The organism is Lentzea sp. NPDC036949 (genome assembly GCF_055608075.1).
The window spans coordinates 230,687-288,357 of sequence record NZ_JBVJRA010000009.1; the positions used below are offsets into that span (position 1 = coordinate 230,687).

The 57,671-nt window shown below is 71.5% G+C and carries 31 protein-coding genes (1 of these 31 cut by a window edge); 11 read left to right on the forward strand and 20 right to left on the reverse strand.

All coding sequences use genetic code 11. The features are described 5' to 3' along the window. A protein-coding gene (locus tag ACZ7CD_RS25660; RefSeq protein ID WP_458432792.1) for a polysaccharide deacetylase family protein crosses the window boundary here: on the reverse strand, positions 1 to 55 show its 5' portion. The gene continues 791 nt to the left of window position 1, outside the view; 55 of the gene's 846 nt are visible here — the first part of the coding sequence; its start codon is at positions 53 to 55; the stop codon falls past the left edge of the window. A 543-nt stretch (positions 56 to 598) separates the two neighbouring features. Here ACZ7CD_RS25660 and ACZ7CD_RS25665 point away from each other — a divergent pair. From ACZ7CD_RS25665 to ACZ7CD_RS25695, 7 genes are all read left to right on the forward strand, one after another. Further along, positions 599 to 2,233 carry an AMP-binding protein gene (locus tag ACZ7CD_RS25665; protein WP_470379826.1) on the forward strand — a complete coding sequence of 545 codons (1,635 nt, stop codon included), beginning with the start codon at positions 599 to 601 and terminating at the stop codon, positions 2,231 to 2,233. Next, positions 2,230 to 2,514, forward strand: a complete 285-nt coding sequence (locus tag ACZ7CD_RS25670) for an acyl carrier protein (protein ID WP_360384801.1) — start codon at positions 2,230 to 2,232, stop codon at positions 2,512 to 2,514. Before ACZ7CD_RS25665 ends, ACZ7CD_RS25670 begins: the two co-directional genes overlap by 4 nt. Next, positions 2,511 to 3,740, forward strand: coding sequence for a cytochrome P450 (locus ACZ7CD_RS25675; RefSeq protein WP_360384803.1), 1,230 nt, complete (start codon positions 2,511 to 2,513; stop codon positions 3,738 to 3,740). The genes ACZ7CD_RS25670 and ACZ7CD_RS25675 overlap by 4 nt, the downstream gene beginning before the upstream one ends. Then, the gene (locus tag ACZ7CD_RS25680) at positions 3,737 to 4,726 is read left to right on the forward strand and encodes a beta-ketoacyl-[acyl-carrier-protein] synthase family protein (RefSeq protein WP_470375282.1); all 990 of its coding nucleotides are present in this window, start codon (positions 3,737 to 3,739) and stop codon (positions 4,724 to 4,726) included. The genes ACZ7CD_RS25675 and ACZ7CD_RS25680 overlap by 4 nt, the downstream gene beginning before the upstream one ends. Positions 4,727 to 4,870: 144 nt before the next feature. Next, positions 4,871 to 5,335 (forward strand): nuclear transport factor 2 family protein, encoded by a 465-nt coding sequence (locus tag ACZ7CD_RS25685; RefSeq protein ID WP_470379827.1) that lies wholly within the window; start codon positions 4,871 to 4,873, stop codon positions 5,333 to 5,335. Between the two features lie 46 nt (positions 5,336 to 5,381). Then, positions 5,382 to 5,993, forward strand: coding sequence for a TetR/AcrR family transcriptional regulator (locus ACZ7CD_RS25690; RefSeq protein WP_470379828.1), 612 nt, complete (start codon positions 5,382 to 5,384; stop codon positions 5,991 to 5,993). 89 nt (positions 5,994 to 6,082) lie between these two features. Further along, a complete protein-coding gene (locus tag ACZ7CD_RS25695) occupies positions 6,083 to 7,102 on the forward strand; it encodes an NAD(P)-dependent alcohol dehydrogenase (RefSeq protein ID WP_470379829.1) in 1,020 nt (339 codons plus the stop codon). 26 nt (positions 7,103 to 7,128) lie between these two features. Here the strand turns inward: ACZ7CD_RS25695 and ACZ7CD_RS25700 are convergent, their stop codons facing one another. Next, entirely contained in the window at positions 7,129 to 7,272 is a 144-nt protein-coding gene (locus ACZ7CD_RS25700; protein ID WP_458432799.1) for a hypothetical protein, read from the reverse strand. Positions 7,273 to 7,372: 100 nt separating this feature from the next. Between ACZ7CD_RS25700 and ACZ7CD_RS25705 the strand changes: the two genes are divergently transcribed. After that, positions 7,373 to 8,713, forward strand: a complete 1,341-nt coding sequence (locus tag ACZ7CD_RS25705; RefSeq protein WP_458432800.1) for a glycosyltransferase — start codon at positions 7,373 to 7,375, stop codon at positions 8,711 to 8,713. A gap of 81 nt (positions 8,714 to 8,794) precedes the next feature. Next, positions 8,795 to 9,937 carry a hypothetical protein gene (locus tag ACZ7CD_RS25710; protein ID WP_470379830.1) on the forward strand — a complete coding sequence of 381 codons (1,143 nt, stop codon included), beginning with the start codon at positions 8,795 to 8,797 and terminating at the stop codon, positions 9,935 to 9,937. 65 nt (positions 9,938 to 10,002) lie between these two features. On the opposite strand, the gene ACZ7CD_RS25715 is transcribed toward ACZ7CD_RS25710, so the two are convergent. The 10 genes from ACZ7CD_RS25715 to ACZ7CD_RS25760 form a co-directional block, all read right to left on the reverse strand. After that, positions 10,003 to 11,484, reverse strand: coding sequence for a multicopper oxidase family protein (locus ACZ7CD_RS25715; RefSeq protein ID WP_360384817.1), 1,482 nt, complete (start codon positions 11,482 to 11,484; stop codon positions 10,003 to 10,005). After that, a complete protein-coding gene (locus ACZ7CD_RS25720; RefSeq protein ID WP_470379831.1) occupies positions 11,393 to 12,043 on the reverse strand; it encodes a hypothetical protein in 651 nt (216 codons plus the stop codon). The genes ACZ7CD_RS25715 and ACZ7CD_RS25720 overlap by 92 nt, the downstream gene beginning before the upstream one ends. A 31-nt stretch (positions 12,044 to 12,074) precedes the next feature. Continuing rightward, positions 12,075 to 12,980: a nuclear transport factor 2 family protein gene (locus ACZ7CD_RS25725; RefSeq protein WP_360384821.1), complete on the reverse strand. Its 906-nt coding sequence runs from the start codon at positions 12,978 to 12,980 to the stop codon at positions 12,075 to 12,077. A gap of 86 nt (positions 12,981 to 13,066) precedes the next feature. Further along, positions 13,067 to 14,101: a zinc-binding dehydrogenase gene (locus ACZ7CD_RS25730; RefSeq protein ID WP_458432803.1), complete on the reverse strand. Its 1,035-nt coding sequence runs from the start codon at positions 14,099 to 14,101 to the stop codon at positions 13,067 to 13,069. Next, positions 14,098 to 16,329 carry an SDR family NAD(P)-dependent oxidoreductase gene (locus ACZ7CD_RS25735; RefSeq protein ID WP_470379832.1) on the reverse strand — a complete coding sequence of 744 codons (2,232 nt, stop codon included), beginning with the start codon at positions 16,327 to 16,329 and terminating at the stop codon, positions 14,098 to 14,100. The genes ACZ7CD_RS25730 and ACZ7CD_RS25735 overlap by 4 nt, the downstream gene beginning before the upstream one ends. 37 nt (positions 16,330 to 16,366) lie before the next feature. Beyond that, entirely contained in the window at positions 16,367 to 17,053 is a 687-nt protein-coding gene (locus tag ACZ7CD_RS25740) for an O-methyltransferase (protein ID WP_360384827.1), read from the reverse strand. Beyond that, a complete protein-coding gene (locus ACZ7CD_RS25745; protein WP_470379833.1) occupies positions 17,050 to 17,817 on the reverse strand; it encodes an L-tyrosine 3-hydroxylase in 768 nt (255 codons plus the stop codon). The genes ACZ7CD_RS25740 and ACZ7CD_RS25745 overlap by 4 nt, the downstream gene beginning before the upstream one ends. Next, positions 17,814 to 19,325, reverse strand: a complete 1,512-nt coding sequence (locus ACZ7CD_RS25750) for an HAL/PAL/TAL family ammonia-lyase (RefSeq protein WP_470379834.1) — start codon at positions 19,323 to 19,325, stop codon at positions 17,814 to 17,816. Before ACZ7CD_RS25750 ends, ACZ7CD_RS25745 begins: the two co-directional genes overlap by 4 nt. Positions 19,326 to 19,804: 479 nt before the next feature. Beyond that, a complete protein-coding gene (locus ACZ7CD_RS25755; protein WP_360384833.1) occupies positions 19,805 to 20,731 on the reverse strand; it encodes a LysR substrate-binding domain-containing protein in 927 nt (308 codons plus the stop codon). 555 nt (positions 20,732 to 21,286) lie between these two features. Continuing rightward, a complete protein-coding gene (locus tag ACZ7CD_RS25760; RefSeq protein ID WP_360384835.1) occupies positions 21,287 to 22,180 on the reverse strand; it encodes a LysR family transcriptional regulator in 894 nt (297 codons plus the stop codon). Between the two features lie 431 nt (positions 22,181 to 22,611). On the opposite strand from ACZ7CD_RS25760, the gene ACZ7CD_RS25765 reads away from it, so the two are divergent. Continuing rightward, entirely contained in the window at positions 22,612 to 23,223 is a 612-nt protein-coding gene (locus ACZ7CD_RS25765; protein ID WP_360384837.1) for a TetR/AcrR family transcriptional regulator, read from the forward strand. Positions 23,224 to 23,231: 8 nt separating this feature from the next. Here the strand turns inward: ACZ7CD_RS25765 and ACZ7CD_RS25770 are convergent, their stop codons facing one another. The 4 genes from ACZ7CD_RS25770 to ACZ7CD_RS25785 all read right to left on the reverse strand — a co-directional run bounded on the left by ACZ7CD_RS25770 (position 23,232) and on the right by ACZ7CD_RS25785 (position 36,792). Beyond that, positions 23,232 to 23,960 (reverse strand): helix-turn-helix domain-containing protein, encoded by a 729-nt coding sequence (locus ACZ7CD_RS25770; protein ID WP_360384839.1) that lies wholly within the window; start codon positions 23,958 to 23,960, stop codon positions 23,232 to 23,234. Between the two features lie 201 nt (positions 23,961 to 24,161). Further along, positions 24,162 to 29,363 carry a type I polyketide synthase gene (locus ACZ7CD_RS25775; protein ID WP_470379835.1) on the reverse strand — a complete coding sequence of 1,734 codons (5,202 nt, stop codon included), beginning with the start codon at positions 29,361 to 29,363 and terminating at the stop codon, positions 24,162 to 24,164. A gap of 215 nt (positions 29,364 to 29,578) precedes the next feature. After that, a complete protein-coding gene (locus ACZ7CD_RS25780; RefSeq protein WP_470379836.1) occupies positions 29,579 to 35,278 on the reverse strand; it encodes an SDR family oxidoreductase in 5,700 nt (1,899 codons plus the stop codon). Continuing rightward, positions 35,275 to 36,792 (reverse strand): acyltransferase domain-containing protein, encoded by a 1,518-nt coding sequence (locus ACZ7CD_RS25785; RefSeq protein WP_470379837.1) that lies wholly within the window; start codon positions 36,790 to 36,792, stop codon positions 35,275 to 35,277. Before ACZ7CD_RS25785 ends, ACZ7CD_RS25780 begins: the two co-directional genes overlap by 4 nt. 1,207 nt (positions 36,793 to 37,999) lie before the next feature. Here ACZ7CD_RS25785 and ACZ7CD_RS25790 point away from each other — a divergent pair. Further along, a complete protein-coding gene (locus tag ACZ7CD_RS25790) occupies positions 38,000 to 40,891 on the forward strand; it encodes a helix-turn-helix transcriptional regulator (protein WP_470379838.1) in 2,892 nt (963 codons plus the stop codon). Positions 40,892 to 40,952: 61 nt separating this feature from the next. On the opposite strand, the gene ACZ7CD_RS25795 is transcribed toward ACZ7CD_RS25790, so the two are convergent. The 4 genes from ACZ7CD_RS25795 to ACZ7CD_RS25810 all read right to left on the reverse strand — a co-directional run bounded on the left by ACZ7CD_RS25795 (position 40,953) and on the right by ACZ7CD_RS25810 (position 57,522). Next, positions 40,953 to 41,738 (reverse strand): thioesterase II family protein, encoded by a 786-nt coding sequence (locus ACZ7CD_RS25795; protein WP_470379839.1) that lies wholly within the window; start codon positions 41,736 to 41,738, stop codon positions 40,953 to 40,955. A 55-nt stretch (positions 41,739 to 41,793) separates the two neighbouring features. Beyond that, a complete protein-coding gene (locus ACZ7CD_RS25800) occupies positions 41,794 to 55,557 on the reverse strand; it encodes an SDR family NAD(P)-dependent oxidoreductase (protein WP_470379840.1) in 13,764 nt (4,587 codons plus the stop codon). Between the two features lie 97 nt (positions 55,558 to 55,654). Continuing rightward, positions 55,655 to 56,299 carry a hypothetical protein gene (locus tag ACZ7CD_RS25805; RefSeq protein WP_470379841.1) on the reverse strand — a complete coding sequence of 215 codons (645 nt, stop codon included), beginning with the start codon at positions 56,297 to 56,299 and terminating at the stop codon, positions 55,655 to 55,657. Continuing rightward, complete coding sequence (locus ACZ7CD_RS25810; protein WP_470379842.1) at positions 56,296 to 57,522, reverse strand: 2-isopropylmalate synthase; 1,227 nt, start codon at positions 57,520 to 57,522, stop codon at positions 56,296 to 56,298. The genes ACZ7CD_RS25805 and ACZ7CD_RS25810 overlap by 4 nt, the downstream gene beginning before the upstream one ends. Positions 57,523 to 57,671 lie beyond the last annotated feature (149 nt).

The window sequence follows — 57,671 nt, forward strand, 5'->3', positions numbered from 1 at the left end:
CGTTCTGCGGCCAGTTCCCCGGGGCCAACCGGGCACCCGCGCCCACCTCGTCCACCGCGGATCGCCATTGCCATTCAGCCCACTCCCAAGGCGAGGAATCCACATCAGGCATTCTCAGAACCCTTCTTGCTCATGCCACAGGGGCGTCGAATCGCCACTCACCGGCAGGTGATCTCGGGAATCCCTGAATGATGATTTCGTGCTTTCAGGATTTCCACGCTAGTTTGAGCGGAAATCAGCGTCAATGAGACGTTCCGGTGTGCGGAACCTGTCCCGGATTCGCGCACCAGCTCTTCACGATGTGCGCCAAATGTGAACGCAGGCTCCCGCGCGAGCCGCGAATGCCGAGGTTCAGGTGACCGAACTGCGGCCTTCCGCAGCACCGGGGAACCGGTGACCTGCGGCGTGGCGGACCTGCGGACCGCAGCGGCGCTGTGGATGTCCACAGTCACACGACATTGCGCTGCCCCTACGCTCGCTCGAAGTTGAGCGACGGCTTCACCGCCGCACTGGAAGCTTTGTGAAAACAGATTCGCCTGTCACCGGTCAGCACCGGTTGCACGACTTTGACACCGCACCGCGACAACAGGGACAACGCATGGCGATCGACATTTCCGGCACGCTCGTGGACGCGATCAACTGCGCACCCGGTGACCGCGGTCGGATGTTCTTCCCGGAGTCCACGACCGTCCTGACCCGTGCCGAACTCGGCCCCAGGGCCAACGGCGTCGCCGCCGCACTGCTCGCCGCCGGTGCCGGACCCGGCGAGGTGGTCGGCGTGCTGCTGCCCGCTGTTCCGTCCTTCCCGCCGGCGCTGCTCGGCGTGCTCACCACCGGCGCCGCCGTCAGCGTGCTACCGCTGCCCGCCGTCGCCCACGACGTCGACAGCATGGCCGACGACCTCGCCGCGTTCATCCGCACCGTCGGCATCCGGCACCTCGTGACCGGTGACCTCTTCGCTGCCGCGCTCGAACCGCTGCAGCGCCGGTGCCCCGGACTGCGCGTCGTCAACGCCGACCGGTGCCCGCCGGCCACCCGCGTCCCGACCACGCACACCCCCGGACCGGATGACCGCGCCGTCGTGCAGTTCACCTCCGGCACCACCGCACGGCCACAGGGCGTCGTGCTGTCCCACCGCGCCGTCCTCAACGGCGTCCTCGCCCCGGTCGCACGCTGCGAGCTCACCCCGGCCGACGTCGGCTACCAGTGGCTGCCGCTGTTCCACGACTTCGGCATGATCGGTCTGCTGATCTCGCTGTGCGCCGGGTTCGACACCCACCTCGTCTCACCGGCGGCGTTCATCCGGCGCCCGGTGGACGCGTTGCGCTACCTCGGCGAGCACGGCGTCACGATCTGCACAGGACCGAACTTCGCCTACGACCGGCTGGCCGAAGCCGCCCGCACCGCGGAGCTCGACGGGCTCGACCTCGGACGCTGGCGCCTGGCGCTCAACGGCGGTGAACCGGTCTCCCCGGCCACGGTCCGCGCCGTCACCGAGGTGCTGGGCCGGCACGGCCTGCCGGCCGGCGCGATGACCCCGGCTTACGGCATGGCCGAGTACTGCGCCGGCATCACCATCGACCTGCCGGCGCTCGCACCTCGCACCGTCACGCTCGACCGGGCCGCGGCCACCGACGGCCGGGTCGTGCCCGTCACCGGGGACTCCGGCTGGACGATCGTGTCGCAGGGTCCCCCGTTGCCCGGCACCGAAGTGAGGGTCGTCGACGCCGGAGGCACCGTCCTGCCCGAGGCCGGCGTGGGCGAGCTCCAGGTGCGTGGCCCCAGCCTCATGGACGCCTACCTCACCGATGACCCTGCAGCCACCTCAGGGGTCCTGGACGACGGCTGGCTGCGCACCGGCGACCGGGGCTTCCTGCTGGGCGGGGAGGTGCACGTCGCGGGCAGGCACAAGAACATGATCATCGTGCGTGGCCGCAACGTCCACGCGGAGGAGGTCGAGCACGTCGCCCGGCACGTGCCGGGCGTCTACCAGCGCCACTGCGTCGCGGTGGCCGACCAGGAAAGAGAGCGGGTGGTCGTGGTCGTGGAAACCGTCGAAACCGACCGGGCGGCGGTGGCCGAGGGCGTGCGGCGAGCCGTCGGTGAACGCCTCGGCATCACCGACGCCGACGTGCGCACCGTCGACCGCCGCTGGCTGCCCCGCACCACCAGCGGCAAGTGGAAGCGCGACGAGCTCCGCCGCCGCCTGTTCGGAGAGGAGAACGCGGCATGACCGGACCGGTGCACGGCAACGAGTCCTCCGCGCTGGCCGTGGTGGTCCAGGAGCTCGCCAGGGTGCTGGAGATCCCCGCCGACCAGTTGTCGCCGGACGACCGGCTCGCCTACCTGCCCAACGTCGACTCGCTGCGGCTGCTGGACGCGATCACCGCCGTGGAGAACACGAGCCGCGTCAAGCTCAGCGAGGACGACCTGGTGACCGCGCGGACGGTGGCGCAGCTCGCGGCGCTGGTCGAGTCCGCCGAGGCCGCGGCTGTGGAGGGGGACCGGTCATGAGCTTGCCCACCCTGGTCTCGCTGCCTGACGACGACACCAACACCGCCTACTACGCGCGACTGCGTGAAGCCGCATCCGTGCAGCGGGTGCAGCTGCCCAACGGGTTCCCGATCTGGCTCGTGACCAGGTACGACGACGTGCGGGCCTGCCTGCGCGACGAGCGGCTCGCCGTCGACCCCCGGCTGCTGAGCTCGCCCGAGCACAAGTTCGGCGGACGGCGCGTTCCCGAGGACACCCTCAGCTCCACGGGACGGCACATGCTCAACACCGACGGGGCCGAGCACCGCAGGCTGCGGTCGCTGGTCAACGCCGAGCTCTCCAGCGGTGCCGTGGGTCGCTGGCGCGCGACCGTCGACCGCATCGTGCACGAGCAGCTCGACCACCTCGAGCACCAAGGCGCCGCCGCGGGTGGCGGGCCGGTCAACCTGATGACCGCCTTCGCCAACCAGGTCCCCGTCACGGTGATCAGCACCGTGCTCGGCCTGCGCCCCGCGGACACGCCGGTCGCCGCCGCGCTGCTGCGCGAGCTGCTGTCCAGCAAGCCCACCGACAGCCCCGAGATGATCGGCTATTACCACGAGCTCGTCGACCTCGTCCTCGCCACGGTCGAACACCGCAGGAACGACCCCGGCGACGACCTGATCTCCATGCTGCTCGCCCGGTCGGAGTCCGTCGGGGTGCGCGACCTGCTCAGCACGGTCATGGCGCTGTTCGTGGGAGGACCACCCACCACCGCCACCGCCATCGCCCACGGCGCCGCCACGCTCGGCGCCAGGCCGGACCTGCGTGCTGAGGCCCTGGGCAGCGAGGCGTCCACCGCGCGGATCGTGGAGGAGCTGCTGCGCCACCACCCGCCGTTCCAGTTCGCGATCTGGCGGTTCGCCACCGCCGACGTCCGCGTCGGCGACGTCGTCATCCCGAAGGACGCGACCGTGCTGCTGTCGCTTGCCGCTGCCAACCGCGATCCTCGTGTCTACGACGATCCCGACGTGGTCCGTTCCCACCGCGACGGTGAGCCCAGCCACTTGTCGTTCGGCAGCGGCGTGCACCGCTGCATCGGCGCGCCGCTGGCCCGCATGGAGATCACCGTCGCGGTCCGCTCGCTGTTCCTCCGCTTCCCGCGGCTGCGGCTCGCCGTCGACCCGCACGAGCTGTGCTGGAGCGACATGGTGTTCGACCGCAGGCTGGAGTCGATGCCCGTCGACCTCGGCGGTGTGCGCGCATGAGGGTGTCCGGACGGGTGCGCATCTCCGCCGCCACGACCTGGCTGCCCGCAGGACGGTCCCGCGCCGCTGATGCGGTCACGGCGGGCACGCTCAGCGACATCGACGCCCGGTCGGCCGTCTGCCACGAGGTCGCGGTCGCCGACGGGCAGCAGGCGTGGCAACTCGGCCTGACCGCCTGCCGAGACGTGCTCCCCACCGCCGGGATCACGCCGGAGGAGATCGGGTTCCTCGCCTACGCGGGCATGTCCGCGACCGACGAGGAACCCGCGTCCCCGGCACACCGGCTCGCCGCCGCGCTGGGGACCACCCACGCCGTCGCCGTCGGCCTGAGCCAGATGTCCAGCGGCGGCGACGCGGCGCTGCACGCCGCCATCACCACCCTGCTCACCGAACCCGACACCCACCACGCTCTCGCGTGCACCGGCACCGACACCCGCGAGCTGCCCTACGACCGCTGGCGCACCGCGCCGGAGGTGGTGCTGGGCGACGGGGGCACCGCCGCGCTCCTGCACCGCGACCGGGGCCCGCTGGCCGTGCTGGCCACCGGCCGGGCCGGCAACCCCCGGCTGGAAAGCGCCTTCCCCCGGTTCCACCCCTTCCGGCCGCTGCCACCCCCGCTCGACAACAGCGCCGCCCTGCTGGAGTTCCGCACGACCGCCCAGGAAATCCGCACCACCGTCGCCACAGCGGTGCAGCGGGCGCTGTCCGACGCCGACCTGCACGACGCCGATCGCATCCAGGCCGTCTGCACAGCGCGGTTGCGTCCGGACACCATCAGGTACACCGTGCTCCCGGTGCTGCCCGAAGCCTTGCGTGACCGTCTCGTGGTGTTCGGGGACACCACAGGTCACCTCGGTGCAGGCGACACGATCGCCAACCTGGACGACCTCCTCCGCCTCGACGGGTTGGCCATCGGCGACTGCGCCCTGCTCATCGGCCTCGGCGCCGGGTTCACCGCGACCGCGCTCGTCGTCGAGCGGTGCTGATCGTCCGTCCACAACAGACAAACGGGCGCACGCTCCGGTCGAACCACGCTCTCCCGTCCTCCCCAGGTTGCTGTTTACGACAGACTGTCGTAATGTTTGCGACAGATCGTCGTAAACATGCAGACCACGGGAACGGGGACACACATGACCACGCTGAACGATCGGGCCGAGCTCATCGAAGTGATGAGCCACTACGCCGACATCGCAGACCTGAAGGAGTTCGACGCGCTGCCCGGCCGGGTCTACACCGACGAGGTCTCGTTCGACTTCTCGTCCGTCACGGGCACTCCGCCGATGACGATCGCTCTGAGCCAGTACGTCGAGGTCCTCCGTGCGAGCTTCGCGGCGTTCAAGGCGACGCACCACGCCATCACCGGTCATGTCATCGAGATCGACGGCGACAAGGCCAGGATTCACGCCCACGTCCGCGCCGAGCACTGGGTGCCGGACGAGCTCACCGCCGATGGCGCCGGTCCGTGGCTGGTGGTCGGCTTCTACGACAACGAGGCGATCCGCACGCCGGAGGGCTGGCGGCTCACGCACGTCACGCTGACCGCGATCCACCAGGAGAACCAGCCCCGGCTGCCGGACGCCGTGCCGACGGCGTAGGACGAGGTCATCCGGCCGGAGCCGGCTTTCCGAGGAGAACGAGCAGATGCCGCGGATCAAAGCCGCCACCATCGAGGAACACCACGAGGTGGTGTGGGCCGACCTCACCGAGGCGGTGCGGCAGCTGCTGCTCGAACGCGACTACGACTCCATCACCATGGGCCACATCGCCGCGCAGGCAGGCCTCGCGCGCAACACCCTCTACAACTACGCCGGCGACAAGCGCGAGCTGGTCCTCGAACTGGCCCGGCGGGCCGGCCGTCCGTTGGCGCACCAGGTGTCCGCGATCGCCGCACGCTCCGCGGACCCGGCTGCCGGCAGGATGCGGACGATCATCGAAGCGATCTTGTCGGCCTCCACGAACCACGCCATGCGCCTGATGTTCCTCCCGAACTCCACACCGCTGGTCGCCGAGCTTCCGACAGGGCGGGAGAACCCGTTCACCGCACTTGTGACCGAGGTGGAGAACGTCGTCCGCGACGGCATCGGCACCGGCGAGTTCCGTGCGGTCGACGACGTCTCGCTCACCGTCGACCTCCTGACCGGCACCGTGCGCGCCGGCATCCACCGGATCAGCAGGGACCCCGGCGCACTTCCCACAACCGTCCGCGCGGTGCAGCACGTCGTCCTCGCTGCGATCACCCGCGAACAAGGCTGATCCCGGCTCCGCAGAGAGCACGTCCACCAGTTCCACCGATCACCGCACGGGTGATCGGTCGCCATCGGCTGTCCTGAGAGGAATTCACCATGAAGGTCATCGCCTACGCGGCCCGCACCGCCGGCGGCGCCTTGCAGCCCTACGAGTACGACTCGGGACCGCTGGGGCCCAACGAGGTCGACGTGCGCGTGACTCACGGCGGCATCTGCCACACCGATCTCGCCGCCATCGACGACGAGTGGGGCCTTGCGCGGTTCCCGGCCGTGGCCGGACATGAGGTCGTGGGCGAGGTGGTCGCCATCGGCTCCGCCGTCGACGAGGCGGCGTTGCCGATCGGGCAGCGCGTCGGCGTCGGCGCACTCGCCGGGTCGTGCTTCCGGTGCGAGTCGTGCCTCAGCGGGCGCACCAACCTGTGCCCACGTCGCGACGCCCTGGTGCTCCGCGGCGACCGCGGCGGCTTCGCCCACCACGTCAGGGCGAGCGATTGGCGCCACGTCCACCCGATCCCCGACTCGATGCCGTCCGAACACGCCGCACCGCTGATGTGCGCCGGCACCACGGTGTTCTCACCGCTGCTCGCCAACCGGGTACTCCCGACGCACCGCGTCGCCGTCGTGGGCATCGGCGGCCTCGGCCACCTCGCGCTCCAGTTCTTGACCAGGTGGGGTTGCGCGGTCACCGCCATCTCGACCACCAAGGACAAGCAGGCCGACGCCGAACGCTTCGGCGCCACGGACTTCATCGCCTCCCGGGAGCCAGGAGCCCTGCGGGCGGCAGCCGGCTCGTTCGACTTCGTGCTGTCCACCGTCTCCGGTGACCTGCCCTGGGACGACTACCTGGGAATCCTTGCTCCACAAGGCCGTCTCTGCATCGCGGGGGTGCCGGAGCGGCCCATCTCCGTGTCGGCCCTGGGATTGGTGTCCGAGGCGAAGGAGATCACCGGAGGCATCGTCGGGACGGTGACGGAGACCCGGCAGATGCTCGACTTCGCGGCCCGCCACGCCATCCGTCCCCAAGTGGAGACGTTCGCGCTGACCGACTTCGAACAGGCACTCGACCGGGTTCGCAAGGGCAACGTGCGCTATCGCGCCGTCGTCGACTTCACCTGAGAACAGCCCACGCCACTCGTATCACGTCAAAATTGACGGTCTTGTTGTTCCACAAGGCGGAATGACGCCTTGTTCACCACTGACGCGAGGGCAATATTCGGAGAGAGCACACCGATGAGGGAGTTTTGTGAACCAGCAAAGCGCCGACCCGGTTTCTCTTCGCCGGTCACGGCGGTCATCTCCCGGGCGCCCTGCACGAGTCGGCGACCGAGATTCCGGCACCGTCCGCCGACGGGCTTCTCCCCGAAACACACCTCCGGAGGTCAAGGTATGACGCGCGTGGTCATGGCAGCGATTCCCTTTCCCGGACACGTGAACCCGCTGCGCCCCATCGCCGCCCACCTCGTGGCCCGGGGGTACGACGTCACCTTCGTCACCGGCACCAACCTGCGCGACGCGGTTCTCAGCACGGGCGCCACCTTCCACCCGCTCAAGGGGCACGCCGACTACGACGGCCCGAACGTGTACCAGACCTTCCCGCAGCTCGTCGCCGCCGCGCCCGGTGTCGAGCAGATCTCCGTCTACCTCACCGAGGTGCTGGCCAAGCCCATGCGGGAGCAGCACGAGGCGATCCAGGAAGTTCTTGCCCAGCAACCGGACACGCCCACGGTCGTGCTGCACGAGATGTACTTCACCGGCCTGTGGCCGATCCAGCTGGGCGCGCCGGGCATCCGGCCCGCGCGGGTGCTCGGTCTCGGTGTCACGGTGCTTCCCCTGTACAGCGTGGACACGGCGCCTTTCGGGATGGGTCTGCCGCCCGACGCGTCGCCGAGCGGACGGGAGCGCAACGCCCGGCTCAACGCGGAGGTGCGCGCGGCGTTCTCCTCCGCGCAACGCCTCGCGGAGCAGCTGGTCCGCGACTGCGGCGGCACCGGCACGCTGCCGTCCTACTTCGACGCCCAGGTCGTGGTGCCCGACGAGTGCCTGCACCTGTCCATCCCCTCCCTGGAGTACCCGCGCAGCGACCTCCCCGGTTCGGTTCGCTTCGTGGGCGTGCCGTGGGAGGCCGACCACCAGGACGTGCCGCTGCCGCAGTGGTGGGACGACGTGCTCAACGCCGACAAGGTGGTGCTCGTTTCGCAGGGCACCGTCAGCAATGACGACTACTCCGAACTGATGCTGCCCACGATCGAGGCCCTGGCCGGCCAGGACTGCCTCGTGATCGCCACCACCGGCGGCCGTCCGGTGAGCGACCTCGGCGCCCTGCCGGACAACGTGCGTGCCGCGGAGTACATCCCGTACACGCAACTGCTCCCGCACGTCGACGTGTTCGTCAGCAACGGCGGGTTCGGCGGGATGCAAATGGCCCTCAGCCGCGGTGTGCCGCTCGTCCTGGCGGGCGAGACCGAGGAGAAGAAGGACGCCACCGCGCACGCCGCGTGGACCGGCGCGGCCATCAACCTCGCTACGGGCCGGCCGCGCGCCTCTGACATCGGCGCAGCGGTGAACGAGGTGCTGCGCGACAACAGCTACCGCGCCGCCGCGCAACGGCTGCAAGCCGAGTACGCGGAGTACGACGCGCTTCGCACCATCACCGAGATCGTCGACAGTGCGGGTAAATCCCCGATTTCTCAGGAAACCGGTCCGGTCGGCGATCTCCTCCACTCCTGACCTGCGGGACGCCGGGAACGTTCGCGCGGGACCGGCGCACCAGGTGAGGCCTACCGACACTCAGCAGAACGGCATGTGAAGATGCACATCTCGCGCACCAGCGAGCGTCACCGGCAGAACTTGCTGGCGGAACTGCTCTCCGACGACAAGGAGCTGATCACGGCGTTGGAGACGACGCTCACCGAGAGCGACGTCGCGGGCAACGTCGAGAACTTCGTCGGCGCCGTACCGGTACCCCTCGGGCTTTGCGGTCCCGTGCTGGTCAACGGGCAACACGCCGCAGGCGAGTTCGTGGTCCCCATGGCAACGCTGGAGGGCACCCTCGTGGCCTCCTACAGCCGCGGTGCGAAGATGCTCAAGGCGTCGGGGGGCTGCGAGGTCGTCGTGACGGCCGACCGCTTCCTGCGGGGCATCCACTACCGGGTGAGCAGCCTCCGCGCGGCGCAGGACCTCGTGACGTGGTGCCGGACCCAGGAGCAGGTGCTGCTCGCCGTGGCGGAGAGCACCAGCGGTCATCTGCGTGCGCAGCGCCTCAGCTTCGACCACGCCGGCTCCACCGTGCTGGTCTCCGTCGAGTTCACCACCGGTGACGCGATGGGCAGCAACATGGCGAGCAAGGCGATCGCCGCGGTCTCGGAGCACGTCGTCCGGCACAGCGGCATCGAGCTGGAGGAGTTCCTGCCGTACCCGGAGGACAAGAAGCCCATCCCGGCACGCCTGAAGGGCAAGTCGGTGACCGCTCGGGCAGTTGTCCCGGCGGACGTCGTGGCTTCGCAGGGGCGGACGGACGTGCTGCGGCTGGACCGGTACGTCCAGGCCTACCGGAGCACGCTCGCGCTGCACGGCAGCTCATCGCTCAACATCCACGTCGCCAACGGCATGGCCGGCCTGTTCCAGGCGTTCGGGCAGGACATGGCCTACCTGGGCGAGTGCGCGAAGGGAATCGTGGACTCGCGCGTGACGAGCAGTGGCGACTGGGAGGTCTCCCTGACGCTGCCGACGCTCGTCGTGGGGACGGTCGGTGGCGGGACCGGCCTGCCGGCCTTCCAGGCGACGCTGGGAATGGTCGGCTGCGCCGGCGCCGGCAAGGTGGCCAAGCTCGCCGAGATCATCGCCGCGGTGTTGCTGGCGGGCGAGGTCGGTTGCGCGGTCGCCCAGTGCGCGAACGAGTTCGTCTCCGCGCACGAGTCACTGGGGCGCAACCGTCCGGACAGGTCGGACTGAGCTCCCACGTCGAGCTGGACGCGGGTGGTGACCGGCAGTGCGGTCACCACCCGCGTCCAGCTCCCTCATCGTCTCGGCACGACCTCGAACTGGCCCATCATCGAGTGGGTCGCGTGGTCGAGGAAGTGGCAGTGGAACGGGTACCGGCCGAGGTGGGAGTCGAACGTCGCCTGGATGCGGACCACGTCGCCGGGGAACAGGCGGACGGTGTCCTTCGGGTATGAGTCGTAGGCGGGCTCGGGCTTGCCGTTCCGGTCGAGGACCCTGAACTGCACGAGGTGCAGGTGCAGCGTGTGCTGGATGCCGAGAGCGGCGTCGTCGTTCACGACCTCCCAGATCTCGGTCGAGCCGTGCTCGATCGTCGCGTCCACGCGGTCCGGGTCGAACCCCTGGTCGTTGATGACGAACTGGCCGCGCTCGAGGTCGAGCCGCAGGACGAAACGGCGGGTTCTCGTGACCCGGCCGCGCAGCGGGTCGTGCGCCGGCCATCCCGGGATCTGTCCCCCCACCGACGGAACCCGCGCGCGGGACCAGCCGGGGATGGCGATCTCCGGCTTGGCCCACGCACCCCCGTCGCCGACCCGGAACTGCAGGACGTCGCGCTTGTCCTCGGACAGGGCCGCCACGTTCTGCAGCGCGATGGCGGTGCCCGGCGGAACCGACCGGAAGTCCACCAGAACCTCGGCGCGCTCCGCCGGCCAGACGTCGACCTCCTGCCGCGCCGCAGGCACGCGCAGGAAGCCGCCATCGGACGCGATCTGCAGGAACGGCGCTCCGGTGGAAAGCCGGAACTTGAACATCTCCAGGTTCGAGCCGTTGATCAGCCTGAGGCGGTACAGCTTCCGCTTGACCTCGAAGTAGGGCTGCGGCCGTCCGTTGACGAGCACCGTCGGCCGGTTCAGGAAGTCGTCCGGCACGAAGACGAGCTGGCCCCTGCTGTCGAACTTCGCGTCCCTGAGCATGAGGGGAACGTCGAACTCGCCACTGGGCAATGGAAGCAGCGCGTCCACGGGGTCCGACAGCAGGTACGCGCCGGAAAGGCCGCGGTAGACCCGTTCAGCTTCGAGGTGGTGCGTGTGGTCGTGGTACCAGAGCGTCGCGGCCCGTTGGTCGTTCGGGTACCGGTACTCCCTGGACCGGCCGGGTGCGATCGGGTCCATCGGATGCCCGTCACTCGACGCCGGGACGTCCGCGCCGTGCAGGTGGACGGTGGCGGGGCCGGACAGGCCGTTGAACTGCCGGACCACGACGGCGCGACCGCGCCGGGCGCGGAGGGTGGGGCCGGGGAAGCTCCCGTTGAAGGTGAGCGTCCTGGTCCGGATGCCGGGGAGGACCTCCAGCTCGGTCTCCGCGATCCGCATGTCGTAGAAGTCGGTGTCCGCCGTGCTCCGCGTGGGCTTCAGCACCGGGGGGATCGACAGCGGCAGTGAGAAGGGCGGCACCTCCGGCGGATCGTCAGAGAACGCGGAGGCCAGCTGCTTCGCCGGGAAGACCAGGGCCGCGCCGACGACGGAACCGAGTTTGATCGCATCTCTTCTGTTCAGCACGTCGATCACCTTCAGGGAGTCGGGGGGCGATCCGCGGGTGGAGGGCGACCGCGGCCAGCAGGGAGAGCACGAACGAGTGCTGCAACACGGTGATCGCCGCGGACATCGTGTTGCCGCGTGAGATCGCGTTGCCGACGGTGAGTCCCGCGAGGGGGATCGTCGCCGAGGCGCTGAGGACGGCCGCCGTCGCCGCGAAGACCAGCGCGGCGGTGATGCGCCTGGTCGCCGCCCACCGCCGGGTGGCGGCGCCGGCCAGCACCACGATCGCCATCGTCACGTGCGCGGCGAGCAGCGTGATGCCGACGAAGTTGGGGACGGCGTGCGCAACGATGGCGGGAGGCGGGGCGAGGGCCCCGCCCCCTGTTCCCGCGTGGTGCCCGGCACCGGCCGGCAGGAGGGACGACTGCCGCGGCCTGACGTCCAAGTAGGACGACCAGTCCCGGATCTGCCAGGCGACGACCGCCGCGAGGACGATCGCGAGCAGAGCCAGTGGAGTCGTGGGCCGGCCACGGCCCGATGATGACGAGGACGCGGGCCGGAGTGCGAGTTCGTCCTGCATGGAGCCGCCTTTCCCGCCCGCGTCCTTCGGATCAGTACATCGTGTTGGGGTTGGCCGAAGTCGGCGGAATCGGCTGCAGGACGGCCCAGTGTTCCAGCAGTTTCCCGCCACGGACGCGGTACAGGTCGACACCTACGCCGTTCTCCATGTCGAACAGCTTCTCCAGGTGGACGAAGACCGCGACCAGGTCTCCCTCTGCGACGACGGTCTTCACGTTGGCGCGGTAGTCCGGCTGCGCGGCGTACGCGGCGTGCAGGAACTGCTGCAGTGCCTCGGTTCCGTTCGGGACGTCCGGGAAGTGCTGGTAGTAGGTGTTGTCCCCGATGTAGCGGTCCAGCGCTCGGAGGCGGAGCTCGTCATCGGGCTGGTTGACGATCTCGGAGAAGGCGGCCCGGCCGAGGCGTTCGCTTTCGGCGTCCGTGGCGAACGGCAGCGACTGGGAGATCTTCGGCGAGCTGAGCGTGGAGAACATGTCGTTGCCGATGCTCACCGGCCGGACCGCCTCGTTGACCTCCCAGTGCTCGGCGATCCTGCCCCGGTCGAGGCGGAAGAGGTTGATCTTGGCGACACCCGCGTCGCCGGGCTTCCCTGCGAAGTGGCTGTGCACCACGACCAGGTCGTTCTGGGCGATGGTCCGCTTCACGGTGAAACGGAGGTTCGGGTTCTGGTTCCGCAGGCCCGCGTGGTACGCCCGGAACGCGGCCCGGCCGTCTGCGATCGCCGGGTAGTGCTGGACGAGGTCGGGGCGCACCACCCTGTCGAGGTGGCCGAGGTCCCCGCGGTTCAGCGCGGAGTAGAGGCCGAGGACGACCGCCCTGTTCGCCCTTTCCTTCGGGGTGGCGATCGACTCGAACGCGCCTTGCCGGTGCTGGGTGGGTGCGGCGGTGACGGCCGGGTTGAAGGCGGCGATCACGGTGACGGAGAGGATGACCGGCACCACCGCACGCCAGCGGGTCCGGGATCGGTAGGTCCTTTTCGGCATCTTGGTTCTCGCTTCCTGCGATTGTGGAAGATGTGACTGCGCTAGGGCCGCACGAGCACCTTGGTGGCCGTGCGTGCGGCCATCGCCTCGTAGCCGGACGCGATGTCGTCCAGGCTCACCGCCTTGTCGAAGATCGAACCGGGGTCGAGCGTGCCGGCCAGCACCCGTTCGGCGAGTTCGGGGAGGTAGGCGCGGGCCGGTGTGAGACCGCCGGTGAGGGTGATTCCGCGGAAGAAGACCGAGGTCACGTCGCCGATCGGCGGGCTGCCCATCACGCAGGCGGTGCCGCCGGTCCGGCACAGCGCGAAAGCCGTGTTCTGCGCCTGCGGACCACCACCGCACTCCACCACCACATCGGCGCCGAGCCCTTGGGTGGCCGCGCGGACGAAATCGACGGACTCGGCATCGCTTTCGGGTCCCTGGGCTCGGAAGGTGTCCGTCGCACCGAAGTCGCGGCCCTTGCCCAACCGGGATTCGTGCCTGCCCACGAGGATGATCCGGCCTGCTCCCGCTTCCCTCGCCGCGAGCACGGCGCACATCCCGACCGGCCCGTCACCGAGGACGGCGACCGACGAGCCCGGCGTGACCCGGCCCGTCCGGACGGCGTGCAAGCCGGTCGCCATCGTGTCGGTGAGGGCGAGGAGCGAGGGCAGCCGTTCGTCGTCCTCGTCCACCGGCACCGCCACCAGGGTGGCGTCGGCGAAGGGGACGCGGACCGCTTCGGCCTGTGCGCCGTCACCGTCCACACCGAACATGCCACCCGCGGCGCAGGCGCTGTGCACACCGGCCTGGCACGCCGAGCAGGTTCCGTCGGCGAAGTTGAACGGGGCGACGACCATCATCCCGGGGCGGAGTGTGGCGACCTCGGTGCCGACGTCTTCGACCACGCCGACGAACTCGTGCCCGCAGCGAGGACCGGTGACCGGACCGGGAAGCCCGTGGTAGCCGTGCAGGTCCGTGCCGCAGATCCCGGCGACGACAACGCGGACGACCGCGTCACCGGGTGCCCGGAGCGCCGCGTCGGGGACTGTTTCCACGGTCAGCTCGTGCTTTCCGCGCAGGACCGCAGCCCTCATGAGCACACCTCTCGTCGGCTTGACCTGATCGAACCCGGCCCTCCCGGCAGCACGTCGTCCGTCCGGACGTACCGGCCCGACAGGTGGTCCGCCGCGCCCGTGACGACGGAGACCAGCGCGGCTGCGGCGTCCTCGGCGGCCGTGAAACGCCCTGACCGCCGGGCCTGCAACGTCCACGTCAGGATGTCGTCCTCCCAGCGGTTCCCCGTCCGGCCGCGGTCGAGGTGGGACCGGGTCATGCCGGCGTCGACCAAGCCGGGGTCGAACGCCACCGCAACCCGTGCGGAGCAGGCCAGCTCCCCGGCCAGGCTCGCTGTCACCGAGATCAACCCCGCCTTGGCGGCCGCGTAGGCGCTGGCGTGCGGCCAGCCGACCGCGCCGGCCCGGCTCACCACGTTCACCACGCGTCCGGTGAGCGAGGGCAGCACGGCCCGCGTCACCCGCACCGACCCGAAGAACCCGACTTCGGAGGTCTGCCGCCACTCAGCTTCATCCACCGTCCACAACGGACCGATCGGCCCTGCCACACCCGCGTTGTTCACCAGCACGTCGAGGCCACCCAGCTCGGCCACGACCTGGTCGACCCCGCGGGCCACCGAATCGTCGTCCGTCACGTCCAGGCACACCCAGGTCGCGGTTCCACCGGCTCGCCGGATTCCGTCGGCGATCTCCTCCAGGGCGTCCCGGTCGCGGCCGGCGACGGCGACGGACAGCCCGGCGGCGGCCAGCGCCTGCGCGAACGTCCGTCCCAGCCCGCGTCCGCCGCCGGTGACCAGCACCCGCAGCGCCGGAGGCCGCAACCGCTTGCCGGTCGAGGAACGCGGGATCGCCCGTACCCGCTCGATGGCCCGCACCCGTTCGTGCGGTGCGACGCGGTCCGCGACGTGGGCCGTGATGTCCGCGAGGGGCACCGGCTCGGCCAGCACGACGTAGGCCTTCGGGACCTCCCCTGCGACCGGGTCGGGCACGCCCACGACGCAGGCTTCGGCCACCGCGGGGTGGCCGGTGAGCACTTCCTCCAGCGCGGCCGGCGACACCTGGTGGCCCTTGTACTTGATCAGCGACTTCGCCCGGCCGGTGATCCGCAGGAAGCCGTGCGCGTCCCGGCTCACCAGGTCGCCGGTGCGCAGCCAGCCGTCCGCGTCCGCCGACGTGCGGGCGATCTGCGGCCCGCGCAGCCACAGCTCGCCCGACTCCGGCTCCGTGCCGCCGGTGAACCGCACCTCGGTGCCCGGGACGAGCACGCCGGTGGAGCCGGGCGGCACCTCGACGCCGTCCGGGCTGAAGCTCACGCACCCCGCCTCGGTCATCCCGAAGCCCTGCACCACCGGGACACCGAGGACCGCGGCGCAGCGGTCGGCGTCCACCGAGGGCAGCGGTGCACCACCGGAGACGACCAATCGCAGCGACGGCAGCGGCTGGCCGGTCGCACCGAGCTCGGTCACCACGCTCGGCACCAGGTACGCCAGCGACACGCCGTCCTCGGTGACGTCGCGGGTGAAGTCGGCGGCCGAGAACGGGGTCGCGCCGATGACCAGGGTGGCGCCCGCCCGCAGCACCGGGTTCATCGCCATCTGCATCCCGTAGACGTGCCGCAGCGGCGGCACCGACAGGACCACGTCGTCGTCGCGCACCCGGTGCAGGTGGGCGATCTGCCCGAGGTTGGCGGTCAGGTTGCGGTGCGACACCGGCACGAGCTTCGGTGCGCCCAGCGTGCCGCTGGAACTCATCAGCACTGCCGTGCGGTCGCCTCCGCGCGGAGACAGCGGCAACGGTGGCGTGGCCACTGCCTCGTCCCACGGCGTGCCGTTCGGTGTGGGGGCGCCGACGCAGACGGTCGGCAGCGAGACCTCCGGCGGTCCGAGGGCCGTCTCCGCGACCAGTGCCTTGGCACCGGTGCCGTCGATCGCGGCGCGCCACCGCTCGGCGGTGTCCCGCGGGTCGAGCGCGAGCACCACGGCACCGGCCGCGAGGATGCCGTGGTAGGCGACCACGAACTCGGCGCTGTTCTCGGCGAGCACCACCACGGTGTCGTCATCGCCGACCCCCGACCGGCGCAACCAGGCCGCGAGTCCGGCGACGGCCGCGCGCAGCCGTCCGTACGTCCATTCGAGACGCCCGCCCCGCGAGCGGTCCACCACCGCGACCCGGTCGTCGTCCGCGGCGCCCGGCCGCAGCACGTAGTCGCCTAGGTGTGCGTCGGCGGGCACCTCCCAGGCCGCCGTCACGGCCGCACCGGCACTTCAGCGGCTCCCCGTCCGGTCCTCACCGCTCCCCCGGGCCCTTCTTGCGGGCCAGGGTGAGCCCGTCCGCGACGGTCAGCAGGACCGACTCGACGCGGTCGTCGTTGCGGACGTGCTCGTTGAACTCGCGGATGGCGCGGGCGTTTCCCTCCGCGCCGGGTGAGGCCGCCTCGCCGGCGTAGAGCACGTTGTCGGCCACGATCAGGCCGTTGGGGCGCAGCCGGGGCACGAGCTCTTCCCAGTAGGTGCGGTAGCCGGCCTTGTCGGCGTCGAGGAAGGCCAAGTCGATGAACGGCTCTTCCGGAAGGCCGCGCAGGGTGTCGGCGGCAGGGCCGAGCAGCGGTTCCACCCGCTCGGCGACACCGGCCCTGGCCCAGGCGGCGGTGGCGATCCCCGCCCAGCGGTCGGTCACGTCGCAGGTGATCACCCGACCGGTCGGCCCCACGCCCTCGGCCAGCGCGAGCGTCGAGTACCCGGTGAACGTCCCCACCTCGACCGCCACGCGGGCGCCGGTCAGCCGGGCCAGCAACGTGAGCAGCGCTCCCTGTTCCGGCGGCACCTGCATCTCGGCCACCTGGCCGAGGGCGAGCGTGGCGTCGATCAGTTCGCGCTGGACGTCGGTGAACGGCGGGAGCTGACCCCGGACGTACTCGAGCACCTGCGGGGTGAGCAGCACCGCCTTGTCGGGCTGTTCCGCTGTTGTCGTCATGCGTGGGCTCCGTCCGCGAGAGCCGCCTCGGCGATCGGGACGAGGCGGGCGATGTGCACCGGAAGGTCGGTCTGGAAGTGGTTCACCGCGTCGCGGTCGTAGATCGCGTGCACCGGCTGCGTCGCGAGGTCCGCCAGCAGCGCCACCACCCGCGCCCGCAGCGCGGCGGTGAAGACGTGCGCGCAGACCTGGGCCCGGTCGACGAGGAAGAAGTCGTCGAGCAGCGCCTGCTCGTCCTCGGTGGGCGCCTGGTGGACGTCCCGCCCGGCATCGCGCAGCAGCGACCCGCCGACCGGCACGAGCCGGGCGGCCACCGTCATGTGCACGAGGCGGTTGAACTTCACCGCCGCCCTCAGCGCCGACCCCGGTGCGGGCCGCGCTGCGGCGAGCAGCGCGGCGGCGTGGCGGTGGTCGCGCGCCCACGTCCCGCTCAGCGCCGGGTGCCGCGCCGCCATCCGCGGCCGGATGACCGAGAGGTAGACCTCGGGGCGGCAGCTGCCCGAGTAGAGCAGCAGCGCCGAGTAGGTGTCGTGCAGGACAGCGGCCTCGTCGAGGTCACCGCGGCCGAGCGCGGCCGAGAGCAGCCGCCACACGCAGAAGGCACCGTGGTGGCCCAGCAACCAGCGGTACCAGGCGAACTCCGCCTCGCTGTCGGACGGCGGCGGGCCGACGGGTTCGTCGACGTCACCGGGGTGCCAGGCACACGGGGCGAGCGGGTTCTGCGGAAGCGGAACGGTGAGCCGGGGCAGCGGCGGAGCGGTCACGACAGCACCTCCGCGACGTGCTCGTCCAGCGCATCGGCAGCCGCGCGGATGTCCTCGTCGAGCGGACGGTCGTGGGTGATCGGCGCGACCCGCTCGGCCAGCGCCGCGACCAGGCCCGCGCAGTGCGGCGCGGTCGGCTCGCGATCACCGATGTGGGCGGCTTGGCGCACCGCGACGCCGAGGCAGCCGTGCAGCAGCCGCAGGAGGTTGGCCTGCTCGTAGGCGGTCAGCGCGGCTTGGGTGCCGAAGGGGACGACGTCCTGGTTGTGCAGGTTGGTGGGAATGCTCTGCATCGCCGCGGGCGTGCACGCCCGGCGCATCGCCACGACGACCGACGTCGCCAGCACCTGCAAGCCCTGGACCGCGTGCTGCTTGCCCGGCTCGGCCGCGAGCATCGGGGGCCGCCCTCCGTTGCGGCCGGGGTCCACCAGCAGGTCGACCTGCCGCTCGGCGAGGTTGCCGACCTGGGTCATCGCCGAGGACAGCAGGTCGGCGGCGAAGGCGGCGGGCTGGCCGAAGAAGTTCCCCCCGTGCGCGACGAGGTCTTCGTCCGGGAAGAACAGCGGGTTGTCGCTGACCCCGCGCAGGTCGTCGGCGACGGTCCGGGCCGACCACCCGGCCGCCGACCGGGCAGCGCCGAGCAGCTGCGGCGCGCACCTGATGCTGTAGGGCTCCTGCAGCGGCCGCCCCGCCACCGGCGTGGTTCCCCCGAGCCACCACGACAGCTCACGGCCGGCCGCTTCGGCCTCGGGATGACCGAACGCCTCCAGCAGGGACGGTGCCAGGAACGCGGGCGTCGCACCGAGCAGGTCGGCCAGTGCCGCCGTCAGCGCGACCGCGACCTTCAGGGAACGTTGCGCCGACAGCACCGCAAGCCCGGCGGCCGCCGTCGTCACCGACGTCCCGTTGACCAGCGCCAGCGCGTCCCGGCCGTCCAGCTCGAGCGGGGCCAGGCCCGCCGCGCGCAGGGCGTCGCCCGCGGGCATCCGATCGCCGTCGAAGTAGGCGTACCCGTGCCCGCGCAGGCTCTGCACGGCGTGCGCCAGGGGAACCAGGTCTCCGCTGGCTCCGACCGAGCCCCAGGTCGGTATGGCGGGGGCGAAGCCGCTGTCGAGCATCCGGGCCAGTGCGTTCACCGTGGACATCGACGCGCCGGACAAGCCGCGGGCCAGGGACCGCGCACGCACGAGCACCGCCGCGCGGGCGACGGGGACCGGCAGGTCGGGCCCCTGTCCGACGGTGAGGTGCTGCAACACGTTGTCGCACTGCGCGGTGCTGCTCTCCCGGCCGTCGAAGACGACCAGCGGCCCGAATCCCGTGGTGGCACCGTAAACCGGGCGTTCGGACCGCGCCAGGGTCGCCTCGACGAAGCGCCGCCCGCGCTCGACGTCCGCCACGACCTGTGCGGGCAACGTGATGCGCATCGGCCGAGTCGCGGCCTCCAGGTGGACCAGCTCCACGGGAGCCGAGAGATCGAGGGTGGTGGTCGCGGAATCGATCGGGCTCATCGTGTCATCGCCCCTAGTTCGGCCGAAGTGGGTTGGAGCTCGTCATCAGCCACGTTGGTCAGGTCAGCGGCCGTCCGAAGTGGTCGCGCTGTTCACCGGAAGAGGTGGGCCGCCGGCGAAGCGACTTCCCACCTCGAGAAGCACTCTCACCCTGTCCGCGTAACGATTTTCGTCGCAAGTATGTAGCCGCGGAGCCGTCGCACAACCGGACATTCCAGCTACCGGAACGACGACCGCGAGCCGCAACAGGCCGACACTGTCCACAAGCGACTTCCGCGCGGCACTTCCCGCCGTCGCCTGTCGACCGCAGGGCGTTCGTCGACGAACAACCGTTGCGGGAAAACGACTTCGTGGTGTAGAGCGGCCTCGACGCGACTGACCGGAGGGTTAGCGGCGGTTTGATCAAGTGTTGGTGGTACTTGCAGACGCCTGGGCAGCAACGAAGGGGAAGGGGGCGGACAAGGCTTCTGTCCGGGTGCTCAGCCGGCCGCCCGCGTGTCATCGCACTGCTCGCGCTGCGGCCAGTGCGCGCCGAAGGCCTTGAGCACGTTGGTCATCAGGGGCGAACACTGCGACCTGTGCCACGCCAGGGCGATCCCCACGTTCGCCCCGTCCTCGAGGGACCGGACCGTGATGCCCGACAAGGGGATGGAACGGGCGGACTCCGGCACCACACCGATTCCGAGCCCGGCTGCGACCAGCGCGAGGAGCGTCGGCATGTTCGAGACCACGTGCTTGCGCTTCGGGCTGAAGCCGGCCTTCAGGCACATCTGCAGCACCGCCTTGGCAATCCCTGCCTCCGGCTTCACCTCGGTGATGAAGGCTTCGTCGCGGAGGGCCGCGACGCTCAGCGACTGCCTCTCCGCGAGCGGGTGGTCGACGGGGAGGACGACGACCAACCGCTCGTCGCGGACGGGGAACAGTTCCACGTCCTCGCAGTGCACCGGCGGGTGCACGACCCCGAGGTCGAGCGTCTCCTCCCGGAGCCTGACGCACTGCTCCTCTGTCGAGAGGTCCGAGTGCACCTCGAACTCGACGCCGGGCAACCGCTTCCGGATCGTCTGGACGAGGAACGGCATGTGCGCCAAGGCGGCCGATCCCGTGAGCGCGATCCGGAGCAGTCCCGTCTGACCTTCTCCCAGCAGCCGGACGCCGTCGACCCCGGCATCGATCCGGCTCAGCGTGTTCAGGGTCTCGTCGAGGAAGAACCGGCCCGCCTCGGTGAGCTCCACCCGTCGCGTCGTCCGCGCCAGAAGGCACACGCCGAGCTCGTCCTCCAACTGCCGAATGGCGTGTGACAGAGCAGGCTGGGCCATGTTCAGCTTTTCGGCCGCCTGACCGAAATGACAGGTTTCGGCAACTGCGGCGAAGTACCTGAGGTGCCGGAGTTCCACCCTGCTCGCCATCAACAACCTCAATCACCCGGCCACAACAACGGCTCGCCGACTTCGCACTCCACGACCGGCAACAAAACAGCCTGTTCGAAAGTCTCGAACCGCCCGCGCAACTGCGGTGCGAGCCCTTCCAAACGATGACGTTCAGTTGTCAGCCAGCAACAGTATGTCCACTTCGACCGGGTGCCGCAACCGCTGGAGAATGTTAGCGCTCTCAATTCGGTGCACCGCCCGGCAAGCGGCCGACCTCGACAGATGACACACCTGTGACGAGCGCATCAGCAGACCAGCCGTTCGGAGCATCGACAGCGCAGACCGGCGCAGATTATTCGCGGTCAAACATCCGCTCTGCAGCACCACAGCAGCACACTCATGAATTAAAATCCGAATGATGCAACATCGATAAACCGGTCGAAAACCGGACTTGGACACGAGGGAAACGTGAAATGAAATAGGGACCGAGCCGCACCGCACCTTCTCCGCGGCGGTCACCGCACAGCTCTCCCGCCCGCCGACGAGCGGGGAGGAAAGCCTTGCCGGAGAACGAAAGTGAGGTCGAGTCCGGGACTACACCTTCGACAGAAGGCCCTCGAACGTCCTCACCACGTCGGCGAGCACCGGGGACTGCTTCGACCTGAGCCACGCCAGGGCCACCGGCACCATCGGCGCTTCGCTGAGCGGGCGGAACGTCACGCCCGGGACGGGGACCGAGCGGGCGGCGTCCGGCACCACGCCGATCCCGAGACCGGAGGCGACCAGTGCGAGGAGAGTCGGCATGTTCGAGACCACGTGCTTCTTCCGCAGGCTGAAGTCGGCGTTCAGGCACATCTTCATCACCGCGTTGGCTATGCCCGTCTCCGGCTTCGCCCCGGTGATGAAGGACTCGTCCCGCAGGTCCGCGATGCCGACCGACTTCTTCTCCGCGAGCGGGTGGTCGAGCGGGAGGACGACGATCAAGGGCTCCTCGCAGATCGGGATCAGTTCCACGCCGTCGGGAACCGGCGGGTGCACGACCCCGAGGTCGAGCGTCTGGTCACGGAGCCTGACGCACTGCTCCTCTGTCGAGAGGTCCGAGTGCACCTCGAACTCGACGCCGGGCAGCTCCCTGCGGATCGACTGGATCAGGAACGGCATGTGCGCGAAGGTGACCGAGCAGGTGAGCCCGATGCGCACGAGTCCGGACTGCCCCTCGTTCAGCAGCCTGACACCGTGGATGCCGGCGTCGACACGCCCCAGCGTGTGCAGCGCCTCGTCGAGGAAGAACTTGCCGGCCTCGGTGAGCTCCACCCGCCGCGTGGTGCGGACCAGGAGGCTGACGCCGAGTTCGTCCTCCAATTGTTTGATCGCGTTCGACAGCGCGGGCTGGGCCATGTTGAGCCGTTTCGCGGCCTGACCGAAATGACACGTCTCGGCCACCGCGGCGAAATATCGCAGATGCCTGAGCTCCACCCTGTTGCCCACGAAGACCACCATTCACGTCGCGGCACCGGGCTGGCCGAAATCGACACCTTCGCATTCGACGACATCACCGGTCGCCAAAAACGCGACCGTCGGTTTCACTCACCCTCCGGTTGCCGGTTCACGACAGTATGTCCGCCACCGGAGGGCTGCGCAAGGTCTGGAACGTGAACGTTCTTGATTGAACTGCCTGGTCCAGGCGTTACGCTGATTCCAATTGACACGGAGATTCACCCTTTAGGGCTATCAAGATTCCTATCCAGAACCCCGTTGCAGCAAGAAACCAGAACGCCGACGTTCCCGACTGATGACGCAGTGCGACGACCGCGCGCGGCTCCGCGGTCCGGAACGCGGGTGGCGCAGATTCGCCGCCGGTGATAGGTACTGAGCGTGAGGACCACTTCGAGCCGGGAAGGACACCGGGCACCGCGCCGATGAAGCCACGAGGAGACTCCTACGGCGGAAGGTCCCGCCTCGAACGGTCAGCTCAGCGACGGGAACGACTGGTCGAGGCCACGTTGGAGCTGTTCTCGGCGCGCGCGTACGACGACGTCACGGTCGCGGACGTGTGCGTTCGCGCGCAGGTGTCGAAGCGCTACTTCTACGAGCACTTCACCGATCGCGGTGACCTGGTGTTCCAGGTGCACACCGAGCAGAACAGGTGGCTGCTCGAAGGCATGGTCGAGGCCTCGCCGCGCAACCCGTCCGGTCCGCGCGAGCTCATCTTCCCGATGATGAAGGCGCTGGTCACCATGCTGTCGGAACACCCGCAGCGGGCGCGGATCATCTACATCGACGTGCCGCGCCTCGAGTCACTGCGCCGGGAGTCCATGCGCAGGCAGGCGGAGTTCTTCGGCCGCCTGGTCCGCGGGGTCGTCGGCCCCCAGCACGACCGGGTGCTGTTCCAGCGGGCCTCGCTGGCGCTCGTCTCCGGGATCTCCCAGGTGGTGACCGAATGGGTGACCAGGGGGTTGACCGATCCCGTCGACCCCCTGGTCGAGCACCTCACCAGGATCGTCTGCGCCGTGCTGCGCGACCTCGGCTGAGGCCTGGCTCAGCTCGCCAGACCTGCGCACAACGGCTCGTACAAGCGCGCCACGTGCGCCAGCGCGGTCTGGACCTCCCCCCGCGCGACGAACGCCTGCGGCCCGGTCACCGACACCGCGGCGAACAGGGGGCCGTCCGCGACGACCGGCACGGCCGAGGTGCGCAGACCCCGGTGAGTGACCCCGTCGTCGTGCGCGACCCGGGAGGCGGGCCGGCCGGAGGAGCTCCGATGCGCCTTCAGCGTCAGCACCGCCTTTCCGGCGGCGGTCTCCAGCGCGGACCACGACCGGCCGAAGTCGACCGGACCGGACAGCAAGCCGGCACCGGGAGGCTCGAACTGCTCCACGCAGCGGACCACGTTGTCCTCCACGACCATGAGCTGCACCAGCAGGTGCGTCAGCTCGTACAGGCGCAACATGCCCTTGAGCGCGTGCCGCCGCAAGAGGGCGTGGTCGTCGCTCGTCAACCCCGCTGTCAGTCGCAGGTCGCCCAGTTCGTACCCGTTGGCGATCCGCCGGACGGCCTGCTCCGCCTCCAGCGTGCGCAGCAGCCGGTGAGCGGTCGTCTTGGCGAGCTGCAGGTCCCGTGCGATGTCGGCCAGGGAGCAGACCCCGCCCTTCCTCCCCAGGTAGCGGATGATCAACACCGCCTTTTCAACCGCCCCCTGGGACTTTTCCGCGGAACACGTCTCGTCCACCCACGCCGTGCTCACCGAGGAACCGCGCGCAGACGTCATCCGAACCTCCGATGACCGGGATTCTGAAAATATTCATGAACGCGCCGACCCTAACCGGATTATTCCAGTCGGATCAACACGCGGTGCCATATATCGACGAGCCGAATGGACTGATCGGCCTCGACTCAACAATTGGTCTGGGATCATGAACGCACGACACGCACGCCACGGCGCGAGGCAGGGGTGATCGGCTTTCTGAGTTCACCGCGCCGCCGTCGTGACGAGGTAGCGGGTCAGGGCCGCCGGTGTGGGATGGGTCCAGAGGATGCCCGCGGGCAGCTCGACTCCGGTGCCCTGCTGCAGCTTGCCCCGGATCGCGATGCCCATGACCGAGTCCAGGCCGATGTCCGAGAACGGCCGTTCGGGTTCGATCCGGTGTTCCGGCACACCGGTCTCGGCCGCCACCACGCTGCGGATCACGGCCATCGCCGCGTCGGACACCTCGTCCGCGGGCAGGTCCCGCAGCAGGGTGACCGGTTCCGCCGCCGAGCCTCCGCGCGACTCGCCGTTCCGCGGGTCGCGGACGTGTTCGAACAGCGCGCGACGTCCCCCCGGCGGCGGTGTGGTCGGCCTGACCACCAGCGCGTAGCCGTCATCCGTGGTGTGCAGGCAGTTCCACACGCGCAGCGCCTCGGACGGGGTGATGTCACCGAAGCCCTGGGCCTCCATGCTCTGCAGTCCGTCGGCACTGAGCTTGCCCATGCCGGTGTCACGCCAGACCGTCCAGGCGATCGAGGTGGTGTTCCCGCCTCGGTGCCGGCGGTGTGCGGCCAGGCCGTCCAGGAACGAGTTGGCCGCGGCGTAAGCGGTGCAACCGGGCAGCACGACCAGCGGTGCGGTGGAGGAGAACAGCACCATCTCGTCGATGCTCCCCGGCGGGAACAGCTCGTGCAGCACCACCGCACCCAGCACCTTGGCGTGCAGCGTCTCCCGGATCGACTCCTCGTCCAGGTCGTCCACCAGGCGGCCGTGCACGGCTCCGGCCGTGTGGACCACGCCTCGGATGGGCGGCATGCGCAGGAAGTCGGGTGTCAGCACCGCTCGTGCGGCGTCGGCGTCGGTCACGTCCAAGGCGAGCGGGAGGACGTTCACCCCTTGGCCCTCAAGCTCCTCGACGACGCCGATGGCGCGCCGGGTCGCGTCGTCGTGCTGCTCCTCCCAGGTGGAACGCGGCGGCAGTCCACGCCGGCTGGTCAGGACCAGCCGGCGGGCGCCCCGTGAGGCGAGGTGCCGCGCCGCCTCCAGCCCGAGTGCCCCGAGACCGCCGGTGACCACGTAGGTGGCGTCGGGTCGCAGGGGCACCGGCGGGGTCTGGGCGCGGTCCGGGCGGGGAACGACGCGACCGGCGAGCAGTTCACCGTTCCTGACGACCAGCCAGTCCTCCGCGGGGGGTTCGTTGAGGACTCGCGCCACCAGCTCGAACGCGGCGTCGTCGTCGCCTCCCTCCAGGTCGAGCACGCCACCGCGCAGCTCCGGGTGTTCGGAGGCGATCACCCGTGCGGCTCCCCACAGGGGCCGATGCGCGAGACCGGAGGACGTGGTGCAGGCCAGGGCTTCCCTGGTGAGGACCCACAACCTGGTTCCCGGCCGGTCGGCCTCGGCCGCGGACCGGGTCACGTCGGCGAGATCGGTCAGGTGGCGGACGGTGGCGTCGTACTCCTGTCCCGGTCCGGAGTACGGGGCCAGGTACACCACGTGGTGCGGCCCGTCGCCCGCGGGCGGGTAGATGTCCTGTGCGGCTTTGACGAGCGTGCACGGCAGACCGGCCCGCACGAGGTGCTCCGCGAGCTGTTCCGCGGTCGCCGAGGGTTCGGTCGAGACCAGCGTGACCGTGGCCGCGGGCGTCTCGACGGCCGGGACCTCCAGCGGCTGCCAGGAAAGCCCGTGCAGGAAGGTCCTCGGGTCGGCGATCAGCGTCTGGTCCGCGTCGAGAACGCCGAACCGGAGCCCGGTGACCCTGGCGGACGACTGTCCGCCGGTCCCCTGGAGGTCCAGGTCGATGGTGTCGGTGGTACCGCTGCGCAGGCGTGCGACCAGGTGGACCGACGACGGAGCGGGACCGGTCCACTCGACCGACTCGATGGAGGCGGGCATGCGGTAGATGCCCTGCCGGGCCAGCGGAAGCGAGGACAGCGTGGTGGCGGCGTCGAGGACCACGGCCCAGTGGGACGCACGGCCGGGCGTCGACACGGTCGCGTGCACCACGTCGTCGTCGTGCCGGAGGTGGTCCACCTGCCAGTCGAAGGCCAGACCTGACACCCCCAGCGGCCGGAGCAGGTCGAGCACCTCGTCGGTGCCGACGGGGAGCATCGGCAGCACCGGGTCTCCGACGACCTCGGCCGCGTCGGCGCGCACGGTGCCGGCACCGCCGTCGCGAGCGGAGGTGTGCGTGGTCCAGGACGTCTCTTCGGACGCCTCCTGCAGACGGGAGGAGAGCACCGCCCTGCCGTCCTGGCGGACGACCTGGACGGCGCGGTCCTGCTCGGCCGGCAGAGGGGTGCGCAGGACGACGTCGCGGAGGTGGCGCGGCTTGTCGGCAGCACCCGTGATCGCGTCGGCGAGCGTGCACAACAGCACGGCGGCGGGAACGATGTCCACGCCGTGCACGGTGTGCGGGGCGTCGTACGGCCTGTTCTCAGGCGACAGGGTCGTCTGCCACACGGCAGAAGGCGGCACGGTGGCAGCGGTCAGCCGGGAACCGAGCAGGGTGAAGGACTCCGGGTCGTGGCCTCCTGTCCCCCGGTCCAGGGGCGCCTCGGGAAGCCAGTACCGGCTGTGCTGCCACGCCGTGCGCGGCAACGCGACCGCCGCCGAGCGGGGCCAGCGGGCTCGCCAGTCGACGTCGACTCCGGCGCAGTGCAGCCTGCCCAGCTGTGCCGTGAGCTCCGGGAGCGCCGGCTGCGCGCGACGCAGCGAGTGCGCCGCGGTGACCGCCGGAACGGCCAGCGACTCCGCGATCTGAGCGATGTTGTGGACGACGACGGGATGCGGTGAGATCTCCAGGAAGTGGCGGTGTCCATCGTGGACCGCTGCTTCCACACCCGCCGCGAACCGCACGGGGCGCCTGAGGTTCTGCTGCCAGTAACCGGCGTCCCGTGGTGCGCCGGAACGCGGGTCGTCCAAGATCGTGCCGTACAGCCGCAACGACGGCGGGCCGATCGACAGGCCGTGCACAGCGGCGCCGAGGTCGTCGACGAGCCCGTCCATGTGCGAGCTGTGGAAAGCGACGTCGGAAGCCACCCGGCGAACCACGCGGCCCTCTTCGGCCAGCACGGTCGTGCACTCCTCCACCGCGGCCACGTCGCCCGCCAGCACGGACCACCCGCGGGCCGGTTCGATCGCCGCCGTCAGGCCGGACTTGCCCGCGAGCCGTTCCTCCAGCTCGTCGAACGGCACGTCGAGCAGGACCATGGCACCGCGTCCCGCCACGGTCCCGAGCAGTGCCGCGCGGCGGCAGGCGAACCGGGCGGCGTCTTCCGCGCTCCACACGCCCGCGGTCACCGCCGCGGCGATCTCGCCCATCGAGTGGCCGAGTGCCGCCACCGGTTCGACACCCCAGGACCGCCACACCTCGGCCAGGCCCAGGTGCATGGCGAACAACGTCGCCTGGATGCGGTCCGTCCGCGTGCAGTCCCCCTCGTCGATCTCGGTGATCAGCGAGTACCCGGCCTCCTCGCGGAACACCGGGTCGAGTCGCTCGCACAGGGCCGCGAACGGTGTGCTCGACCGGAGCAGCTCATGTCCCATGCCCGCCCACTGGGAACCGTGGCCGGAGAAGACGAACACCGGTCCGGCGGCCTGCTCGGTCGCCCTGCCGTGCACCACCCCCGGCACCTTCTCGGTCGCGGACCACGCCCGGAGGCGGTCGACCGCCTCGCCGCGATCGGTGGCGACCACAGCGGTCCGCCACGGCAGGTGCGACCTGTGCAGCGCCAGCGTGGCCGCCACCGCGCCGACGTCCTGCTCCCCCGTCTCCAGCGCGTCCGCGAGCCTGGACACCGTCGGTGCGAGCGCCTCCTGGGTGGCGGCGGACAGGACGAGCAGGGACGGGGCGCCGGTGACGTCCGGCTCCCCGTGTGGTTCCAGCGGGTCGCCTTCTGCCAGGCAGACGTGCGCGATGGTGCCCCCGTAGCCGAAGCTGGACACACCGGCCAGCTTCGGCTTTCCGGCGACCTCCGGCCAGGTGGTCGGCTCGGTCACCACCTTGACCGACCGCTCCGCCTCGACCGCGGGGTTGACACCGTCCCGCGCTCCCACCGTGGGCGGCAGGACACCGGCACGCATGGCCAGCACAGTCTTGATGATGCCGACCACCCCTGCACCCGCCTCCAGGTGCCCCACGTTGCCCTTCACCGATCCGATGAGCAGAGGCGAGTCCGGTGCCCGGCCGGCTCCGAGGACGGCAGCGGCCGCGGCCGCCTCCGTCGGATCGCCTAGAGGCGTGCCGGTGCCGTGCGCTTCCAGGTAGTCCACAGCGGACGGATCGATGCCGGCGCCGGTGTAGACGGATCGGAGCATCTCCTGCTGTGCGACGCCGTTGGGCGCCATGATCCCGTTGGTGCGGCCGTCCTGCCGCACCGCGCTCGCACGGACGACGGCCAGGACGTTGTTGCCATCACGCCGGGCGTGGTCCAGCCGCTTGAGCACCACGACACCGGCACCCTCGCCGCGCCCGTACCCGTTGGCGGAGGCGGCGAACGGCTTGCTCCTGCCGTCGGCGGCCAACGCTCCCGACGCGCCCAGCGACAGGGTCTGCGCGGGTGCGGCGATCAGGTTCACCCCGCCCGCGATCACGACGTCGCACTCCCCGGAGAGCAGCGCCTGCCGTCCGAAGTGGATCGCCGCGAGCGAGGACGAGCACGCGGAGTCCAGCGCCAGGCTCGGACCGCGCAGGTCGAGGAAGTACGAAACCCGGTTCGCGACGGCGCAGTAGGCGCCGCCGATGCTGCTCCACGGACCGATCCGCTCGGGATCGTTCAGCAGCATCTGCCCGTACTCACCGCCACCCACGCCGATCAGCACGGCGGAGTTGCTGCCGGCGAGCGACAGAGGCGGGATTCCGGCGTGTTCGAGTGCTTCCCACACCACTTCCAGCACCAGGCGCTGTTGCGGGTCCATCAGGACCGCTTCTCTGGGTGTGACGCCGAAGAACTCGGCGTCGAAGCTCGCGGCGTCCTCCAGGTAGGCGGCACGGCTGACCGCCCGGTCCACCGCGGCGGCGGCCGCCGGACCGTGTGCCGGGTACGACGACCACCGGTCGCGGGGGAGGTCCCCGACCTCACTGCGTGCCGCGATCAAGCCGGCCCAGAAGTCCGCCGGTTCGCAGATGCCACCGGCCAACCTCATGCCCAGACCCACGACGGCGACGTCGTTGTCCGGGCTACCAGAACTCAAACGCGTCATTTTGCTACCTCACAGATTTCGGTCAAGCCGCCTCGATCTCACGGGGTCTCCCAGCCAGCTCCGGGAGCCGGCCGCAGGGCGGGTGCGGCCGGGCGATGATGACGAGCGCGGAGCCCACCGGCGCGACGACCTCAGCCGCCGGGCCGGTGGGGCCGGGCATCCGGGTCGGGCCGGATGCCGTGACGGCCCCGACCGAGGTGGTCGGGGCGCCACGCTCAGCTGGTGTCGCCGACGTCGAACGTCTCGCAACCGGAGATGCGGATGAGGACCCGGCCGTCCACGTTCACCGCCTCCTCGACGTTCGCGTCGTCGACGTGGATGAGCAGGATTCCGTCCGGGTTGGACTTGCTCACCGCCGCGTCGCTGCCCGTCGCGAAGAACTCGATGCGGTCGATGAAGCGGGGTACCGCCACCAGGTGGACGCCGTTGCCGTCGGTGCGCAGCAACCGGGTCCGGGCCAGTGCGTCCAGCATCACCGTGGGAACCGGCGGGTTCTCCAGGAGTGCGCGGTCGGCTTCGGTGGCGGGCGGGACCAGCACCCAGCGGGAGCTGGTGCCGTCCGGGCCCTCCCTGCCGTCGGTGCTCGCGCGGTAGACCCCGCGCAGGACCACGGCGCTGTCATCGCGGTAGTAGGGGTCCTCCGACGGCCGGTCGGTGACGACGTTCCTGGCGAGCGGCGGGACCGGAAGGGTGCCCAGCACCACGTCGCACGCGAAGTGCTGGCGGTCCGCGCGCAGCACCCGGCCACGCCGGTCCACCACGTCGCTGGTGATCCGGACGTGCACGCGGTCAGGGCCGTCCAGCCGCGCCGTCACCCGGTAGGGGTTGCCCGGCCCGGCCTTCGGCGCGACGAACGCCGAGAACCGCAGGTTCTCCAGGGTGCGGACGGGCAAGCCGGGTACCACCGCGGTCGCCGCTTCGGCCGCGATGGTGGCCAGGCCGGTGCCGTGCATGGTCGGTTTGCCGTTCACCGTGTGGTCGACCAGGAACCCCGCGGTGCGCTCGCCGAGGTCCAGCAGCCACTGGGTGGTGCCGCGGGTGGTGCGGTGCGGGGTGCCGAGCATCCACCGGGTGCGCTCCGGTACCGGGTGCACGAAGCCGGGGAACTGCTCGCCGAAGGTCGCGCGTTCCTTCGCGTTGAGGAACGCCACCAGCGGTTGGGCGACCGACGGCGTGCACAGCTCGGCGGCCAGGTGCCGCACGCCCTCGGCCGGGGCGAGCGGAGCCATGATCCCCGCTCGTTCGTTGTTGCCCTGCATCAGTTCCGATCCGCCCATGCCGATCTCCGCCCAGATCGGCCAGATCAGCGTGCGCTCGTCCGCGCCGCGGACCAGTGCCGCCTGGCGGGCCGCGCCGTGGAGGAAGTCGTTGCCGGGCGCGTAGTCGGTCTCGCCGGGCAGCCCCACGAGGCCGGCCACCGAGCCGAAGTTGCACCACTGGGCGGGCTGGGCGGTGCCGAACGCGGCCTTGAGGTTGCGGTACCCGTCGACCTTGACCCCGCGGACGTGCCGCAGCCCGTCGACCGTCAGCCGGGAGATGTCGCCGCCGTTGTGCAGGCCGGCGCCGTGCACGAGCAGGTCGACGTCCGGGGTGACCTGCCGGATCGTCTCGACGGCCGAGCGGACGGCCTCGGCGTCGGTGAGGTCGCAGGTCAGGTAGTCGACCGCGTCCTCACCGCAGAGCGCGCGCAGTTCCCGCAGGTTCCGCTGCGACTCGCGGGCGTTGAGCAGGCGGTCGAACCGGGCCATGACCTCCCGCACCGTGGCACCGGGGGTGCGGGCGCGTTCGGTCTTGAGGAAGTTCGCCCGCAGGCCGGGAAGTTGCTCGTCGCCCGCGTACAGCAGGTCCTCGGGCACGTCCTGCAGCCGCGACGAGCCCAGCAGCCACAACCGCAACGGCGTCCGGGAGGCGAGCTCCTTCGCGCAGGCCGCCGTGATGCCCCGCGCGCCGCCGGTGACCACGACCACCGACCCCGGCCGCAGCGGCGACACGTTCGAGCTCAGGTCGAGCGGTGCGGGCACCAGCTTGGTGCGCAGCCGCACACCGTCGTGGTGGAGCACCGCCGGGTAGCCGCGGTAGCCGGCCAGTTCCCGGTTCAGGGTGTCCCAGGCGCCGGTCTCCGAGCTGATCACCACGGCCAGCCGCGCCCCGCGGAGGTCCCAGGCGAGGCTGCTGACGATGCCGGTGAACAGGCCGGCGGAGGAGTGCGGGACTCCGCTGCGCAGCTCGTCGACGAGGTGCACGCCGAGCGAGCCACCGGCGTCGATCCGGTCGCGGCAGGACTTCGCCGCGAGGAACAGTGCTTCGTGCGCGCGGAGAGTCCCTTCCGCAACGGTGTCGCCGGGCGCCGGACCACCGGTGGAGGCGAAGAGGCGGACGTGGCTGAACCGGCCAGCGCCCGTCGCGGCGTCGGGGAACTGGGCCTCGACCGGTGCGGTCTCGTCCAGCACGTGGATGTGAGCACCGGACGCGCGCACGTGTGCGGGCACCGACTCCTCGCACCCCGGCTGCACGACGACGAGCCAGTCCGGTCCGGGAGCGGTGGTCCACTCGGCGCCGGAAGCCGGCTCTTCGACGTAGGTGCAGACGTAGCGCTCGTTGCGCGGCGCCGGCCGGGTGGCCCGGTGTGGTGTCAGCACGATCCCGGGCGCCGAAGGGCCGGCACCGATCACGTGGGGGGTATTCCCCAGTCGGGCGAGCTCGCCGACGAGGTCGCACGCGCCGTTGGCACCGAGGTAGTCCAGCGGCCGTGGGGCTCGGGTCCCGGCGCCGCCGGTGGCGACCGAGACCTGGCAGAGCACGGGCCATCCGGCGGCGGCGGCGGTGCTCTCCCGCGCCAGGGCGAACAGGAAGGCGCCTTCGCCGAGGGGGCCGCGACCGAGCAGGGTGCGCAGCTCGTCGGTGCTGTTGCCGTTGAGGCTGAGCACGAGCGCCAGGTCCAGCGCTCCGCCGAGGAGGTGCCGCACCGCCGTCTGGACCGCGTGCGCGGTGGCGTCCGGCCCGGCGTCGGCGAGCTGCACCGCACCGTTGAGGTTGTGGCGGTTGGCGATGCGCGACGCGATGACGTTGCCCATCAGACCGGGCTGGGTGTCCGGGGTGGACTCGGGGGTTCCTGCCCGCACCGCGCGGCCCACGGCTCGCGCGGCCTCCGCGAACTCGTCCGCGTCGAGCTCACCCGGCGTGACGGCGAGCAGGTCGTCGGCGTAGCAGCGCAGCGCCGACTGGTACCAGGACAGGGTCGGTCCGTAGTGCGCGGCGATGACACCGGTGGTCTCCTCGCGGCCTTCCCACAGCTGCCCGTGTTCGACCAGGAAGCGTTCGGCCACGTCCAGCGCCATCAGCTGGGTGCGGTCGATGGCGTCCGACACCGCGGCGGGCAGCCTGCTCACCTTCCACTCCGGCGCCGGGTAGGGCATCGGGAAGGCCGCGTCGTCAGCGGGCGCACGCCCCTCGCCCAGGCGCGTCGCGACTTCGGCCGAGGTCGGCGCACCCGGCAGGTGGGCGCTCCACGCGACCAGGACGACGCGGTCGTCCTTCGCCGGCGGCCGGGAGGTGGGCACGGGCTCGCCGGGGCCGGGCTCGTCACGCAGCAGCAGGTGCCCGTTGGTCCCGCCGAACCCGAACCCGGAGACGCCGACCAGGCGCGGTCCGGCGGGCAGCGGCGTGTCCTGCGCGGGGACGGTGACGTGTTCCGCGGTCGCCGCCGCGCCGGGTCGTGGCCGCTGAGCGGGGACCACACCGTGGCGCAGAGCGAGCAGCGCGTGGATCACCGACACCGCGCCTGCGGCCCACCCCGTGTGCCCGATCAGGGACTTGTTGCTGGTGCACAACACTTCCCGGCCGGCCGCCGACCGGTCCAGCGCGGCCAGCTCGACCTCGTCGCCCGCCCTGGTGCCGGTACCGTGCCCGACCACCCAGACCGGGGCGTGCTCCTGCCCGTGCCCGGCGCGTGCGATCGCCAGTTCCTGCCCGCGGTGGTTGGGGGCGGCGATGGCCTTGCCCCTGCCGTCGGCCGCGGCACCGAACCCCGCCAGCACGCCGAGCACCTGCTGGCCGTCGCGGCGGGCGTCACCCAGCCGGCGCAGCGCCACCACCGCCGCGCCGTCGGAGAAGAGCGTGCCGTCCGCGGAGCCGTCGAACGCGTTGACCGCTCCCCGGTGGCTGAGACCACCGAGCTTGCTGAACAGCACGTTGAACCGCGGGGTGACCATGAAGTAGCCCCCGCACAGCGCCAGGTCGGTGCTGCCTTCCAGCAGGGCGGCCACACCCAGGTCGACGGCGTAGAGCGACGAGGAGCACGCGGTGTCCACGATCGTCACGGGCGTGGTGTCCGGCAGCAGGCCGCGCACGGCGTTGCGGACGACCCCGTCCGGCAGGTGGCTTTCCGGGTTGCCCGCGGCCAGCCGGTAGCGCTCGCGCAGCAGGGAGCGCAGCCGCTCCGCGTCCGGGCCCGCGGGCGTCGGCCAGGCCTCGGCGAGCATGCGGGCGTACCCCTCGACCACCATGGCCTGCTCGAAGTGCTGGTCGCCGTCGGAGCAGGCACCGATGAACAGCGAGGAACGGGACGACGGACCGTCCGGCAACGCCTGCCCCAGGGCGTGGCGCAGCCAGGACGACGACAGGCTGGCGTCGGGAGCGACGTCCTCGTGCCGCCCCATCCGGACGAAGCCCGCGGTGCGCGCGTACGTGCGGTCGCGGTCGCCGGGATCGGCGGCCCAGAAGGTGTCGAGCGGATAGCGGTCCCCCGGTTCGCTGAACGCGGGCTCGCCGGCGCGCAGCAGTTCCCAGAACTGCTCGGGTGACTCCGCACCGGGGACGACCAGTCCCATCCCGACGACGGCAATGGCATCGTCGTCACCCTCACGGCCGGGCGTGGGTTCCGCGGCGCGGCTCGAGGTGCGGGCAGGCGCATTGTCGGAGGCGCGGGTAGGCGCATTGTTGGTGGCGCGAGCGGGCGCACCGTCCGACGTGCGGGCAGGCACATCGTCCGACGTGCGGGTGGGCGTGGTGTCCGAAGCGCGGGCAGGCGCACTGTCGGCGGCGCGAACCGGCACATCGCGAACCGGCACCCCCGACGCGCTGGGCTCGACGACGTCCGCCGTCGGCCGCGGGGCGTCGCCCCACGTGCCCCCGGCGCGGATCAGCGCACCGCCCAGCCGGATCCCGCCGTCGTTGACGACGTTCTCCCCCGTGATCCACGACGCTTCTGGCGAGGCGAGGAAGGCCACGAGCTTCGCGTGTTCCTCGACCGTGCCCAGGCGGCCGAGCGGAGTTCCCGCGACCGTGGCCTCCAGGACCTCTTCACTGCGGGGGAACAACTTCACCGTCTCGCTGACGAGCATTCCCGCGGACGCCATGTTCACCCGGATGCCGTGCGGCCCGAACTCCACGGCCAGGTACTTCGTCAGCTGTTCGAGGGCCCCCTTGCACACCGCCACGCAGCTGTAGTTGTCGATGACGACGCTGGTGCCGATCGAACCCAGGTTCACGATCGCGCCGCCGCGGTCCTTCATGAGCGGGAAGGCGGCACGGCAGCAACGGCGCGGGCCGTGCACGTTGGTGTCGATCGCCCTTTCCCAGTCGCGGTCGGTGAGCACGTGACCGGGCTCGAACACTCCGCGGGCGGCGTTGTTGACCAGCACGTCGAGCCGCCCGTGCCGGCGCGCGACGTCGGCGAACATCTCCTCGACCGCGTCCTGCTTGGCCACGCTGGCCCGCAGGTGCTCCGCGGAACCGCCGTCCGCGAGGATGTCCGCCACGGTCTGCCGCGCGGCGTCGATGTCGTGGAACCAGTTCACGATCACATGGCCGCCACCGCGGGCCAGCTCGCGCGCGATGGCCCGGCCCTGCCCCTTCGAGCCTCCCGTCACCAGGCAGATCCGGTCGGCGAAAGCACCGCTGCGTGGACTGTTCACGCCTTCACCCGCCCGGCACCGAGCTGGGTGAGCAGCTCGGCGATCGACTCCAGGGTGGTGTAGTCGGTGATCCGGATGTCGGCCTCGGGGAGGTCGTACTTCTGGCGGGCGCGCTGGAGCAGCTCGGTCTGCCGGATGGAGTCGATCCCCAGGTCCGCCTCGAGCTCGATGTCGGCTTCGAACACTTCCTCCGGATAGCCGACGGCGGAGGCGTAGAGGGTGCGCAGCTCGTCCACCAAGCCTGGAACGTCCGCGCCCCCGGACGGCGCGGGTTCTGCGGGCTCGGGTGCCGTCGTGGGGACGGCAGCGGCGGGAACCGCGGTGTGCTGCACCTGGTGCGTGCCCGTTCGGGCGGGCTCGACCGGTGCCGCGTCCGCTCGGGCGCTCGTGATCGGCGACCCGTTCGAACCAGCGCCCGCAACCGGCGACCCGTTCGAACCAGCGCTCGCAATGGACGACCCGTTCGAACCGGCCTGCATGACCGACGATCCGTTCGACCCGGCCTGCGCGACCGGCGCCCCGTTCGACGCGGCCTCAGAGCTGGAGGACGTGGCGAACGCGCCACGCAGCTCGTCGAGGGTCCGGCGCTGTCGCAGCGGTGCCGCGGTCTGCACGCCGGGCAGGCACGCACCCACGAGGTCGGTCAGTGCGGCGCGCGCTCCGCACTCGAGGAAGTGCGCGTACCCGTCACCCCGCACCGACACCAGGGCCTGCAGGAAGCCGACCTCCCGTTCGAGGTGGCTGGTCAGGATCTCGCGGCCGTCCTGCTCGGTCTCGACGTAACGGCCCAGCACCGGCGAGTACATCGGCACTCGCGGTGCGCGCACCCGGACCTCGGCCACCTCCGCCTCGAACAACCGGTTCGCCTCCGCCAGCAGCCGGTTGTGGAACGGGTACGGGACGCGCAGGCGCGTCGCTTCGATCCCGAGCAGGCCGGCCAGCGCCGTCAGCCGGTCCAGCGACTCGTGCGGGCCGGAGACCACGACCTGGTCGTACCCGTTGTGGGCAGCGACCGCCAGGCCGCGGTCAGCGAGAGAGCCGACGACAGCGCTCGCCCGCTGTCGTCCGACGCGCAGCGCGACCATTCCTCCCTCGGTGTCGCGCGAGGCGCGCAGCGCACGGTCACGCGCGATCACGAGCCGGACCCCGTCCGCCAGGTCGAGCGCTCCCGCGGCGGTCAGCGCGGCGAACTCGCCGAAGCTGTGACCGATCACGAGAGCCGGTGTGACGCCGGCGAGCTCACGGGCCAGGTCCAGGACCGCCAGTTCGGTGGCGAAGATGGCCAGGCTCAGAGCAGGGACGTCACTGGCCAGCAGCACGTCCAGGGTCGGCGCGTCCGCGCTCTCCAGCAGGGTGGAGATCGTGGGGCCGCCGTGCCGGAGGGAGATCGCGTCCACCTGACCGACAACGGCCGGCAGTGAGCGGTCGGCGCACACGCGTGAAAGACCACCGGGCAGGTACCCGCCCTGTCCCGGGAACAGGAAGACCGGCGAGGAAGACGACGAACAAGACACGATGAGATCCTTAGCGTGGAGCGGGAAAACGGGTTTCAAAGCACCCGGCGGGGGACCGGGGCAGGCTCCGGACGAAGCCAGGAGGTCGCTTGCTCGACAGGATGTCAGTGGTGCGCGTACCGCCACGAGCGCTCGTTCCGGCAGGCGGGACCGGAGCCCTTCGCGCCGTTGACGCCGGGTACTCTCACCGTCGGCTGCCGTCGTTCCAGCCGAGCACACCGGCGAAGATCCCGGCGGCCGGTGCGCACCTGCCGGAAATCGGTGAGCACTGCCCATCGTCGCGCAGAAGGAACTCCTCGGACCGGCGCGATGAATCCTTCCACGGGCCAGGGAGGTGCTGGGGCGGGATCGGGCACCCGCACATCTCCGAATTCTTCACGACGGCGGTGTCGCCGCCGCGTCTGTGTTGCGGCATCCCTGCGGACCACATTCACCGTGCACCACAAAATGGTGAACATCGAGTGACTTGCAGTCTTCTGCCGCACCCTCCGGACGACACCCCACGGGTCGTTCGGCGGCGATTTCTCGGAAGGGGCATCACCCTTCGAACGGCACGCGAATGAGGCTAAACAGCTTCACGACGGCATACCTGCGGAAGTCCACAGGTATGCCGCAGGAGCAGCGATCACCGAAAGACCACAGGCGTTCACCAGCGGTAACGGGGTCGAGGCGCTCCACCCCGAAGGCAGATGAGCTGCGCGCTCACAAGCAGAGAGTGACGCACATCGCCGACAGCCCTCAAGAAGACTACGGATGTCCACAGCACAGACCCGCTGGATTGGTGGTCGCACCCGCCGATCATCCGATGAAGGCCGTCCGACCGGACCACTGACGCGCCTTCCGGTGTCACACCACATCGACGAGCGGGCAGCGGACGAGGCGATCGTTTCACCACAAATACTCATCGGCGGCGCAATTCGTACGGACCCGTTCGAGACCCTACCCGCTTCCTGCCCGATCAGTCCGTCTCGCGGTGTGTGACAAATCTCGGCGCCACTCGCGCCCGGATGTGCAGCCGACGACTGCCCGAACGGGCGTCCGACCGTTCTCACCTGCGACTTCGGCGCCAAGAAGTCTTTTCGACTCAAGGGATCGAGAACTTGACCCGATGGGTACTCATAAAGTGGAATCGATAGCAGGGCGATATGAGCTGATTTGAAGCGAAAGACCACCCGATTGGGCCAGTTGACAACTACGGAGCGCATAAATGGTCGCCGACGCACACCAGCATTCAGGCAGTGCCGAGACGCTCGTCGGTCGCGGCGCGGAGTTGGCACGCATCGTCGATGGTCTTGAATCGGCGAAGCGTGCGACACCCTTCACACTCCTGGTCGAGGGCACGCCCGGCGTCGGCAAGACCGCGTTGCTGGACGTGGCGTGCGAGCTCGCCCGCGAGCGCGGATTCGTCGTCTGGCGTGCGAAGGGCTCGCTGATGGAGCGGGACGTGCCCTTCGCCGTGGCCCAGCAGCTCTTCGAGCACCTGCGCGAGGAGCTGCCGCCTGGCCGGAACGGTGAAAGCACACCTCCTGGGTACGACCTCATCGCCGGGCACCTCACCGCCGAGCGGGATGACGTCGGTGAGCTCGAACTCCAGCGGGCCATCCGGGACCTCTACCGCTTCACGGCCGACTTCGCCCAGCGCGCACCGCTGTGCCTGGTGATCGACGACGTGCAGTGGGCGGACGTCTCGTCGTTGCGCTGGCTGAACTACCTCGTGCACCGCGTCGTCAAGCTCCCGGTCGTCCTGCTGATGACCCGCACACCGGGGATCCAGCCGACCGATCCCCTGCTGATAGCGGAACTGGACATCTACTCCGAGCGCATGAGGCTCGCGTACTTCACCGCGCGCAACATCGCGCAGCTCACCGAGCGGATGCTCGGGCAGACGCCGGACGAGAAGTTCGCGCAGGCCTTCGTCGAGGCCACCGGCGGCTGTCCCACGGTGACGCGGCACATCCTGGGTGTGATGCGGGAAAGATCGGTGCCGCCGGAGGAGAGCGCCGCGAACGACCTGCTGCGCCCCGAATGCGAGAAACTCGGTCAGGTGCTGCTCGCGCGACTCAACCGCCAGTCACCCGAGCTCGTCGAGCTCGCGAAGGCGATCGCGGCCGTGGAGCCGGCGGACCTGGCCCTGCTGACCGCCGTCGTGGACCTCGACACCAGCGAGGCCGCCGATCGGGTGCGGCAGCTGGAAGGCATGGGCGTGCTCACCCCGGACGGCGGGCTGAAGTTCACGCACGCGGTGCTCAAGAACACGATCACGAGCGCGGTCGGGTACCGGGAACGCGAGCAGCTGCACGCCAAGGCCGCGCGGTTCCTGCACTACACGCGGGCACCCGCGGTCGTCGTGGCACGCCACGTCCTGCACACGCCCGCCCAGTCCGGCGCCTGGGCGGTCGAGGTCCTGCGTGCCGCCGCCGACACCGCGATCGCCGACGGCGATGCCCGCTTCGGTGCCCAACTGCTCGCCAGGGCTCTCGACGAGGACCTCTCCACCGCGCAGAGGCAGGACCTGCTGCTGCGGCTCGGTCTGGCCGAGACGTACTTCGACCCGCGGATGGCCGTGGCGCACATCGAGGAGGGGATGATCGGCCTGGACGATCCGCAGGAAATCCTCGCGGCCGCCTGCCGGCTAGCGGAGATCCTCTACTTCGACGGTGCCTACGACAGTGCCAGCGAGGTGCTGCGCCGGGCCATGGAAGAGATCGGGTCCAAGATCCCCGCGGCCGTCGAGTCGATGCGCCTGCTGGAACGGATCACCGTGCCCTCAGGTGACCCGGAGGCCCGGCAGGTGGACTTCCGCGAGTTCGACGAGCAGCAGTGGCGCCGCGGTGACGAGCACGGCCGCAGGCTGGCCGGGCTGATCGCCGAGGACACCAGCAACCGGGGCGTGGAGCTGGCCCTGTGCCGCAAGGCCGCGCTCGCGGCGCTGTCCGGCGGCGCGACCTCCGCGATGCAACACCCGCAACGCCTGTTCGGAGTGATCAACGCCCTGCTGCGCGCCGACGAGGCGGAGCTCGCGATGCGCCACTGCGACGAGGTCCTGCTCGAAGCCCAGCGCCAGGGGCTGTCGTTGATCACCATGCTCGGTCACTCGCTCCGGTCGCGGGCGCACCACCACCACGGGTCCTTCGCCGAGGCCGCCGCGGACGCGGAGCTCGCGTTGTCCGCGGCACGGACCGCGAAGCTCGCCCCTGACCACCTGGGACACGTCTACGCCACCGACGCCTGGGTTCGCGCTCAGCTGGCCCTGGGCGACCTCGACGCGGCGAAGAACGCGCTGGCGCCCTATGGGCGCTCCAGACAACTGCCGCAGACCTGGCACCACACCGCCCTGCTGCACGTCAGAGGCGCTGTGCGCATGGAGCTCGGCGACCACGAGGCAGCGCTCGCCGACCAGCTCGAATGCGGTGAGCGGTTCCTGGCCTGGGATCGGCGCAACCCGGCGGTGCGCCCCTGGCGGTCCTTCGCGGCGCTGGCACACCTGCGGCTCGGACAGCCGCAGCCGGCCCTCGACCTCGCGTTGCAGGAGCTGACCCTGGCACGGGAGTGGGGCGCACCGACCGTGATCGGTCGCGCGCTGCTGACCGTGGGCATCGTGACCGGCGGTTCCGCCGCCGCCCCGTGGCTGGCCGAGGCCGACTCGGTGCTGCGCCGGTCGACCGCGCGGATGCTGCACGCACAGGTGCTGCTCGAACTCGCCGCAACGCGGTGGGAGAAGGGACAGCACGACGCCGCCCGGCAGCACCTCGCGGAAGCGCAGGCACTCGGCCGGCAGTGCGGCGTCGCCGTGCAACCGGGACAACGGCTCGCCGGACTGAGCTCCGCCGCCACCTCGCACACACCGGTGCCGCACCACCCCGAACCGACCAACGCCGCGCCACCCGCTCCCCGGCTCAGCGCGCTCACGCTGACGCCGCACGAGTACCGCATCGCCACACTGGCCCTCGAAGGCAACTCCAACGAAGAGATCGCCCGCGAGCTCAACGTCTCGCGGCGCACCGTCGAGTTCCACCTGACCAACATCTACCGCAAGCTCGGCGTGCGCCGGCGCATCCAGCTGTCCTCCGCACTGGCGGGCCTCGTCCCACGCGCATGACCTGAAAGCAGGGTCACCGGGCACCGCTGTGCGGTGCCCGGTCTGCACGTGGGCGCACCGTTCAGGCGCCTGCGGCTTCGGCTCGGCCGCCGCGGCCGAGCCCGCTGCCGACGTGGAGCTCGCGCCGCACGAGGTCCGCGACGCTCCCCCAGTGGTCCACCGGGAAGAAGTGGCCCCCTGGGAACTTCTCCAGCACGAAGGACCCGGTGGTGTGACGCATCCACGCGCTCGCGTCCGGCAGTGGCACGATCGGGTCCTCGGTGCCGGCCAGAGCGGTGATCGGCGCGGTGATCACCGCGGAAGGCCCGCACCGGTAGGACTCGATCGCCCGGTAGTCGTTGCGCACCACGGGTAGCACCATCGCGCGGAGATCGGCGTTGCTCAGCACGCCCGGTTGGACGCCACCCAGCGCCTCGATCACGGTGACCACGTCGTCGTCGGACATGAGGTGCACACCCGCGTTGCGGTGCAGGTGTGGCGCCGCTCGACCGGACGCGAAGAGGTGCGAGACGGGCACCGAGGCGGCCTCCAGCCGTCGCGCCACCTCGAACGCCACCACGGCGCCCATGCTGTGCCCGAACAGGGCCAGCGGCCGGCTCTTGTCCAGCACCGCGAACACCTCGTCCGCCAGCACGTGCAGGTCGTCGATCGGCTCGTCGCGGAGCCGGTCGAGGCGGCCGGGGTACTGGACCGCCGACAGCTGGACCTCGCCGTCGAGCTCCATGCGGAGCCGGGTGAACCACCCGGCCGATCCGCCCGCGTACGGAAAGCACACGAGCTGCGGGGCTTCCTCGGACGTGGCGCGGAACTTCCGCACCCAGCGGCCGCCCTGAGCAACGTTCGCCATGATCTCCCTCTTCGGGTCTTGCTGTGGGGTCGACATCGTCGTCGGCGCTGCTCGTTCAGCCGCCCAGCAGGCGGCTCAGGTCGTCCTCCGGGGTCAGGTAGCCGCCGGACAACGCGTCCGCCTCACCGGACACCAGTCGCACCAGCATCTCCGATGACTCCTCGGGCGTGGTGAACCGGCCGCTGTCGCGCTGGTCGGCCATCCACGCACCGACGCCGTCGAGGTGGCGGTCACCGGTCTCGCCGGCTTCCAGCTGCTTGCGGGTCAGGCCGAGGTCGACCAGTCCGGGGTGGTAGCTGAGCACCGACACCCCGGTTCCCGCCAGCTCCGGCGCGAGGTTCTCACCGAGCTTGATGGCGGCGGCCTTGGACACCGAGTAGCCGGAGACGTTGGGCCAGCGGTGCTTGCCCGCCGAGCTCACGATGTTGATGACCCGCCCGTGCCCGCGCTCCACCATGCCCGGCAACGCCGCCCGGCAGGCCCGCACGGTCCCGCGCAGGTTCACCTCCACCGTCTGCCACCAGTGGTCCTCGTCGACCTCCCACAGGGGGCCGGCCGGACCGCCGACACCGGCGTTGTTGATCAGCACGTCGACCGCGCCGAACTCCTGCTCCGCCCGCTCGACGGCCCGGGTCAGCGCCGTGCCGTCGGTGACGTCGGCGACCAGCGCCAGGGGCGTTCCGCCGATGGAGTCCGCCAGCTCGTCGAGCGCGGCCTGGTCGCGTCCGGTCAGGACCAGGTTCGCCCCGGCTTCGGCGAGCTCCCTGGCGAAGAGCCGCCCGAGACCGCCGGTCGCACCGGTCAGCAGCACCGTCGTCCCGGCCAGCGACGGACGCTCCACGTCGAGCGGCCGTTCCGCTTCCTGCTCGCCGAGCTGGATGCGCAGGTACTTCGCGAGGGCGCTCGGCGTGGAGTGGTCGAAGATCGCCGTGGGCGGCACCGACCGCCCGGTCGCCTTCTCGACGCGGTTGCGCAGCTCCAGCACCGTGAGCGAGTCGAACCCGATCTCGAAGAACCCGCGGTCGGCCTCCACCTCGTCGGCGCTCGCGAACCCGAGCACACCGGCCACCAGGCTCCGGACGAGGTCACCCAGGAAGGCCTCCTGAGCGCCTTCGTCCTTGCCGGCCAGTTCGCCCGCGATGGACGACACCGGCACCGGCGCCGCTTCCGCCACCGGACGCCGCTTCACGTGCCCGCGCAGCAGCGGGGTCAGCGGCGCCGACTCGCTGTCGACGAGCTGACAGGTGTCCAGCGCGATCGGGGCGAGCATGGGTTCCCCGGTGCGCAAAGCGGTGTCGAACGCGGTCAGTGCGTCCTCGGTCGACAGCGGAGTGACGCCGAGGCGGACCAGCCGGCGCAGGTCCGCCTCGTCGAGGTGACCGGACAGCTCGCTGCGTTCGGCCCACAGCCCCCACGCCAGCGACAGCGCGTGCTGCCCGGCGTCGTGCCTGCGCCGTGCGATGGCGTCGATGCAGGCGTTGGCGGCGGCGTAGTTGGCCTGGCCGGCCGTGCCCCACCAGGCGGCAGCGGAGGAGCACACGACGAACCAGGTGAGGTCCGCGTCCCTCGTGAGCTCGTCGAGGTGCGTCACGGCGTCCACCTTGGCCGGCAGAACGGCCTCCAGGGCCTCCGCGGTCAGCGACCGGATCGTCGCGTCCCGCGAGGTTCCGGCAGCGTGGATCACACCGGCCAGCGGCCGGTCCGACGGTATCCGCGCGAGGACCCCGGCCAGCTGCTCGCGATCTGCCGCGTCACAGGCCTCCACGGTGACGGAGGCACCCAGCTCACGCAGTTCGGCGGACAGCCGGGCCATGCCGGGTGCGTCGGCACCGCGCCGGCTCAGCAGGACCACGTCCCGAACCCCGTGCTCGCGCACCGCGTGCCGGGTCAGCGCGGAACCGACGACCCCGCCCGCACCGGTGACCAGCAGCGAACCGCCACGCCACTCGGTGGGAGCGGACGGCCCGGCGGCTGCCGCACCGGCCAGCCTCGGCACGCGGACCTGCCCGGCGCGCACGGCGAGCTGCGGCTCGTCGGTGCCGACCAGCTTCCGCCACGCCTTGTCCGACGCGGCCGTGCCGTCGAGGTCGATCAGCTGCAGCACGCCGGGGTGTTCGGTCTGCGCGGAGCGCACCAGACCCCACACCGCGGCGGCGACCGGGTCGCCGTCCACCGCACCTCGGGTGAGCACGACCAGCCGGGCACCAGGCTCGTGGTCGCGCGCCACCCAGCCGCGGACCGAGGCCAGTGCCGCGTCCAGCGCGGTCCGGACCCGCTGCGGCAGCGGCGACGCGGGGTCACCGTTGTCGACGGTCAGCGTCAGGTGCCCGGTTCCCCCTGCCGGGGACAGCCCCTCCGGTGCCTTCCAGTCGATCCGGAACAGCGTCTCCGCCGCCTGGGCGGCGCCGATGACCTGCAGCTGCTCACGCACCACCGGCCGCGCGACGAGCTCTTCGGCGGAGAAGACCGGCATGCCCACGTTGTCCCACGCGGTGACGCTGAACGAGTCCTGTCCCTTGTCGCGCAGGCGAACCCGCAGCGACGCGGCGCCGGGCCCGTGCACCTCGACGCCCGCCCACGAGAACGGCAGGCGCAACGCGTCCACCAGCAGCGGGTGCAACGCCGAGTCCAGCAGCGCGGGGTGCACCAGGTAGTCACCGGCTTCGCCGTGCACGGTCGCGGGCAGGGCAACCTCGGCGAAGACGTCGCCGCCACGACGCCAGGCCCTGCGGACGCCCTGGAAGTCGGGTCCGTAGCCCAGGCCGGCGTCGGCGAGGCGGGGGTAGAGCCCGTCGAGGTCGACCGGCTGCGCGTTCGCGGGCGGCCATTCGGTCAGGTTCTCCCCCGAACCGGGCACGCCGGGAACGAGGCGGCCGGTGGCGTGCGCGGTCCACGGCGCGTCGGCCGAGGCCCGCGAGTGCAGGGCGAGGGCGCGGCTGCCGTCGTCCTCGGGCGCGGACACCTCCACCTGCACGTCCAGGGTGCCCTCGGCGGGAAGCACCACCGCGGTGCGGAAGACGAGCTCCGCCACCCTCGGGCAGCCGACCTGCTCACCGGCCCTGGCGGCCATCTCCAGCAGGGCCGTGCCCGGCACCACGGCGGCACCGCCGACGCGGTGGCCACCGGTCCAGGCCGGGCGCGCGGTGGACAACCGTCCGGTGAGGACGGTGGCTCCGCTGCCGGCCAGGGACATCGACGCGGTCAGCAACGGGTGCCCGACCGCACCGAGGCCGGTGCCCGCGACGCTCCCGGTGGCACGCGGGGTGTCGAGCCAGAAGCGCTGCCGCTGGAAGGCGTAGGTCGGCAGCTCCACGTGCGGTCGTGCGCCGCCGCCCAGCACAGCGGACCAGTCGACGGAGGTGCCGCGGACGAACAGCTTCGCGACGGTGTCCAGCAGTGCTCGTGGTTCCGGGCGGTCCTTGCGCAGCAGCGGCAGCGGCACGGCCGGTGCGGACACGCTCGCCGACGCCATCGCCGAGAGCACGCTGTCGGGGCCCAGCTCCACGAAGGTGCTGACGCCACCGGCTTCCAGGGCGCGCACGGCGTCCTGGAACAGGACCGGCTCGCGCACGTGGCGGACCCAGTACTCCGCGGTGGTGAAGTCGCCCGCAGCGGCGGCCTGACCGGTCAGCGTCGACACCATCGGGATGCTCGGCGCCGAGAACTCGATGCGGGACACGACGTCCCGGAACTCCGCCAGCACCGGCCCCATCAACGGCGAGTGGAACGCGTGGCTGACCCGCAGGGCCTTCGTGCGGTGGCCGCGCGAGCGCAGCTGCTCGGTGATCGCCTGCACCGCGGCGGCGGCACCGGACAGGACGGTGGCCCTGGGCCCGTTGACCGCGGCGATCCCCACCTCGTGCTCACGGCCGGCGAGCAACGCGGTCACCTCGGCGGCGGCCGCCTCCACGGCCACCATGACGCCGCCTTCCGGCAGTGCGCCCATCAGCCTGCCCCGAGCGGCGACCAGCGTCGCGGCGTCGCGCAACGACATGACGCCGGCCACGTGGGCCGCGGCGATCTCGCCGATGGAGTGCCCTGCCACGCGGCCCGGTCGCACTCCCCACGCCTCCAGCAGCCGGAACAGCGCCACCTCGAGCGCGAACAGCGCGGGCTGCGCGTGCTCGGTCCGGTCCAGGCCGTCACCGGTGAAGACCAGGTCGCGCAGGCTGACGCCGAGCAGCGGGTCGAGCACCTCGGCCGCGTCGTCGAACGCGACCGCGAACGGCGGGTACGCCTCGTACAGCTCCCGTCCCATGCCGGCGCGCTGGCTGCCCTGACCGGCGAACAGGAAGGCGGTCTCGCCCGCGTGCCTCTCGGCCGTGACGACCAGGTTCGGCGCGTCGTCGCCGTGTGCGGCGGCGGTGAGGCCCGCCAGCAACGAGTCCCGGTCACCGCCCAGTACGACGGCGCGCTGGTCGAACCGCGACCGGTTCGTGAGTGCCGCCGCGACGGCGGCGTCGTCGTGGCCGGGCTCCCGGTCGAGGAAGTCCGCCAGCTTGGCCGCCTGTGCCCGCAGCGCCGCCGGTGTCCTGGCGCTGAGGACCCACGGCGTGACCGCCGCTGCTCGCGGCTCCGGCACCGGGGCGGTGGCCTCGGCGGGGTTCTCCTCGGCGGGGCTTTCGAGGATCACGTGGGCGTTCGTGCCGCCGATGCCGAACGACGACACCGCGGCGCGGCGGGTTCCCCCCGGCCACGGGCGTGCCTCCCTCAGCAGCTCGACCGACCCCGAGGTCCAGTCCACGTGCGGGGACGGCTCGCTGACGTGCAGGGTCTTCGGCAGGACGCCGTGCCGCATCGCCATGATCATCTTGATGATCCCGCCTGCGCCCGCCGCGGCCTGGGTGTGGCCGGTGTTGGACTTCAGCGAACCGAGCCACAGCGGGCGGTCGCGGTCCTGTCCGTAGGTGTCCAGCAAGGCCTGCGCCTCGATCGGGTCGCCCAGCGGCGTGCCGGTGCCGTGCGCTTCCACCACGTCCACGTCGGCGGCCGTCAGTCGTGCCTGGGCCAGCGTCTGCTCGATGAGCCGGCGCTGAGCCGGGCCGCTCGGTGCGGTGAGGCCGTTGGAGGCGCCGTCGGAGTTGATCCCGCTGCCGCGGACCACCGCGAGCACCCGGTGCCCGTTGCGCTTCGCGTCGGAGAGCCGTTCCAGCAGGAGCATGCCCGCGCCCTCGGCCCAGCTGGTGCCGCTCGCGTCCGAGGAGAACGCCCGGCACCGCCCGTCGGCGGCGAGTGCGCGCTGGCGGCTGAACTCGACGAACGTGACGGGGGTGGACATCACCGACACACCGCCGGCCAGCGCCATCGAACATTCGCCGTTGCGCAGCGCCTGCGCGGCCAGGTGCAGTGCCACCAGGGAGGACGAGCACGCGGTGTCGACCGACATCGTGGGCCCCTGCAGGCCGAAGACGTAGGAGATGCGGCCGGACGCGACGCTGCCGTGGCTGCCGAGGGTCATCATCCCCTCCATGCCGTCCGGGAGGTCCTGCACGTCGTGGACGCGGGTGGAGTAGTCGTGGAACATCACGCCGGCGTAGACACCGGTGCGGGAACCCTTGACCGACAACGGGTCGATGCCCGCGTTCTCCAGCGCCTCCCACGAGGTCTCCAGCAGCAGCCGCTGCTGCGGGTCCATCGCGAGCGCCTCGCGCGGCGCGATGCCGAAGAACGAGGCGTCGAAGTCGGCGGCGTCGTGCAGGAAACCGCCTTCACGGGTGTAGCTCGTGCCGCGGTGGGTGGGGTCGTCGTGGAAGAGGGTGTCGAGGTCCCAGCCGCGGTTGTCGGGGAACGCCGTGATCCCGTCCGTGCCGGTGGCGACCAGGTCCCACAGCTCCTGCGGCGAGCTGACCCCGCCGGGGTAGCGGGCGGCCATGCCGACGATCACGATCGGGTCGTCCTCACCCACTTCGGGTTCGGGTTCTGCTCGCTGGACCGCCTGGGTCACAGTGGTGTCCTTCTCGGTCGAGAGTTCTTCCACCAGGTGTTCGACCACGTCCAGCGCGCTGGGCCGGTCGAACAGCAGGGTGGTCGGCAGGCTCAGGCCCGTGGCGTCGCTGAGCTCGTAGCGCAGTTCCAGTGCGGCCAGCGAGTCCATCCCCAGCGCGGAGAACGGCTGCTCCACCTGGTCGTCCCGCAGCTGGGCGTACCCCAGCACGGCGGCGGCGCTGGTGCGGACCAGCCGGGTCAGCTCCGCCCGCAGCTCGTCCGCGGTCAGCTGGTCGAACGCGCCGCCGGAGGTCTCCTGCGCGGTCACGGCCGGTTCGGCCACGACCGGTGTGCGGACGAGGTCGGCCAGCAGGGGCACGGGCTGCCCGGTGACGGAGCGGACGTCCAGGCGGACGGGCGCCAGCACCGGCTCCGTCGAGCGCAGTGCGCCGTCGAACGCGGCGACGGCATCCTTTGTGGACAGTGGTGCGATGCCGGCCCTGGCCATGCGCTGGAGGTCGGCGTCACCGAGGTGCCCGGAGAGCTCACTGCGCTCCTCCCACAGCCCCCAGGCCAGTGCCAGTGCCGGGAACCCGGCGGCGGCGCGGTCGCGGACGATCGCGTCGAGGCAGGCGTTCGCGGCGGCGTAGTTGGCCTGGCCGGCGGTGCCCCACCAGCCGGCGACCGAGGAGCAGACGACGAACCAGTCGAGGTCCAGTCCCCTGGTCAGCTCGTCCAGGTGGCTGACGGCGTCCACCTTGGACGCGAGGACGGCGTCGACGCCGTCGGTGGTGAGCGCCTCGATGACGGTGTCGGCCACCGTTCCGGCCGCGTGGACGATGCCGCGCAGGTCCGGGACGCGCGCCAGCAGGCCTTCCACCTGCGAGCGCTTCGCCACGTCACAGGCCTCGACCGTGACCGAGACGCCCGTGGACCGCAGCTCCCCGGCCAGCCGCGCGACACCGGCGGCCCGTTCGCCGCGCCGGCTGACCAGGACGACGTCGCTGATCCCGCGGGTGGTCACGGCGTGCAGCGTCAGTGCCGAACCGACGACTCCGCCCGCACCGGTGACGAGCAGCGTTCCCCTGTCCCACCTGATGTCCGGGGCGGCGGGCGCGGCGGTGTGGCGCACGAGGCGCGGCACCAGCGCGGTGCCTTCCCTCACGGAGACCTGCGGGTCGGGTGAACCGGCCAGTGACGGCACCAGCGCGTCGGAGGCGGCACTGCCGTCGACCTCGATCAGCTGGAAGCGGCCGGGGTGCTCGGTCTGCGCCGAACGCACGAGCCCTTGCACGGCAGCGCCGACCGGGTCGGAACCGGTGACGATGCTGAGGCATCCGCCCTGCTCGCCGGACAACCAGTCCTGCACGGTGGTCAGCGCCCAGGCCAGTCCCGCACGCACCCGGTGCGGCAGCGGGCCTCCGGACCCGACCGGCAGCCGCCGCGTGGTGCCCGGGGTGGGAGCCACGACGGTGGTGGGCCGCCATTCCACGCGGTACAGCGAATCGGCTGCCACGGCGTCACGCAGCTGGGCGTCGGACACCGGCCGCAGCACGACCGAGTCGGCGTCGAGGACGGGGTTGCCCTCACCGTCCCAGGCGGCCAGCCGGACGGTGTCGGGACCGAGCCCGGTCAGCCGGGTCCTCAGCAGCGACGCCCCGGCCGCGTGGAGGCGGGTGCCCGTCCAGGAGAACGGCAGTCGCGCCGTTCCCCCGTCGGGCAACAGCTCACCGGCCGCCAGTGGTTGCAGGACGGCGTCCAGCAGTGCCGGGTGCAGCAGGTGGTCGTTCTTCGTCTCGGGCAGCCGGACCTCGGCGAAGAGCTCGCCGTCGCCGCGCCACAGGCGCCGCACGCCCTGGAAGACGGGACCGTAGTGCAGGTTCCGCTCGGCCAGTGCGGCGTAGAACCCGGCCAGGTCGACCGGCTCGCAGCCGACCGGCGGCCACTGCACCGGGGCGGGCCCGGTGCCGGTGGCGGCGTCGACCTGGCCGGTGACGTGGAGGGTCCACTCCCCCTGCCCCGCGAGGCGTGACACCGTCCGCAGGGCACCGTCCGCCGACACGCGGACCTGGACGTCCAGCGCGTCACCGGCGGGAACGACCATCGGCGCGATCAGCAGCAGTTCGGTGACGGCGGGCCGGCCGACGTGCGCACCGGCGCGGGCGGCGAGTTCGAGCAGCGCCGTTCCGGGAACGACCACCGCTCCGCCGACCCGGTGCTCGGCGAGCCACGGCAGCTCGGCCGGGTCGAGCCTGCCGGTCAGCACCGTGGTGCCGTCGACGGACAGCGCCGCCCTGAGCACCGGGTGTGCGACGGCGTCGAGCCCGGCGGAGGCGAGGTCCGCGGCCTTGGCGACCGGGTCGAGCCAGAAGCGCTCGTGCTGGAACGCGTAGGTCGGCAGCTCCGTGCGGCGGGCGCCGGTGCCGGCGAAGAACGCCGTCCAGTCGACGGTGACACCGGCGGTGTGCAGCCGTGCCAGTGCGGACACCAGCGTGCCGGCTTCCGGCCTGCCCTTGCGCAGGGCGGGCAGGACGAGCTGGTCGGTGTCGGACAGGCAGTTCTGCGCCATCGCCGCGAGCACGCCGTCCGGGCCGATCTCGACCAGCCGCGTCACGCCCTGCTCGCGCAGGTGGCGGACGCCGTCGCGGAAGAGCACCGCGTCGCGGACGTGCCGCACCCAGTGCTCGGGCGAGCGGAGCTGCTCGGCCGTCGCGAGGGTGCCGGTCAGGTTCGACACCAGCGGGATCACCGGCGCCGCGTAGGTGATCCGCGCGGCGACGCGGCGGAACTCCTCCAGCACCGGTTCCACCAGCGGCGAGTGGAACGCGTGGCTCACGGTGAGCCGCTTGGTCTTGCGTCCGCGCTCCGCCCACCGCGCGGCCAGCGCGAGGACGTCGTCCTCCGCACCGGACACCACGACCGCGTCGGGTCCGTTGACCGCGGCCAGGCCCACGCGGGAGGTCAGCTGCGGGCGCACCTCGTCCGCGGTGGCCTGCACGGAGACCATCGCACCGCCAGGGGGCAGCGCCTGCATCAACCGGCCGCGCGCGGCGACCAGTTCCGCCGCTCCCGCCAGGGTCAGCACACCGGAGACGTGCGCCGCCGCGATCTCACCGATCGAGTGGCCGGTCACGAAGTCCGGCTCGACACCCCACGAGCGCACGAGGCGGTACAGCGCGACCTCGACGGCGAACAGCGCGGGCTGGGTGTACTCGGTCCGGTCCAGCACGGCGGCGTCGTCGCCCCACATGACCTCGCGCACCGGCTTGGTCAGGTGCCGGTCGAGCTCGTCGGCGACCTCGTCCAGTGCCGCGGCGAAGACCGGGTAGGTGGTGTACAGCTCCCGGCCCATGCCCAGGCGTTGGGCACCCTGGCCGGTGAACAGGAAGGCGACGGGCTCGTCGAGCCGGGCGTGGTCGCGGGCTCCGCGGCCCTCGCACAGCTCGCGCAGCCCCGCCGTGTCCGTGGCGAGCACCGCGGCACGGTGGTCGAAGTCGCTGCGACCGGTGGCCAGGGTGAACCCGATGTCGGCCGGGTCGAGCCCGGGGTGCTCGGCGAGGTGGTCGCGCAGCCTTCGCGCCTGTGCGCTCAACGCCTGCGGCGTCTTGGCGCTCAGCAGGAACGGGACCTGCCGCTCCTCCCGCGCCCGCTGCTGCGGCTGCGGCCGGTGTTCGAGGACGACGTGCGCGTTGGTGCCGCTGATGCCGAACGACGACACCGCCGCCCGCCGGGTGCCTTCCGGCCACGGCCGTGCTTCGGTCAGCAGCTCGACCGCCCCGGACGCCCAGTCGACGTGCGGCGAGGGCTCGTCGACGTGCAGGGTCTTCGGCAGGACGCCGTGCCGCATGGCCATGACCATCTTGATCACGCCCGCGACGCCGGCCGCGGCCTGGGTGTGGCCGAGGTTGGACTTGAGCGAGCCGAGCCACAGCGGGCGGTCGCGGTCCTGGCCGTAGGTGGCGATGATCGCCTGGGCCTCGATCGGGTCGCCCAGCGACGTGCCCGTGCCGTGCGCCTCCACGGCGTCCACATCGGACGCCGAGAGCCCGGCGTCGGCCAGCGCCTTGCGGATCACCCGCTGCTGCGAGGGCCCGTTCGGCGCGGTCAGGCCGTTGGACGCACCGTCCTGGTTCACCGCGGTGCCCCGGACGACGGCGTGGACGGTGTGGCCGTGGCGCAGCGCGTCGGACAGCCGCTCCACCACCAGCACGCCGACGCCCTCCGACCAGCCGGTGCCGTCGGCGGCCGCGGAGAACGCCTTGCACCGGCCGTCTCGTGCGAGACCGCGCTGGCGGCTGAACTCGGCGAACATGCCGGGCGTGCTCATCACCGTCACGCCACCGGCGAGGGCGAGCGAGCACTCCCCGCGCCGCAGCGCCTCGACGGCGAGGTCCAGCGCGACCAGGGACGAGGAGCAGGCCGTGTCGACCGACAGCGCGGGGCCTTCGAGGCCGAGCACGTAGGCGATCCGGCCGGAGACGACGCTTCCGGCGAGACCGGTGAGGAGGTGCCCGGCCACGGCGTCCGGGCTTTCGTGCAGCCTGGTGCCGTAGTCACCGGCCATGGCCCCGACGAAGACGCCGGTGTCGGTGCCGCGCAGCAGTTCGGGGTCGATCGCGGCCTGTTCGAGCGCCTCCCAGGAGACTTCGAGCAGGAGCCGTTGCTGCGGGTCCATGGCGAGCGCTTCACGGGGCGACACACCGAAGAACTCGGCGTCGAAGTCCGGGGCGTCGTGCAGGAACCCACCCGTGCGGGCGACTTCGGCGCTTCCCGCGAACAGGTCGCGGACGTCCCAGCCGCGGTCGGACGGGTACGGCCCGATGGCGTCGGCCTCCGCGGTGACGAACCGCCAGAGGTCCTCCGGTGAGCGGATGTCACCGGGGAACCGGCAGCCCATGCCCACGATGACGATCGGGTCGTCCTCCGGCTTCTCCTCGGCCGCGGTGACCCGTTCCAGCGCGGCGGGAGCCTGCCGGGTGCCGCCGGGGAGGAGCCGGTCGACCTCGGCCGCGAGCGCCGCGGGTGTCGGGAAGTCGAACGCGACGCCGGCGGGCAGCCGCAGCGACGCGGCCGCGTTGATCCGGTTGCGCAGCTCGACGGCCATGATGGAGTCGAAACCCAGCCGCTTGAACGGTTCCCGCACGCTGACCGCGTTCGGGGTCGTGCGCAGCACGGCGGCGGCGTGGGCTCGGACGAGGTCGATCCCGTGCAGCACCGGTCCCGTCTCGACGGTTACCTCGTTCTTGTCACCGATCCAGAACCGCTGCCGCTGGAAGGGGTAGGTCGGCAGGTCGGCGGCACGGACGCGCGTGCGCACCGGCGGCACCACGGCGGACCAGTCGACGTCGATCCCGCCGGTGAAGGCTTCCGCGACCGAGGTGAGGAAGCGGCGCAGGTCGCCCTCGTCGCGGCGGAGCGAGCCGACGACGACCGCGTCGTCGATGTCCGCGGCGGTCACCGTGTCCTCGACGGCGGCGACGAGAACGGGGTGCGAGCTGACTTCGACGAAGTGGCGGAAGCCCTGTGCCAGCAGCGCTTCGGTGGCCTCACCGAAGCGGACGGGCGCTCGCAGGTTGTGCGCCCAGTACGCGGCGTCCAGCCGGTCAGCCCAGGCGCAGTCCGCGGTGGAGAAGAACGGCGTGCTGCCCTGCTGCGGCCGTATCTCGGCGAGGGCCTCGACGATCTGCCGGCGCACGGAGTCGACGTGCGGGCTGTGCGAGGCGTAGTCCACGGCGATCCGCCGCGCCCGCAGGCCCTCCTCCTTCCACTGCGCCACCAGGGCGTCGACCGTGTCCTGGTCTCCGGAGACGACGGTCGAGCGCACGCTGTTGACCACCGCGACCTCGACGCCGGGATGGCCGGCCAGGCGCGAGCGGACCTCGTCTGCGGGCAGGTCGACCGACGCCATCGCGCCGTGCCCGGCCAGCTCGGCGGCGATGATCTTGCTGCGCAGGGCGACGACGGTCGCGGCGTCGTCGAGATCGAGCTTCCCGGAGACCACCGCGGCGGCGATCTCGCCCTGGGAGTGCCCCAGCACGGCGGCGGGCCGGACGCCGGCCGACGCCCACAGCCGGGCCAGCGACACCATCACGGCCCAGGACGCGGGCTGCACCACGTCGACGCGGTCGAGGCCGTCGCCGGTGCGCAGGACCTCGGTCAGGGACCAGCTCACGTGCGGTGCCAGTGCCTCCTCGCAGGCGGTGACGGAGTCCGCGAACACCGCGGAGACGTCGAGGAGGTCACGTCCCATCCCCACCCACTGCGCGCCCTGTCCCGGGAAGACGAGGACGGGACCGGCGTCCGCCTTCTCGCTGTGGCCCAGGACGACGCCCGCGCCGGGGACGCCCTGCTCGATCCCGGCGAGACCGGAGTCGAGCTCATCGGCGGTGGCGGCGAGCACGACGGCACGGTGGTCGAAGAGCGTGCGCTGGGTGAGCAGCGCACGGGCGAGACCGGCGCGGTCGAGGTCGCGGCCCCGCAGGTTCCGGGCCTGAGCGCGCAGCGCCTCGGGCGTCTTCGCGCTGAGCACGAACGGCAGGGTCGCCTCGACGTGCTCCGGGGTGCCCTCGTCCTCTTCGGACTCAGGCGGTCCGGAAAGGACGACGTGGCAGTTCGCCCCGCCCATTCCGAAGGAGCTGACGCCGGCCAGCCGGGGCTCGGCGCTCCAGTCCGCGGTCTCGGTCTGCACCCTGATGCCCAGCTCGCCGAACGCGATGTCCGGGTTCGGCTCGGTGAAGTTGAGGCTGGGCGGAACCTGTCCCCTGCTGATCGAGAGCACCGTCTTGAGCAGCCCCGCGATGCCGGCCGCTCCTTCGAGGTGGCCGATGTTGGTCTTGACCGAGCCCACGCGCAGCGCGTCGGCCGGAGCGCGGCCGGCACCGAGCACCCGGCCCAGCGCCGACGCCTCGACCGGGTCGCCCACCCTGGTGCCGGTGCCGTGCAGCTCCACGTACTGCACCCGGTGCGGGTCGACGTCCGCCGCGCGGTAGGCCGCGCGGAGGACCTCCGCCTGCGCGGTGGCGTCCGGGGTGGTGAGGCCGTCGCTCGCGCCGTCGTTGTTGACCGCGCTGCCGCGGATCACGCAGAGGACGTCGTCCTTGTCGGCCAGCGCCTTCGCGAGCGGCTTGAGGACGACCACGCCGCCGCCCTCGCCGCGCACGTACCCGTTCGCCCTGGCGTCGAAGGTGTGGCAGCGCCCGTCCGGGGAAAGACCACCGAACTTGGCCGCACCGACGGTGCTCTCCGGTGCGAGGTTGAGGTGCACGCCACCGGCCAGCGCGACCTCGCACTCACCGGTGCGGATGCTCTGCGCGGCGAGGTGCACCGCGACGAGCGCGGACGACTGGGCGGAGTCGACGGTGAAGCTGGGGCCCCGCACCCCGAGGGTGTAGGAGATGCGGTTGGCGATGAGACCACGGCTGAGACCGGTGACCGTGTGGTGCCCGACCCCTTCGATCCCCTCGCGCTGCGCGAGCGTGGCGTAGTCGGATCCGAACGCACCCATGAACACGCCGACGGCGTGCTCGCGCAGGGCAGCCGGGACCACGCCGGAGTTCTCCAGCGCTTCCCAGGCCAGCTCCAGCGCGAGCCGTTGCTGCGGGTCCATGTCCGTGGCTTCACGCGGGGAGATGCCGAAGAACGCCGCGTCGAAGCGGTCGACCTCGTCGAGGTAGCCGCCCCAGCGCGAGTTCGCCCTGCCGGGCTTCGACAGGTCGGCGTCGTACAGGGCGTTCGCGTCCCACCGCGTGGCCGGCGTCTCGGTGACGGCGCTCGAACCCGTGACGAGCAGTTCCCAGAAGGCGTCCGGGTTCGCCGCCCCGGGAAGGCGGCAGGACAGGCCGATGACGGCGATTCCATCCCGCGCGGTGGCAGCAGCGTGGTCGGGCGTGGTCATGTGCGACTGAGTTCCTTCGATTGGTGACGACGGCGCGCGGAGGTGATGCTTTCTCGCGGTACCAAGGGGTTCACCGTTGAACGCCACATGGATCGGATCAGGACTCGGGGTAACGGGAACGCAGGTGCTCCAGGTAGGCGGTGGTGTCGCGGTGCGGGTGGTCCTGGGCACCGCGGCGGTGCAGGTCGAGGCTCCCGTCGGGGTGCAGGCGCAGCGTCGTGGTGGCTCGCCGGACCGGCTCCGCCGGGCTGCTGTCCGCGAGGTCCAGCACGGGTGTGCCGGGCGGGAACATCGCGAGGGCGTCGGCGGTCGAGGCCACCGGCGGGTGGCCGGTGCGGTTCGCGCTGCTCACGTACAGCAGGGGGAACGAGTCCAGCACCGGGCGCACCGGCGCCCAGCGAGCGCCGAACAGCAACGTCCAGGCGTCCCTGGTGGCGGGCGCCAGCCAGGCGGGAACACCGGGCGACGTCGGTACGAGCAGGGTGACGTGCTCGTCGCCGAGCAGCCGGTGCGCCAGGGCGACAGCGGCGGGCGCGAGCGTCGTCGCCGAGATGATCTCGGTGAGGACGTCGGGGCTGTGCGCCCACACCGCGACGGCCTGGTCGGCCGGTCGGCCCTTGGCGGCGTTGACCGCGGCCGGGGTCGTGGCGGTGACGACGTGCGTCAGCGGGACCGGGTTCGGCAGGACCACCGCCGCGTTCCTGGCCAGTGCGGCTCGCACACCTTCGATGTCGGCGATCACCGCTGCAACGCTCCCGCGCGCACGCCGTCGAGGTAGTGGGCGAAGGCCTGGTCGTCCACGACCGCGTGGCCCTGCTGGTAGGCGCGCGACTTGACCCAGGCCATCGCCGCGCGAGCGCCGGTGACGTCGAGCTCGTGCCCGAGGCGGCCGGCGACGGCGGTGACGACACGGGCGCTGGCCAGGTGGGTGAGCACGACGCTCGGGGTGATGCCCAGCTGCTCCGGGGCGAAGGGCTGGAACAGCTCGGGGTGCACGAACGGAGTGCCGGTGGAGATCGTGCCGACACCGGTGCCCACCACCGGGGTCGTCACCCCCAGCGGAACACCGATCTCCTCGGCGACGGCCTGGGCCAGGCCGGGCAGCCGGGTCAGGTCCGGAGGCGTGCACCACGGGTCCGCGTCCTCGCCGAGCAGCACCTTCGCCCGGTCGGCGCGGTAGGCCAGCAGGAACAGCACCTGCTCGGTCGCCACCAGACCGGAGCGCTCGGCAACGCCCAACCAGGAGGAGGACACCACCCGCGCGCCACCGCCCAGGGCTTCCAGCGTGTTGGCCAGGCCCAGGCCGAGGTCGTTGTGCGCGTGCGAAGCGAGCACCACACCTTCGGAGCGCGCGGCCGCGAACATGGCCCCCGCCTCGGCGGGCAACTGGTCTCCCACGGTGTCCGCGAGGAACACCACACCCGCTCCCGCGGCTGTCAGCTCACGCGCGGCGTCCGCGAGCAGACCGTGATCGGCACGGGACGCGTCGGCCAGGCACACGTCCACCGCGACCCCGGCACCCAGCGAGTCGCTCACGAGGGCGGCACCCGCGCGCACGGCCTCAGCGGCCCGCCGGTGCGTCATCACTTCCGACATGGCCTCCGATGCCGGGACCACGAGCATCACCCGTGCGTGCGCGACGCCGTGCACGGAAGAGATCGCTTGCCGCACGTCCGCGGCCGTGCCCCGGCACACCGCCGCGGGACTCACCGTTCCCTCGGCCTCCACCGCGACCCGGCGCACGGCCTCGAACTCCTCCTTGCACACCGCAGGGAAACCGGCGGCGAACACGACGTGCCGAGGACCGTCCTCACCGAACACCGCCCCCTGCTCGCGCGCCAGCCACACCCGGAAGTCAGGGCTCATCAGCGTCTTGCCCTGCGCCCCGTCCCGCGCCGACTCCTCCCAGAGCACGACCTTGCCCGCCAACGCCGATTCCCGCACCACATCCGGCTCAGCTGTCATTGCGCACCGTTGCCAATCTCTTCTCGTCAACTCGGACGCCCGCACGCCGCCGTTGCGCGGTGTTCTCCCGGTGAAGCCGACTCTGCTCGGGAGGTATTTCGCGCAGAAAGAACTCCTCACCCGAATGCGGTGAATCGTCGCGGCGCCGA

Bases quoted from the DNA above. Each gene is read 5' to 3' on its own strand.
- ACZ7CD_RS25665 (WP_470379826.1), top strand. From the start codon at position 599: ATGGCGATCGACATTTCCGGCACGCTCGTGGACGCGATCAACTGCGCA.
- ACZ7CD_RS25670 (WP_360384801.1), top strand. From the start codon at position 2,230: ATGACCGGACCGGTGCACGGCAACGAGTCCTCCGCGCTGGCCGTGGTG.
- ACZ7CD_RS25675 (WP_360384803.1), top strand. From the start codon at position 2,511: ATGAGCTTGCCCACCCTGGTCTCGCTGCCTGACGACGACACCAACACC.
- ACZ7CD_RS25680 (WP_470375282.1), top strand. From the start codon at position 3,737: ATGAGGGTGTCCGGACGGGTGCGCATCTCCGCCGCCACGACCTGGCTG.
- ACZ7CD_RS25685 (WP_470379827.1), top strand. From the start codon at position 4,871: ATGACCACGCTGAACGATCGGGCCGAGCTCATCGAAGTGATGAGCCAC.
- ACZ7CD_RS25690 (WP_470379828.1), top strand. From the start codon at position 5,382: ATGCCGCGGATCAAAGCCGCCACCATCGAGGAACACCACGAGGTGGTG.
- ACZ7CD_RS25695 (WP_470379829.1), top strand. From the start codon at position 6,083: ATGAAGGTCATCGCCTACGCGGCCCGCACCGCCGGCGGCGCCTTGCAG.
- ACZ7CD_RS25705 (WP_458432800.1), top strand. From the start codon at position 7,373: ATGACGCGCGTGGTCATGGCAGCGATTCCCTTTCCCGGACACGTGAAC.
- ACZ7CD_RS25710 (WP_470379830.1), top strand. From the start codon at position 8,795: ATGCACATCTCGCGCACCAGCGAGCGTCACCGGCAGAACTTGCTGGCG.
- ACZ7CD_RS25720 (WP_470379831.1), bottom strand. From the start codon at position 12,043: ATGCAGGACGAACTCGCACTCCGGCCCGCGTCCTCGTCATCATCGGGC.
- ACZ7CD_RS25730 (WP_458432803.1), bottom strand. From the start codon at position 14,101: ATGAGGGCTGCGGTCCTGCGCGGAAAGCACGAGCTGACCGTGGAAACA.
- ACZ7CD_RS25740 (WP_360384827.1), bottom strand. From the start codon at position 17,053: ATGACGACAACAGCGGAACAGCCCGACAAGGCGGTGCTGCTCACCCCG.
- ACZ7CD_RS25750 (WP_470379834.1), bottom strand. From the start codon at position 19,325: ATGAGCCCGATCGATTCCGCGACCACCACCCTCGATCTCTCGGCTCCC.
- ACZ7CD_RS25755 (WP_360384833.1), bottom strand. From the start codon at position 20,731: ATGGCGAGCAGGGTGGAACTCCGGCACCTCAGGTACTTCGCCGCAGTT.
- ACZ7CD_RS25765 (WP_360384837.1), top strand. From the start codon at position 22,612: ATGAAGCCACGAGGAGACTCCTACGGCGGAAGGTCCCGCCTCGAACGG.
- ACZ7CD_RS25770 (WP_360384839.1), bottom strand. From the start codon at position 23,960: ATGACGTCTGCGCGCGGTTCCTCGGTGAGCACGGCGTGGGTGGACGAG.
- ACZ7CD_RS25775 (WP_470379835.1), bottom strand. From the start codon at position 29,363: ATGACGCGTTTGAGTTCTGGTAGCCCGGACAACGACGTCGCCGTCGTG.
- ACZ7CD_RS25790 (WP_470379838.1), top strand. From the start codon at position 38,000: ATGGTCGCCGACGCACACCAGCATTCAGGCAGTGCCGAGACGCTCGTC.
- ACZ7CD_RS25795 (WP_470379839.1), bottom strand. From the start codon at position 41,738: ATGGCGAACGTTGCTCAGGGCGGCCGCTGGGTGCGGAAGTTCCGCGCC.
- ACZ7CD_RS25800 (WP_470379840.1), bottom strand. From the start codon at position 55,557: ATGACCACGCCCGACCACGCTGCTGCCACCGCGCGGGATGGAATCGCC.
- ACZ7CD_RS25810 (WP_470379842.1), bottom strand. From the start codon at position 57,522: ATGACAGCTGAGCCGGATGTGGTGCGGGAATCGGCGTTGGCGGGCAAG.